Origin of the sequence: Streptomyces sp. NPDC088733 (genome assembly GCF_044751185.1) — a bacterium.
GTDB lineage: Bacteria > Actinomycetota > Actinomycetes > Streptomycetales > Streptomycetaceae > Actinacidiphila.
On the sequence record NZ_JBIVLH010000036.1, the window covers coordinates 1 to 53,948 of the forward strand.

The 53,948-nt window shown below is 71.8% G+C and carries 59 protein-coding genes and 1 pseudogene (1 of these 60 running past the window's edge); 22 read left to right on the forward strand and 38 right to left on the reverse strand.

Annotation, left to right across the window (positions count from 1 at the left end; translation table 11 throughout):
• Nucleotides 1-107 precede the first annotated feature (107 nt).
• Nucleotides 108-477: pseudogene (locus ACIP64_RS38015) on the forward strand (tyrosine-type recombinase/integrase); the annotation flags it as partial.
• A 129-nt stretch (nucleotides 478-606) separates the two neighbouring features.
• On the opposite strand, the gene ACIP64_RS38020 reads toward ACIP64_RS38015, so the two are convergent.
• Both ACIP64_RS38020 and ACIP64_RS38025 read right to left on the reverse strand, forming a co-directional pair.
• Complete coding sequence (locus tag ACIP64_RS38020) at nucleotides 607-1,110, reverse strand: hypothetical protein (RefSeq protein ID WP_401596474.1); 504 nt, start codon at nucleotides 1,108-1,110, stop codon at nucleotides 607-609.
• A 166-nt stretch (nucleotides 1,111-1,276) separates the two neighbouring features.
• Nucleotides 1,277-2,038: a phosphoglyceromutase gene (locus tag ACIP64_RS38025; RefSeq protein WP_401596477.1), complete on the reverse strand. Its 762-nt coding sequence runs from the start codon at nucleotides 2,036-2,038 to the stop codon at nucleotides 1,277-1,279.
• A gap of 105 nt (nucleotides 2,039-2,143) precedes the next feature.
• Here ACIP64_RS38025 and ACIP64_RS38030 point away from each other — a divergent pair, with 105 nt between their 5' ends.
• Complete coding sequence (locus tag ACIP64_RS38030; RefSeq protein ID WP_401596479.1) at nucleotides 2,144-3,418, forward strand: MDR family MFS transporter; 1,275 nt, start codon at nucleotides 2,144-2,146, stop codon at nucleotides 3,416-3,418.
• Nucleotides 3,419-3,465: 47 nt separating this feature from the next.
• On the opposite strand, the gene ACIP64_RS38035 is transcribed toward ACIP64_RS38030, so the two are convergent.
• Together ACIP64_RS38035 and mshA are read right to left on the reverse strand one after the other, a co-directional pair.
• On the reverse strand, nucleotides 3,466-3,972 hold the full coding sequence (locus ACIP64_RS38035; RefSeq protein WP_401596482.1) for a YbjN domain-containing protein: 507 nt from the start codon (nucleotides 3,970-3,972) through the stop codon (nucleotides 3,466-3,468).
• Complete coding sequence (mshA, locus tag ACIP64_RS38040) at nucleotides 3,965-5,326, reverse strand: D-inositol-3-phosphate glycosyltransferase (protein WP_401596484.1); 1,362 nt, start codon at nucleotides 5,324-5,326, stop codon at nucleotides 3,965-3,967. Before mshA ends, ACIP64_RS38035 begins: the two co-directional genes overlap by 8 nt.
• A 247-nt stretch (nucleotides 5,327-5,573) precedes the next feature.
• On the opposite strand from mshA, the gene ACIP64_RS38045 reads away from it, so the two are divergent.
• Both ACIP64_RS38045 and ACIP64_RS38050 read left to right on the forward strand, forming a co-directional pair.
• Nucleotides 5,574-6,374, forward strand: coding sequence for a class I SAM-dependent methyltransferase (locus ACIP64_RS38045; RefSeq protein WP_401596486.1), 801 nt, complete (start codon nucleotides 5,574-5,576; stop codon nucleotides 6,372-6,374).
• A gap of 298 nt (nucleotides 6,375-6,672) precedes the next feature.
• The gene (locus ACIP64_RS38050; RefSeq protein WP_401596488.1) at nucleotides 6,673-7,923 is read left to right on the forward strand and encodes a PP2C family protein-serine/threonine phosphatase; all 1,251 of its coding nucleotides are present in this window, start codon (nucleotides 6,673-6,675) and stop codon (nucleotides 7,921-7,923) included.
• Between the two features lie 39 nt (nucleotides 7,924-7,962).
• Here ACIP64_RS38050 and ACIP64_RS38055 read toward each other — a convergent pair whose 3' ends face one another.
• From ACIP64_RS38055 to ACIP64_RS38065, 3 genes are all read right to left on the reverse strand, one after another.
• Nucleotides 7,963-8,301 (reverse strand): DUF2516 family protein, encoded by a 339-nt coding sequence (locus ACIP64_RS38055; RefSeq protein WP_401596491.1) that lies wholly within the window; start codon nucleotides 8,299-8,301, stop codon nucleotides 7,963-7,965.
• A 153-nt stretch (nucleotides 8,302-8,454) separates the two neighbouring features.
• Nucleotides 8,455-9,096 (reverse strand): hypothetical protein, encoded by a 642-nt coding sequence (locus ACIP64_RS38060; RefSeq protein ID WP_401596493.1) that lies wholly within the window; start codon nucleotides 9,094-9,096, stop codon nucleotides 8,455-8,457.
• 51 nt (nucleotides 9,097-9,147) lie between these two features.
• A complete protein-coding gene (locus ACIP64_RS38065; RefSeq protein ID WP_401596496.1) occupies nucleotides 9,148-9,645 on the reverse strand; it encodes a helix-turn-helix domain-containing protein in 498 nt (165 codons plus the stop codon).
• A gap of 190 nt (nucleotides 9,646-9,835) precedes the next feature.
• Here ACIP64_RS38065 and ACIP64_RS38070 point away from each other — a divergent pair, with 190 nt between their 5' ends.
• From ACIP64_RS38070 to ACIP64_RS38080, 3 genes are all read left to right on the forward strand, one after another.
• The gene (locus ACIP64_RS38070) at nucleotides 9,836-10,285 is read left to right on the forward strand and encodes a nuclear transport factor 2 family protein (protein WP_401596498.1); all 450 of its coding nucleotides are present in this window, start codon (nucleotides 9,836-9,838) and stop codon (nucleotides 10,283-10,285) included.
• Nucleotides 10,282-11,055, forward strand: coding sequence for a 2-phosphosulfolactate phosphatase (locus ACIP64_RS38075; RefSeq protein WP_401596501.1), 774 nt, complete (start codon nucleotides 10,282-10,284; stop codon nucleotides 11,053-11,055). The genes ACIP64_RS38070 and ACIP64_RS38075 overlap by 4 nt, the downstream gene beginning before the upstream one ends.
• Before the next feature lie 73 nt (nucleotides 11,056-11,128).
• Nucleotides 11,129-11,677: a DinB family protein gene (locus ACIP64_RS38080; protein ID WP_401596503.1), complete on the forward strand. Its 549-nt coding sequence runs from the start codon at nucleotides 11,129-11,131 to the stop codon at nucleotides 11,675-11,677.
• Between the two features lie 12 nt (nucleotides 11,678-11,689).
• Here the strand turns inward: ACIP64_RS38080 and ACIP64_RS38085 are convergent, their stop codons facing one another.
• From ACIP64_RS38085 to ACIP64_RS38125, 9 genes are all read right to left on the reverse strand, one after another.
• Nucleotides 11,690-12,517, reverse strand: a complete 828-nt coding sequence (locus ACIP64_RS38085; protein ID WP_401596505.1) for a MerR family transcriptional regulator — start codon at nucleotides 12,515-12,517, stop codon at nucleotides 11,690-11,692.
• Nucleotides 12,518-12,629: 112 nt separating this feature from the next.
• Nucleotides 12,630-13,658 (reverse strand): aspartate-semialdehyde dehydrogenase, encoded by a 1,029-nt coding sequence (locus tag ACIP64_RS38090; RefSeq protein ID WP_401596508.1) that lies wholly within the window; start codon nucleotides 13,656-13,658, stop codon nucleotides 12,630-12,632.
• Complete coding sequence (locus ACIP64_RS38095; RefSeq protein WP_401596511.1) at nucleotides 13,655-14,527, reverse strand: dihydrodipicolinate synthase family protein; 873 nt, start codon at nucleotides 14,525-14,527, stop codon at nucleotides 13,655-13,657. The genes ACIP64_RS38090 and ACIP64_RS38095 overlap by 4 nt, the downstream gene beginning before the upstream one ends.
• A gap of 99 nt (nucleotides 14,528-14,626) precedes the next feature.
• Nucleotides 14,627-15,565 (reverse strand): phosphotransferase, encoded by a 939-nt coding sequence (locus tag ACIP64_RS38100; protein WP_401596514.1) that lies wholly within the window; start codon nucleotides 15,563-15,565, stop codon nucleotides 14,627-14,629.
• Between the two features lie 595 nt (nucleotides 15,566-16,160).
• Nucleotides 16,161-17,021: a winged helix-turn-helix domain-containing protein gene (locus ACIP64_RS38105; protein ID WP_401596517.1), complete on the reverse strand. Its 861-nt coding sequence runs from the start codon at nucleotides 17,019-17,021 to the stop codon at nucleotides 16,161-16,163.
• 44 nt (nucleotides 17,022-17,065) lie between these two features.
• Nucleotides 17,066-18,592, reverse strand: coding sequence for a phosphotransferase (locus ACIP64_RS38110; RefSeq protein WP_401596520.1), 1,527 nt, complete (start codon nucleotides 18,590-18,592; stop codon nucleotides 17,066-17,068).
• Nucleotides 18,593-18,708: 116 nt separating this feature from the next.
• A complete protein-coding gene (locus ACIP64_RS38115; protein ID WP_401596523.1) occupies nucleotides 18,709-19,377 on the reverse strand; it encodes an HAD family hydrolase in 669 nt (222 codons plus the stop codon).
• 135 nt (nucleotides 19,378-19,512) lie between these two features.
• Nucleotides 19,513-20,178 (reverse strand): HAD family hydrolase, encoded by a 666-nt coding sequence (locus ACIP64_RS38120; protein ID WP_401596526.1) that lies wholly within the window; start codon nucleotides 20,176-20,178, stop codon nucleotides 19,513-19,515.
• A complete protein-coding gene (locus ACIP64_RS38125) occupies nucleotides 20,178-20,993 on the reverse strand; it encodes a GntR family transcriptional regulator (RefSeq protein WP_401596530.1) in 816 nt (271 codons plus the stop codon). Before ACIP64_RS38125 ends, ACIP64_RS38120 begins: the two co-directional genes overlap by 1 nt.
• 386 nt (nucleotides 20,994-21,379) lie before the next feature.
• On the opposite strand from ACIP64_RS38125, the gene ACIP64_RS38130 reads away from it, so the two are divergent.
• Nucleotides 21,380-21,547: a hypothetical protein gene (locus ACIP64_RS38130; protein ID WP_401596533.1), complete on the forward strand. Its 168-nt coding sequence runs from the start codon at nucleotides 21,380-21,382 to the stop codon at nucleotides 21,545-21,547.
• A gap of 55 nt (nucleotides 21,548-21,602) precedes the next feature.
• The gene (locus ACIP64_RS38135; RefSeq protein WP_401596535.1) at nucleotides 21,603-21,782 is read left to right on the forward strand and encodes a hypothetical protein; all 180 of its coding nucleotides are present in this window, start codon (nucleotides 21,603-21,605) and stop codon (nucleotides 21,780-21,782) included.
• 4 nt (nucleotides 21,783-21,786) lie between these two features.
• Here ACIP64_RS38135 and ACIP64_RS38140 read toward each other — a convergent pair whose 3' ends face one another.
• Both ACIP64_RS38140 and ACIP64_RS38145 read right to left on the reverse strand, forming a co-directional pair.
• The gene (locus ACIP64_RS38140) at nucleotides 21,787-23,031 is read right to left on the reverse strand and encodes a GNAT family N-acetyltransferase (protein ID WP_401596537.1); all 1,245 of its coding nucleotides are present in this window, start codon (nucleotides 23,029-23,031) and stop codon (nucleotides 21,787-21,789) included.
• Nucleotides 23,032-23,138: 107 nt separating this feature from the next.
• Complete coding sequence (locus ACIP64_RS38145; RefSeq protein ID WP_401596539.1) at nucleotides 23,139-23,666, reverse strand: ABC transporter substrate-binding protein; 528 nt, start codon at nucleotides 23,664-23,666, stop codon at nucleotides 23,139-23,141.
• A gap of 223 nt (nucleotides 23,667-23,889) precedes the next feature.
• Between ACIP64_RS38145 and dtd the strand changes: the two genes are divergently transcribed.
• Nucleotides 23,890-24,315, forward strand: a complete 426-nt coding sequence (gene dtd, locus ACIP64_RS38150) for a D-aminoacyl-tRNA deacylase (protein ID WP_401596542.1) — start codon at nucleotides 23,890-23,892, stop codon at nucleotides 24,313-24,315.
• A gap of 11 nt (nucleotides 24,316-24,326) precedes the next feature.
• Here the strand turns inward: dtd and ACIP64_RS38155 are convergent, their stop codons facing one another.
• The 7 genes from ACIP64_RS38155 to ACIP64_RS38185 all read right to left on the reverse strand — a co-directional run bounded on the left by ACIP64_RS38155 (nucleotide 24,327) and on the right by ACIP64_RS38185 (nucleotide 30,137).
• Nucleotides 24,327-25,310: a YgfZ/GcvT domain-containing protein gene (locus ACIP64_RS38155; RefSeq protein WP_401596545.1), complete on the reverse strand. Its 984-nt coding sequence runs from the start codon at nucleotides 25,308-25,310 to the stop codon at nucleotides 24,327-24,329.
• Nucleotides 25,311-25,319: 9 nt separating this feature from the next.
• Nucleotides 25,320-25,772: a Fur family transcriptional regulator gene (locus tag ACIP64_RS38160; RefSeq protein WP_401596547.1), complete on the reverse strand. Its 453-nt coding sequence runs from the start codon at nucleotides 25,770-25,772 to the stop codon at nucleotides 25,320-25,322.
• Nucleotides 25,773-25,858: 86 nt separating this feature from the next.
• Nucleotides 25,859-26,422 carry an FABP family protein gene (locus tag ACIP64_RS38165; RefSeq protein WP_401596549.1) on the reverse strand — a complete coding sequence of 188 codons (564 nt, stop codon included), beginning with the start codon at nucleotides 26,420-26,422 and terminating at the stop codon, nucleotides 25,859-25,861.
• Between the two features lie 242 nt (nucleotides 26,423-26,664).
• Entirely contained in the window at nucleotides 26,665-27,693 is a 1,029-nt protein-coding gene (locus ACIP64_RS38170) for a hypothetical protein (protein ID WP_401596552.1), read from the reverse strand.
• Nucleotides 27,690-28,529 carry a hypothetical protein gene (locus ACIP64_RS38175; protein ID WP_401596554.1) on the reverse strand — a complete coding sequence of 280 codons (840 nt, stop codon included), beginning with the start codon at nucleotides 28,527-28,529 and terminating at the stop codon, nucleotides 27,690-27,692. The genes ACIP64_RS38170 and ACIP64_RS38175 overlap by 4 nt, the downstream gene beginning before the upstream one ends.
• Complete coding sequence (locus ACIP64_RS38180; RefSeq protein WP_401596557.1) at nucleotides 28,526-29,374, reverse strand: hypothetical protein; 849 nt, start codon at nucleotides 29,372-29,374, stop codon at nucleotides 28,526-28,528. Before ACIP64_RS38180 ends, ACIP64_RS38175 begins: the two co-directional genes overlap by 4 nt.
• Nucleotides 29,375-29,402: 28 nt before the next feature.
• Nucleotides 29,403-30,137, reverse strand: coding sequence for a hypothetical protein (locus ACIP64_RS38185; RefSeq protein WP_401596559.1), 735 nt, complete (start codon nucleotides 30,135-30,137; stop codon nucleotides 29,403-29,405).
• A gap of 127 nt (nucleotides 30,138-30,264) precedes the next feature.
• Between ACIP64_RS38185 and ACIP64_RS38190 the strand changes: the two genes are divergently transcribed.
• Nucleotides 30,265-30,627 (forward strand): DsrE family protein, encoded by a 363-nt coding sequence (locus ACIP64_RS38190; protein ID WP_401596562.1) that lies wholly within the window; start codon nucleotides 30,265-30,267, stop codon nucleotides 30,625-30,627.
• Nucleotides 30,628-30,645: 18 nt separating this feature from the next.
• On the opposite strand, the gene ACIP64_RS38195 is transcribed toward ACIP64_RS38190, so the two are convergent.
• The 8 genes from ACIP64_RS38195 to ACIP64_RS38230 all read right to left on the reverse strand — a co-directional run bounded on the left by ACIP64_RS38195 (nucleotide 30,646) and on the right by ACIP64_RS38230 (nucleotide 35,455).
• Nucleotides 30,646-30,879 carry a hypothetical protein gene (locus ACIP64_RS38195; RefSeq protein WP_401596652.1) on the reverse strand — a complete coding sequence of 78 codons (234 nt, stop codon included), beginning with the start codon at nucleotides 30,877-30,879 and terminating at the stop codon, nucleotides 30,646-30,648.
• Between the two features lie 112 nt (nucleotides 30,880-30,991).
• Nucleotides 30,992-31,282: a DUF1416 domain-containing protein gene (locus tag ACIP64_RS38200; protein WP_319663489.1), complete on the reverse strand. Its 291-nt coding sequence runs from the start codon at nucleotides 31,280-31,282 to the stop codon at nucleotides 30,992-30,994.
• A gap of 46 nt (nucleotides 31,283-31,328) precedes the next feature.
• Entirely contained in the window at nucleotides 31,329-32,174 is an 846-nt protein-coding gene (locus ACIP64_RS38205) for a sulfurtransferase (RefSeq protein ID WP_360910041.1), read from the reverse strand.
• A 148-nt stretch (nucleotides 32,175-32,322) separates the two neighbouring features.
• Nucleotides 32,323-32,403 (reverse strand): putative leader peptide, encoded by an 81-nt coding sequence (locus tag ACIP64_RS38210; protein ID WP_360910367.1) that lies wholly within the window; start codon nucleotides 32,401-32,403, stop codon nucleotides 32,323-32,325.
• Nucleotides 32,404-32,564: 161 nt separating this feature from the next.
• On the reverse strand, nucleotides 32,565-33,281 hold the full coding sequence (locus ACIP64_RS38215) for a DUF2993 domain-containing protein (protein WP_401596566.1): 717 nt from the start codon (nucleotides 33,279-33,281) through the stop codon (nucleotides 32,565-32,567).
• 86 nt (nucleotides 33,282-33,367) lie between these two features.
• Nucleotides 33,368-34,276, reverse strand: a complete 909-nt coding sequence (locus tag ACIP64_RS38220) for a hypothetical protein (RefSeq protein WP_401596569.1) — start codon at nucleotides 34,274-34,276, stop codon at nucleotides 33,368-33,370.
• A gap of 4 nt (nucleotides 34,277-34,280) precedes the next feature.
• Entirely contained in the window at nucleotides 34,281-34,544 is a 264-nt protein-coding gene (locus ACIP64_RS38225) for a MoaD/ThiS family protein (protein ID WP_360910035.1), read from the reverse strand.
• Between the two features lie 86 nt (nucleotides 34,545-34,630).
• Complete coding sequence (locus ACIP64_RS38230; protein ID WP_401596571.1) at nucleotides 34,631-35,455, reverse strand: alpha/beta hydrolase; 825 nt, start codon at nucleotides 35,453-35,455, stop codon at nucleotides 34,631-34,633.
• A 181-nt stretch (nucleotides 35,456-35,636) separates the two neighbouring features.
• Between ACIP64_RS38230 and ACIP64_RS38235 the strand changes: the two genes are divergently transcribed.
• The 6 genes from ACIP64_RS38235 to ACIP64_RS38260 all read left to right on the forward strand — a co-directional run bounded on the left by ACIP64_RS38235 (nucleotide 35,637) and on the right by ACIP64_RS38260 (nucleotide 41,177).
• A complete protein-coding gene (locus tag ACIP64_RS38235) occupies nucleotides 35,637-36,395 on the forward strand; it encodes a response regulator transcription factor (protein ID WP_401596574.1) in 759 nt (252 codons plus the stop codon).
• 66 nt (nucleotides 36,396-36,461) lie between these two features.
• Nucleotides 36,462-37,484: a LacI family DNA-binding transcriptional regulator gene (locus ACIP64_RS38240; RefSeq protein WP_360910029.1), complete on the forward strand. Its 1,023-nt coding sequence runs from the start codon at nucleotides 36,462-36,464 to the stop codon at nucleotides 37,482-37,484.
• Nucleotides 37,485-37,650: 166 nt separating this feature from the next.
• The gene (locus ACIP64_RS38245) at nucleotides 37,651-38,703 is read left to right on the forward strand and encodes a S1C family serine protease (protein WP_401596577.1); all 1,053 of its coding nucleotides are present in this window, start codon (nucleotides 37,651-37,653) and stop codon (nucleotides 38,701-38,703) included.
• 28 nt (nucleotides 38,704-38,731) lie between these two features.
• The gene (locus ACIP64_RS38250; protein WP_360910026.1) at nucleotides 38,732-38,917 is read left to right on the forward strand and encodes a hypothetical protein; all 186 of its coding nucleotides are present in this window, start codon (nucleotides 38,732-38,734) and stop codon (nucleotides 38,915-38,917) included.
• Between the two features lie 101 nt (nucleotides 38,918-39,018).
• Nucleotides 39,019-39,759: a response regulator transcription factor gene (locus tag ACIP64_RS38255; protein WP_401596581.1), complete on the forward strand. Its 741-nt coding sequence runs from the start codon at nucleotides 39,019-39,021 to the stop codon at nucleotides 39,757-39,759.
• Nucleotides 39,759-41,177, forward strand: a complete 1,419-nt coding sequence (locus ACIP64_RS38260) for a sensor histidine kinase (protein WP_401596584.1) — start codon at nucleotides 39,759-39,761, stop codon at nucleotides 41,175-41,177. The genes ACIP64_RS38255 and ACIP64_RS38260 overlap by 1 nt, the downstream gene beginning before the upstream one ends.
• 24 nt (nucleotides 41,178-41,201) lie before the next feature.
• Here ACIP64_RS38260 and ACIP64_RS38265 read toward each other — a convergent pair whose 3' ends face one another.
• The 5 genes from ACIP64_RS38265 to ACIP64_RS38285 form a co-directional block, all read right to left on the reverse strand.
• The gene (locus ACIP64_RS38265) at nucleotides 41,202-42,956 is read right to left on the reverse strand and encodes a ricin-type beta-trefoil lectin domain protein (RefSeq protein ID WP_401596587.1); all 1,755 of its coding nucleotides are present in this window, start codon (nucleotides 42,954-42,956) and stop codon (nucleotides 41,202-41,204) included.
• Between the two features lie 146 nt (nucleotides 42,957-43,102).
• On the reverse strand, nucleotides 43,103-44,029 hold the full coding sequence (locus ACIP64_RS38270; protein WP_401596589.1) for a RimK family alpha-L-glutamate ligase: 927 nt from the start codon (nucleotides 44,027-44,029) through the stop codon (nucleotides 43,103-43,105).
• A gap of 16 nt (nucleotides 44,030-44,045) precedes the next feature.
• A complete protein-coding gene (locus ACIP64_RS38275; RefSeq protein ID WP_401596591.1) occupies nucleotides 44,046-45,233 on the reverse strand; it encodes a glutathionylspermidine synthase family protein in 1,188 nt (395 codons plus the stop codon).
• Complete coding sequence (locus ACIP64_RS38280; protein WP_401596594.1) at nucleotides 45,233-45,526, reverse strand: hypothetical protein; 294 nt, start codon at nucleotides 45,524-45,526, stop codon at nucleotides 45,233-45,235. The genes ACIP64_RS38275 and ACIP64_RS38280 overlap by 1 nt, the downstream gene beginning before the upstream one ends.
• Before the next feature lie 183 nt (nucleotides 45,527-45,709).
• Nucleotides 45,710-47,503, reverse strand: coding sequence for a bifunctional metallophosphatase/5'-nucleotidase (locus ACIP64_RS38285; protein ID WP_401596596.1), 1,794 nt, complete (start codon nucleotides 47,501-47,503; stop codon nucleotides 45,710-45,712).
• A 193-nt stretch (nucleotides 47,504-47,696) separates the two neighbouring features.
• Here ACIP64_RS38285 and ACIP64_RS38290 point away from each other — a divergent pair, with 193 nt between their 5' ends.
• The 5 genes from ACIP64_RS38290 to ACIP64_RS38310 form a co-directional block, all read left to right on the forward strand.
• Nucleotides 47,697-48,929, forward strand: a complete 1,233-nt coding sequence (locus ACIP64_RS38290; protein ID WP_401596598.1) for an MFS transporter — start codon at nucleotides 47,697-47,699, stop codon at nucleotides 48,927-48,929.
• A complete protein-coding gene (gene mshD / locus ACIP64_RS38295; protein WP_401596600.1) occupies nucleotides 48,926-49,879 on the forward strand; it encodes a mycothiol synthase in 954 nt (317 codons plus the stop codon). Before ACIP64_RS38290 ends, mshD begins: the two co-directional genes overlap by 4 nt.
• A gap of 350 nt (nucleotides 49,880-50,229) precedes the next feature.
• The gene (locus ACIP64_RS38300; protein ID WP_401596603.1) at nucleotides 50,230-52,530 is read left to right on the forward strand and encodes an RNA degradosome polyphosphate kinase; all 2,301 of its coding nucleotides are present in this window, start codon (nucleotides 50,230-50,232) and stop codon (nucleotides 52,528-52,530) included.
• The gene (locus ACIP64_RS38305; RefSeq protein WP_401596605.1) at nucleotides 52,511-53,782 is read left to right on the forward strand and encodes a CHAD domain-containing protein; all 1,272 of its coding nucleotides are present in this window, start codon (nucleotides 52,511-52,513) and stop codon (nucleotides 53,780-53,782) included. Before ACIP64_RS38300 ends, ACIP64_RS38305 begins: the two co-directional genes overlap by 20 nt.
• Before the next feature lie 47 nt (nucleotides 53,783-53,829).
• Nucleotides 53,830-53,948: the 5' portion of an NUDIX hydrolase gene (locus ACIP64_RS38310; RefSeq protein ID WP_401596608.1), read on the forward strand. 307 nt of this gene lie beyond the right edge of the window; the window shows 119 of its 426 coding nt (coding positions 1-119); its start codon is at nucleotides 53,830-53,832; its stop codon lies off the right edge, out of view.

A 53,948-nucleotide genomic window follows, 5' to 3' on the forward strand; every position in this document is an offset into this window, starting at 1 on the left:
GCACCCCGATCGAGTACGAGCTACTCTCCGCACAAGACACCGTCCCCGCCGCCAGTTAGCCACCGCAGCTGGAACCCAAACTGTGGGGCAGGTCAACCTGTCACCCAACGCTGCACCAGACCCGGGCGAACGGCCAGCCCGCGACAAAGCGTCTGATCTGCACCGGTCCCAACGGTGGCCACGTCTGGCGTACGTCGCTCAATGAGGACCATTGGAAGCCCGCTCTAGCGTCCGTGGGCGTCATCCCGAAGGCGAGGAGCCGGGAGCACACTGCCGCGCGCGAGCACGGCCCTGCGGCACTTCTACGCGTCCGTTCTCCTGGACGCCGGCGAGAGCATCAAAGCCGTGAGCGAGTACCTCGGGCACTCCGACCCGGGACTCACACTGAAGGTGTACGCGCACCTCATGCCAAGCAGCCGGGATCGGGCCCGGAAGGCTCTCGGCATCGCACTCCGGCCGCCGGAGTCCGGGCACTGAAGAAAGGAGCCCCGACCGGCACCAAAGGACGCAGGTCGGGGCTGCATCATGATCTTTGATCTTTGATCTTTCCGGCCTGTGCTGGCCAGCCGACTTAGAGTCTCTCCGCCAACCCACGCCGGTTCGAACTTATTCGAACGCAGTCTCTGCGAAGGAGAGGCCCCCACGCTCACCGAGTGAAAGAACCAGTCGGGGCGAGAGCCGCGGAGCCTGTCGAAGATACTGGCGATACCCAGTGGCTCGAAGCTTAAGGTCGAAGTAGTGACCTTCGATATGCCACTGCGGGTCGTCATACTTGTCTTCCGCGGTGGAGCGTCGAAGATGATCAATGTCGAGACTCATGACCATCCCCTTGAAGTCGAGGTCGCCCTTTACATCCCAAACGTCCTCGAAGACCAGCGTGGACGGCGCGATCCACAAGCTGAAGTGCGTCTCAGGCGGGACCGGATGCACCCAGCGGACGATGTAGTCAATGTCGAGCAGCAGACGCGGCAGTGGTGAGTCATCGGAGGCCCCTGGCTGCACACAGATACCGTGGATGGTGACGTCGTGCCACCCCATCGCGTCGAAGTCGGCGTCGGTCCAGATGCTCTTCGTCAGACCGGATTCCGGGTGAGTGCCTAGCTCATGCATTGCGGCATCCAATCAGAGCCGGCAAGCGCGAACACCAGGCAGATGCCAGCGATAGCACTCTGCCAGCAGCGGACATCCCAGGCGCTGAGGGCCCCAACGGGGCCCAGGCCGTGAAGACGCCCCCGATCCGCGCCATAAGCGCAGGTCGGGGGCGCGGTCTCGATACTTACTTCTTCTTGCCCTGGTTCTTCACGGCCTCGATCGCCGCCGCGGCCGCCTCGGGGTCGAGGTAGCGGCCGCCCGGGGTGACGGGGCGGAAGTCGGCGTCGAGCTCGTAGGCGAGCGGGATGCCGGTGGGGATGTTCAGGCCCGCGATGTCGGCGTCGGAGATGCCGTCGAGGTGCTTGACGAGGGCGCGGAGGCTGTTGCCGTGGGCGGCGACGAGCACGGTGCGGCCGGCGAGGAGGTCCGGGACGATGCCGTCGTACCAGTACGGCAGCATGCGCTCGACGACGTCCTTGAGGCACTCCGTGCGCGGGCGCAGCTCCGGGGGGATGGAGGCGTAGCGCGCGTCGCCGGCCTGCGAGAACTCGCTGTCCTCGGCGATCGGCGGCGGCGGGGTGTCGTAGGAGCGGCGCCAGAGCATGAACTGCTCCTCGCCGAACTCGGCGAGGGTCTGCGCCTTGTCCTTGCCCTGGAGGGCGCCGTAGTGGCGCTCGTTGAGGCGCCAGCTGCGGTGGACGGGGATCCAGTGCCGGTCGGCGGCCTCGAGGGCCAGCTGCGCGGTGCGGATCGCGCGCTTCTGGAGGGAGGTGTGGACGACGTCGGGGAGCAGACCGGCGTCCTGCAGCAGCTCGCCGCCCCGGACCGCCTCCTTCTCGCCCTTCTCGTTGAGGTTGACGTCAACCCATCCGGTGAAGAGGTTCTTCGCGTTCCATTCGCTCTCGCCGTGGCGGAGGAGGATCAGCTTGTACGGAGCATCAGCCATGCCTGGAGTCTAGGAGAAAACCCCTTGGCCCCCCGCGGAGGGCACCGGTAAGCTGCGCAAGCCACCTTGGCCTATTACGCCTACCATCCGCGAGGAGTCGCCGCCGTGCCCGCTGTCGTACGAGCCGTACGGGAGACCGTGTCGGGGCTTCCCCGGACCTTCTGGTGGCTGTGGACCAGCACGCTGATCAACCGGCTCGGCGCCTTCGTGGTGACGTTCCTGGCGCTGTACCTGACCTTGGACCGCGGCTACTCCGCGACCTACGCGGGCCTGGTGGCCTCGCTGTACGGCCTGGGCGGCGCCGTCGGCGCGGTCGTCGGCGGCGTGCTGACCGACCGGGTCGGGCGGCGGTCGACGATGCTGCTGGCGCAGCTCGGCGCCGCGGCCGGCACGGCCGCACTGGCCTACGTCAACGGGCAGGTCGCGATCGCGGCCGTGGCGACCGTGCTCGGCGTGGCGAGCAGCGCCTCGCGGCCCGCGGTGCAGGCGATGATGGCCGACATGGTGCCCGCGAAGGACCGCGTGCGGGCCTTCTCCCTCAACTACTGGGCGATCAACATCGGCTTCGGCGTGTCCTCCGCGGCGGCCGGGCTCATCGCGTCGCAGGGCTACTTCTGGCTGTTCCTCGGCGGCGCCGTGATGACGCTGCTGTGCGCCCTGGTGATCTGGGCGAAGGTCCCGGAGACCATGCCCGCGAGCGGGAACGACACCGCCTCGGCCGCCGCCGGGACGTCACGCGTCGGCCTCGGCATCGTGCTGCGCGACCGGCGCTTCATGGCGTTCGTCGCGCTGACGTTCCTGCTCGGCACGGTCACCCAGCAGGGCTCGACCACGCTGTCCGTCGACATGGGCCGCCAGGGCTTCAGCGCGGGCCAGTACGGCCTGGTCATCGGCCTCAACGGGCTGCTGATCGTGCTGCTGCAGATCCCGCTGACCCGCATGGTCGAGGGCCGCAGCCGGGCGGCGCTGCTCACCGCGGGCACCGTGCTGATGGGCTGGGGCTTCGGGCTCACCGCCTTCGCCGGGTCGGTGGCCTTCTACGCCTTCACCGTGGCGGTGTGGACGATCGGCGAGATCCTGCACGCGCCCGCCTCGATGTCGCTGGTCGCCGACCTCTCCCCGACGCACGCCCGCGGCCGCTACCAGGGCATGTACTCCATCGCCTGGCCGGCCGCGGCCTTCGCCGGACCGCTGCTGGGCGGCGTGGCGCTGGACCGCTGGGGCGGCGGCGTGGCGTGGGGGGCGTGCGCGGTGGTCGGCACCGTGGCGGGCGCCGGGTACTGGCTGCTGCTGCGCGAGCGCACGCAGCAGCACCCCGAGCCCGTCGGCGCGGTGGCGCCGGCCCTGGACCGCGTACCGGGGCCGACGGCCGACCACTAGCCCGGGTCGGCCAGGGGCCTGCGCGGCGCAGAGGGTGTGTCGCACCCTCAGGCGTCCGCCTTGCCGGTGAGGTGGGCGAAGGCCTCCAGGTTGCGCGTCGACTCGCCGCGTGCCGTCCGCCACGCGTGCTCCTTGCGGATCGCCGTCGCGAAGCCCAGCTCCAGAAGGGTGTTGAAGCTGCCGTCCGCGTGCTCCACGACCGCGCCGAGCAGCCGGTCGATCTCCTCGGGGACGACCGCGACGAGCGGCAGCCGGCCCGCGAGATAGACGTCGCCGAGTCCGTCGATGGCGTAACTCACCCCGTACATACGGGTGTTGCGCTCCAGCAGCCAGCGGTAGAACGCTTCGTGGTTCTCGTCGGGGCGGCGCACGACGAAGGCGTTGACGGAGAGGGTGTGCCGGCCGACGGCCAGGGCCACGGTGGTGGACAGCTTGCGCGTGCCGGGCAGCTTGACGACGTACTCACCGGACGCGCCGGTCTCCCAGTCGAGTTCGGCCTCCCTCAGTGCCTGCTCGACCGCCGACCGTGCCGCCGCCTGCTCCCGCTCACCCATGCGGCGATCGTAGGCGACGCCGCCGCTCGGCCATCGCACCCGCGTAGACCTCGGCGGTCCTGCCGGCCGCCGCGCCCCAGCCGAAGCACTCGGCGTGACGGGCCGCGGCCTCGCCCATCGAGTCGACGAGGTGCGGGTGGTCGACGAAGCGGCGCAGCGCGCGGGCGTAGTCGCCCGGTTCGTGGCCGGGCACGAGGAAGCCGGTCTCGCCGTCCTTCACGGCCACCGGCAGGCCGCCGACCCGCGCCGCCACCACCGGTGTGCCACAGGCCTGCGCCTCGATCGCCACCAGTCCGAACGATTCGCTGTACGAGGGCATGACCAGCACCGACGCGGCCCGGTACCAGTCGGCGAGCCGGTCCTGGCCGACCGGCGGCTGGAACCGTACGAGGTCGGAGATGCCGAGCCGGGCCGCCAGCTTGTGCAGCCGCTCCGGCTTCGCCAGGCCGCTGCCGCTCGGGCCGCCGACCACCGGGACGACCAGCCGCTCGCGCAGCGACGGGTCCTCGCCGAGCAGGATCGCCACCGCCCGCAGCAGGACGTCCGGCGCCTTGAGCGGCTGTATCCGACCGGCGAACAGCGGGATCACCGCGTCCTGCGGCAGGCCCAGCCGGGCCCGCGCGGCGGCGCGCCCGCCGGAGCCGCCGAGCGGGTCGGGGCGGAAGCGGTCCAGGTTGACGCCGGGGTGGACGACGGCGACCTTGTGGGGGTCGGCCTCGTAGTGCCGGACGAGTTCGCGGGACTCCTCGGCGGTGTTGGCGATGAGCCGGTCGGCCGCGGTGACGATCTGCGTCTCGCCGATGACCCGGGCCGCGGGTTCGGGCGTGTCGCCCTCGGCCAGGCAGGCGTTCTTGACCTTCGCCATGGTGTGCATCGCGTGCACCAGCGGAACGCCCCAGCGCTCGGAGGCGAGCCAGCCGACGTGCCCGGACAGCCAGTAGTGGGAGTGCACGAGGTCGTAGTGGCCCTGGCGGTGGCTGGCCTCGGCCTGCATCACACCGTGCGTGAAGGCGCACAGCTGGGCCGGCAGGTCCTCCTTGGCCAGGCCCTCGTAGGGGCCCGCGTCCACGTGGCGTACGAGGACGCCCGGGGCGAGCTCCACACAGGGCGGCAGCGCGGCCGTGGTGGCCCGGGTGAAGATCTCCACCTCGATGCCGGAGCCCTCGGCGAGCCGCTTGGCCAGCTCGACGATGTAGACGTTCATCCCGCCCGCGTCGCCGGTGCCCGGCTGGTGGAGCGGGGACGTGTGCACGCTGAGCATCGCCACGCGCCGCGGACGGCGTCCGCCGACGCCGTGCCTGCGCAGCCGGCGGGTCGCACCACCACCCAGGACCCTCGCCACGTACTGGCTCACGTCGCCGTGCCTCCTTGTTGTCCACAGGGCGGGCCGCCGCTCGCGCGCGGTCCGGCCCCGAACCTCTACAACCGGTCAGTAGCCGAGTTCCATTTCCGCTTTGCCAAAGCGTGACACTGGCGGCCGGCCCGGTACGGCGCGAGCGCACCGCACGCCCCGGGAGCCCCTCCAGAGCCGCTGCCCGGCCTGAGGCGTCGCACGCGTCCGCGCCGTCGGGGGCTTTGCGGGGCTCGCATAGGCTCGGCGTATGCGAGCGAGGCGGCCGGTCGGGGAAGTGACGCGGGGGACGACCAATCCGAACCGCCTGCGCCGCATGGACCGGTGGATCGTGGCGGCGCACGGTGCCGCGCTGCGGCGCGCGGAGGATCCGCTCGCCGTGGACCTGGGGTACGGCGCGGCACCGTGGACGGCGCTGGAGCTGATGCGGCGGTTGCGCACGGTCCGCGCGGACGCGGAGGTCGTCGGCATCGAGATCGACCCCGGGCGGGTCGAGGCCGCGGCGCCCTACGCCCGCGAGGGGCTCTCCTTCGCGCACGGCGGTTTCGAGGTGCCGCTGCCCGGCGACCGCAGGCCCGCGCTGATCAGGGCGGCGAACGTGCTGCGGCAGTACGACGAGGCGCGGGTCGCGGAGGTGTGGGACCGGCTGCGGTCCCGGCTCGCCCCGGACGGGCTGCTGGTGGAGGGGACCTGCGACGAGATCGGCCGCCGCCACGTGTGGGTGGCGATCGGCCCGGAGGGCCCGCGCACGGTGACGTTCGCGACCCGGCTGGGTTCCCTGGAACGCCCCTCCGACCTGGCCGAACGCCTCCCGAAGGTGCTGATCCACCGCAATGTTCCGGGCGAGCCGGTGCACGCCTTCCTCACGGACTTCGACCGGGCCTGGGCGGCGGCCGCGCCCTTCGCGTCGCTGGGCGCGCGGCAGCGCTGGATCCGTACGGTCGGGAGCCTGGCCGGCCCCGGCGGCTGGCCGGTGACGGACACCGCGGCGCGCTGGCGGCAGGGCGAGGTGACCGTGCGCTGGGAGGCGCTGGCCCCCGGTTCCGGCTGATCACTGGGGGCGGTGCCGGTGCCCGGCCGCGCGGCGACGGGTGACCTGCGGCGCACGGCCCCGCCGACGTGACGGGGACCACTCGGCGCCTGCCGGGACGTGACGTTGCTCATGTCCGTTTCGCCCCTCGAACGCCGAAATCCCCAGCTCGCAGGCGCATATGACACGGGCGGTTTACCGGCAGGCCCTCCCCCGCGGACATGCGGTACCGCTATGGTCGCCCTTCAGTGAGCCCGGAGCAGGCGGTGGCACCACCGTTCCGGGACGTTGCCCTCGGGGGGAGGGAAGGAATTGCCCGATGTCGGAGATGCCCGCGGCCGAACGGCGGGCCGACCGGTTCGTCACCGTGCCGGGACCGCGCCAGGAAGTACTGCCCGCCGAGGGCCGGACCTCCCCTGCCCTGACGCTGCTCGTCATCGGTGAGGACCCCTCCGGCACCTTCACCGTCCCCGACCTCCTGGACGTCTCGGGAACCCGCGTCCGCATCCGCCGCGCCCGCAACCTGACCGAGGCCGAGCGGCTGCTCCGCGACGACGTCAACTGCATCCTGCTGGACCTCGGCCCGAACACCGCCGCCGGTCTCGACGGGCTGCGGCAGCTGCTGCGGCTGGCCCCGCACACCGCCGTGCTCGTCCTCACCACGGGCACTGACACCGAACGCGCCGCCGAGGCGGTCCGCGTCGGCGCCCAGGACCAGCTCACCCCCGCCGACCTGGAGCCCTCCCACCTGACCCGGGCCATCCGCTACGCGGTGGAACGCAAGCGTGCCGACGTCGCGCAGCGCCAGCTCACCGAGACCCGGCTGCTCGCCCAGGAGAACTCCCGGCTGGAGCGCGGCCTGCTGCCGACCCCGCTGCTGCACGGCGCCGACCTGCGCTTCGCGGCCCACTACCGGCCCGGCCGCAGCCGCGCCCTGCTCGGCGGCGACTTCTACGACACCGTGCGCACCCCCGACGGCACCGTGCACGCCATGATCGGCGACGTCTGCGGCCACGGCCCCGACGAGGCCGCCCTGGGCGTGGAACTGCGCATCGCGTGGCGCGCGCTGACCTTCGCCGGACTCTGCGGCGACGCGCTGCTCCGCACGCTTCAGCAGGTGCTGGAGCACGAGCGGCCCGACGAGGAGATCTTCGCGACCCTCTGCCAGGTCGACATCGCCGCGGACGGCCGCTCCGCCGACCTCTATCTGGCCGGCCACCCCGCCCCGCTGGTGTCGCTGTCCGGGATGGCCCCGCAGCTGCTGCCGTACGAGCACGGCGGCCCGGCGCTCGGCCTGCTGCCCGGCGCGTCGGGCTGGGAGCGCGCGCGGATCGAGCTCGGCGAGGCGTGGAGCCTGATGCTCTACACGGACGGGCTCATCGAGGGCCGCGTCGGCCGGGGCCCGCAGCGGCTCGGCCAGGAGGGCATGGTCGAGCTGATCGGGCGGCAGCTGGCCGCCGGGCTGACCGGCGAGGAACTACTGGACGCCGCGGTCACCGAGGTGCGGGAGCTCAACGGCGAGGAGCTGACGGACGACGTGGCGCTGCTGCTGCTGGAGTCCGGCGCCTGACCGGCACCGGACTCAGCGGATTCAGCCGGCTCAGCGGGTTCAGCGGTTGAAGGGCCCGTACGGCCCGTCACTGCTGCTGCCGCCGCGGCGCCGGGGGCCGCCCTTGCCCGCGACTTCGCGGAGCTTCGGCCGCACGTCCACCATGTAGACGATCACCGCGATCAGACCGAAGACCGGCAGGAACGACAGGATCGAGAAGATCTTCATCACCACCGCGGCGAGCGCGAGGACGATCAGCCAGAACGCCTTGGTCTTCTTGTCGGCGGCGCGGTAGGCGTCCTGGCGATGAATCGCGGCGTCGACCAGCGCGAAGAGCGCGAGCAGGAAGAGCGCCCAGGACAGTAGTCCCAGTACGCCCAGGAAACCTGTGACCAGCATTGCGGTCCACCTCCGTCGTCGGCTCCCACCGTACCCGGCCGGGCACGGCGGGGGCGCCCCCCTGTGCGAAGCGCCATGGGGTCATGGGGAGGGCCGGGCACGCGATGCGTGCCCGGCCCTCCGGATGCGCGGGTGTGCGCGGGTGCGCGGGCCTCAGGAGGCCGGCTTGCCCGGGGCGCTCTTGCGGGCGGCCGGGGCCGGCTTCTTGGCCGCCGGGGCCTTCTTCGCGGCGGCGGAACGGTCGTCGGCCGGGGCCGGCGCCGGGGCGGGCACGGAGTTGTTCTGCACGGGGGCCGGCGCCGGGGCGGGCTGCGCGGCAGCCGGACGCGGCTGCGGCTGCGGCTCGCCCTCGATCGCGACCGCGATGTCCTCGACCTGGTCGGCGGCCTCGCCGCGCCAGGTCGCGACCGCGCCCTTGCCGCGCTCGGCCAGGCCGTCGTAGGTCTCCTTGGCGCGGACCGCGTACTCGGCGGCGCGGCCCACCTGCTGGAGCGCGAAGTCCTGGGCGGAGTCACGCAGCTTGCGCAGGTCGGTGTCAATGCTGCCGAAGAGCTCGTTGACCTTGGCCTGCGCCCGGTTCTGCGCGCCCTTGGCCTGCGCCGTCACCTTCTCCTGCACGGCCTTGGCGTCGGTGCCGCGGATCTTCTCGATCCGGTCGGGGGCCTCGCTGCGGATCTTCTCGATCAGCGGCTGGACCTCCTTCAGCTTCTCGGCCGCGAGATCGGCGGTGCCGGCCAGCGCGTAGAGCGGGGTCGGGTCCTTGAGGGTCTTGACGAGGTCGTCGGTGATCGCCATGAGGGTTCTCCCGTATGAGGTGGTGGCGTGTACGTCTGTTGAGTCCGCCGGTCACTCGGCGGCCGCGGCGTCGCCGCCGCCCCCGTCGTCCGGTCCGGCGGTCGCCTTCGGCTTCAGCACGGCGGCAGCCTGGTGCGCCGCCGCCTCCTTCGCCGCGCGCTCGTGCGGCGCGGCGGACTGCTCGTCCTGAGCTTCCTCCACCACGGCGCTCTCCCTGCGGAACGACTCGTAGATCTGCAGCAGGACCTGCTTCTGCTTCTCGTTGATCGCCGTGTCGGCCAGGATGGCGGTACGGACCTCCCGGCCGTCGCCCTGGTCCCGCTCGTCGAGGATCCCCGCCTGCACATACAGGGTCTCGGCGGAGATGCGCAGCGCCTTCGCCAGTTGCTGCAGGATGTCGGCACTGGGCTTGCGCAGCCCGCGCTCGATCTGGCTGAGGTACGGGTTGGACACCCCCGCGGCGTCGGCGAGCTGGCGCAGCGAGAGCTTCGCGTTGCGGCGCTGCTCCCGCAGATACTCACCGAGGTTGCCGACGTTCAGTGAAGCCATGTCTTCGAGCATGCCCCGCGGTGCTAACTTTTGCAAGCAGAGTGCTTGCAAAAGTCTCGTTAAGGGGATGTGACGGCCGTCGCAGGCCGGGCCTTCCGGGATCTGTCCGGCGGCGCCGCGAGCGTGATAGTCATGGAATTGACTGATCAATCTCATGAATGGGGCCCGGGCCCCGGAAGGCGGCAGGCCCATGACGACCACCACCACGGACCGCTTCCGCACCGCCGTGGAGACCGGTGACCTCGCCGTCCTCGACGACCTCTTCACCGACGACATCCGGTTCTACAGCCCGGTGACCTTCACCCCCTTCGAGGGCAAGCAGATGGTGCTCGGCCTCTTCGGCGTCCTGCTGCGCACGTTCGAGGGCTTCCATTACATCGGCCGCTTCGACGGCACCTCGGCCACCAGCGGCGACGGGGACGAGGCGCCCTCGGAGATCCTGCTCTTCCGCGCCACTGTGGACGGCAAGGACATCCACGGCATCGACCTCCTCCACTTCGACGACGCCGGCCGCATCAAGGAGTTCACCGTCATGGTCCGCCCTCAGTCCGCCGTGCAGACCCTCGGCAAGGCCGTCTTCGCCGGCCTCGTCGCCGCCGGCCTCGCCCCCGCCCCGGCGGACCGCCCGACCGCGCCGTGACCGCCGCTTCCTGGCGGCTCCAGTCCGGGCACGGGGTCCGGCTGGAGTGGGGGCCCGAGGGCGCGCGGCGGCTGGGACCCGAGGTCGCGGGCCTGGTCGTGGTGGACGTGCTGTCGTTCACCACCGCGGTGTCGGTGGCCGTGGAGGGCGGGACCCGGGTGCATCCGTACGCCTGGCGGGACGCGTCGGCGCGGGAGTACGCGGACCGCGTGGGCGCCCCGCTGGCGGTGGGGCGGCGGGAGGTGACCGCGGAACAGCCGTGGTCGCTCTCCCCGGCCGCGCTGCGGAGGGCGCCGCACACGGGACGGCTGGTACTGCCGTCGCCGAACGGTTCGGCCATCGCCGCGGCGGCCGGTGAGGGCTCGACGGTGATCGCGGGCTGCCTGCGCAACGCCGCGGCGGTCGGCACCTGGCTCGCCCGGCAGGGATACGGGACCCCCGAACGGCCGGTCGCCGTGGTCCCCGCCGGGGAGCGGTGGCCGGACGGAAGCCTGCGCCCGGCGCTGGAGGACCTGCTCGGGGCCGGGGCGGTCGCTGCCGCGCTGTGCGCCCGGGCACCGTGGGCCGCACCGTCCCCGGAAGCGGGCGCGGCCGCGGTGCTGTGGACCGCCACCCCCGACCCGGCCGCGGCGGTCGCCGCGTGCGCCTCGGGCCGGGAACTGGCCGAGGGCGGCTTCCCCGAGGACGTCGCCGTCGCCACCGAGATCGACGCCTCCGCCGCCGTTCCCCTGCTGTCCGACGGCGCCTTCGGCATTGCGGACCGGAACTGACCGCAATGCTCCGTACCGTCGAAGACGCAAGCGAAGCCGGGAACACCGGCGAACGACGGACAAGGGGTGCACGATGCCGACGGTGGTTCGCAACGAGACGGACGAGCGGGACGCGCTGCTGGCCTACCTGGAGTCGCAGCGCGCCGGTGTGCGCCGGGCGGTGCTGGGGCTGGACGACGAGCAGGCCGCGTCGCGGCCGAGCGCGAGCGAGCTGAACCTCGCCGGGCTGGTCAAGCACGTCGCCCGCACCGAGGAGACCTGGGTGCAGGGCCTGCTGCTCGGCCGCGCGGAGAAGGCGGGCACCCGCGAGGACTACGTCAACGGCTTCCGCCTGCTGGAGGGCGAGACCCTCGCCGGCTGGCTGGACGCCTGGTCGGCGATCGCCCGCGAGACCGAGGCGGCCGTCCTGGCCCTCCCCGACCTGGAGGGAACGGTCGCCCTGCCGGACGCGCCGTGGAACCCGCCGGGCATGAAGGTCAGCGCCCGCTGGATCCTGCTCCACCTCATCGAGGAGACCGCCCGGCACGCCGGGCACGCGGACATCGTCCGCGAGTCCCTGGACGGCCGGACGGCCTTCGAACTGGTCGACCTCGCGGCCCGCGAGGGCCGGCCGATGGGCTGACCGGCCGGCGGATCAGTCCCCGGGGGCCAGCGGCTGCTGCAGTTCCGTCACCCAGGTGTCGGGGTGGCCGCCGGCCTCCAGGTACAGCTCGCGCGGGTAGCCGGTGGAGCGGTGGCCGTGGGCGTCGATCCAGCGGGCGAGCGTCTGCTCGGTGCGCAGGACGTCGTCCATGGACCCGCGGTGCACGATCGTCGCGGCGCTCCCGATCGCCGGCAGGTCCACGACCGCGAAGTCGTACCCGGCGTCCGGCTCCACGTCCACCTGGAGCCCCGCGTGCACCACGACCGCGCCCTCGCCGCCGGGCGCCTCCTCGTAATGGGCGACACTCGGTCCCACCGGCCGCACCCCCGCCGCTTCCAGCCGGCGGCACAGCTCGCCGTACAGCGGCTGGATCACCGGGCCGATCTGCGCCGGCTCGAACCCGGCCGCCGTGGCGGTGAGTTCGGCCAGCCGCACGGCGGGCACCCGCTTGACGACCACGTCGTCGGAATCCATTCGTCCCTCGCTCTCGATGATCCGCAGCCTCGCCTCGACCCCGGCCAGCCGTGCCGCGTCCGCGGCCATGGCCGCCGCGAGCTCGGCGCGGCGCAACCGCAGCATGCCGCGCAGCTCGTCGGCGCCGACCTCCTCGTCGAGGATCGACCGCACCTGTTCGAGGGTGAAGCCGAGGTCCTTGAGCGCGATGATCCGGTTGAGCCGGGCGAGCTGCCCCGCGGCGTACGAGCGGTAGCCGCTGGCGGGGTCGACACGGTCCGGGCGCAGCAGTCCGACCGCGTCGTAATGACGCAGCATGCGAACCGACACGCGGCCGTGCCTGGCGAAGTCTCCGATGCCGAACATGACGCCTCCCAGTGCAGGGCCTCACACGGTGTGAGGGTCAAGAGCGGCCCGGACGAACGCCGATGCCCCGGCCGCGCGGCCGGGGCATCGGGCGACGAGTGGAGCGGGTGCGTCAGCCCCGCAGCTCCGCCGCGACCAGCTCGGCGAGCTGCACGGCGTTGAGCGCCGCGCCCTTGCGGAGGTTGTCGTTGGACAGGAAGAGGGCGAGGCCGTGCTCGACGGTCTCGTCGGCACGGATCCGGCCCACGTAGGAGGGGTCGCTGCCGGCGGCCTGCTGCGGGGTGGGGATCTCCGACAGCTCCACGCCGGGCGCCGCGGCCAGCAGCTCGTAGGCGCGCTCGACGCTGATCGGGCGCGCGAAGCGGGCGTTGACCTGGATCGAGTGCCCGGAGAAGACCGGCACGCGCACACAGGTGCCGGACACCTTCAGCTCCGGGATCTCCAGGATCTTGCGGGACTCGTTGCGGAGCTTCTGCTCCTCGTCGGTCTCGAAGCGGCCGTCGTCGACGATCTTCCCGGCCAGCGGGACGACGTTGAAGGCGATGGGCCGCCGGTAGACCGCGGGCTCGGGGAACTCCACGGCCGCGCCGTCGAAGGTCAGCCCGGTCGCCTGGTCGGCAACCTTGCGGATCTGCCCGTCGAGCTCCGCCACACCGGCCAGGCCCGAGCCGGAGACCGCCTGATAGGTGGTGGCGACCAGCGCGGTCAGCCCCGCCTCCTCGTGCAGCGGCCGCAGCACCGGCATCGCGGCCATCGTGGTGCAGTTCGGGTTGGCGATGATGCCCTTGGGGCGGTCGGCGATCGCGTGCGGATTGACCTCGGACACCACGAGCGGGACCTCGGGGTCCATGCGCCAGGCGGAGGAGTTGTCGATCACGACCGCGCCCGCGGCGGCGACCTTGGGGGCGAGCGCCTTGGAGGTGGCGCCGCCCGCGGAGAACAGGACGATGTCGAGACCCGCGTAGTCGGCGGTCGCCGCGTCCTCGATGGTGATCTCGCCGTCCTTCCACGGCAGCGTCCGCCCCGCGGAACGGGCCGACGCGAACAGCCGCAGCCGCTCCACCGGGAAGTCACGCTCGGCCAGCACCTTGAGCATGACGCCGCCGACCTGGCCGGTGGCTCCGACGATTCCGATCCTCATCCGGTCTCTCCGATCAGTGCGTACGTACGGTCCCGAGTATCCCCCGCCGCGGCGAGTGCCCGAAGGGCCGTCTCGACTGCCGGCCGCCCGGCGGGCAGCAGGGGCAGCCGGACCGCGGGGGTGGGAATGCGGCCCTGGGCGTGGAGTACCGCCTTGGTCACCGTGGGGTTCGGCTCGGCGAAGCAGGCGGCGGCGAGCCGCGCGAGCGCATGCCCGCGCTCGGCGTCGTGGGAACGGGCCAGCTCCACCCACTGCGCGGTCGCCAGGTGCGCGGACGCCAGGACGGCACCGGCCGCGCCCAGGGCCAGCAGGGCGGGGGCGAAGACGTCGTCCCCCGCGTAGAGCGGCACCTCCCGCACCAGGAGGACGGTGTCCTGATCGATGCCGCCGACGGCGTGCTTGAAGCCCTGGACCCCGTCGATGGCGGCGATACGGCGCACGGTGTCGGCGCTCAGGGTGCGTCCGGTGCGGTACGGGATGTTGTAGACGAGCAGCGGCACGGCGGAGGCCTGCGCCAGCGCCTCGAAATGCGCGACCACGCCGTCCTCGGAGGGCCGCACGAACGCCGGCACGGTCACGAGGGCGGCATCCGCCTCCAGCCCGCGCAGTTCCTCTGCCGCCCGCCGCGTGTCGGACCCCCCGGCCCCGACCGTGAACCGCGCCCCCCGCCCACGGCACACCCGCCCGACGACCTCGCGGACGAGTGCCTTCTCCCCCTCGTCGAGCGCGGCCGGCTCCCCGGTCGTCCCGAGCGCCACCAGCCCTTCGGCCCCACCGTCCAGCACGTCGTGCGCCAGCCGCTCCAGGGCACCGGCGTCCACGCCGCCGTCGGCGGCGAAGGGTGTGATCAGCGGTACGTGAATCCCCATGGAACGAGCGTGGACCGCCGGACCGTCAAGGTCCAGTTAAATGTCCTTCAGTCCATGGGTAAGCAGCGCTGCACGATCGGCTCCGACGTCGGAGCTGCCTCACAGACGCGTACGGAACCATCTCCGGCGGCGCCCCGGATAACGCAGCGCGTGCCAGCCGATCAGCGCGGCTCCCACCGCGGCCTCGTCGGGCACGGCGTCCAGCCCCATCGGCCCCTGGGCCCGCTCCAGCGCCCGGCGGACCATGCCGACGGACTGCCCGAGACGGGCGTTGCCCGGCTCTGTGCCGAGGCGGACCGCCGCCCTGACCACATCGGCGAACACCGACTGCACGTGCTCGAAGTCCACGTAGGTCTGCAAGTCGGTGTCCATCCCCGCGGTCATCGCCGAACAACCGCGCCGGACAAGCGTTTCCTCCCACATCTCCTTCATGAGTTCGCGCTCGTCGCGGGTGTACTGCATCCGCTCGAGGTGTGTGGCGAGGTCGTGGAGAGGGTCGCCGTACGTGGCGAGTTCCCAGTCGAGGACGAAGAGGCCGCCGTCCTCCAGCAGCACGATGTTGTCCCGGTGGAGATCGGTGTGCAGCAAGGCATACGGCCTGCGCTGCAACTCCTTGGTGCGGAAGGCGCCCCCCGCACGGAATCGGGCCAACGCGTCAGCCGGCACATCGAGCGCATCGAAGAGAGCCCCGAACTCCCCCCGGTGCGGCTGGTACACCTCCCGGTCGGCATGGGCCACAAGACGGTCGAGGAAACCGTCGCTGTCCTTGTGGTCCCTCGGCCACTCCGGCGGCAGTGGCGGCAGTTGGTCCGAGCCGACGGCCGCTGTGCGGGCGAAAACCTCAGCAAGCCTGCGGAGCATGCCCTCCCCGAGCGGCCCACCCGGCTCCGAGACCTGCGACAGTGCCGTTCCCGGCTCGTACCTGTGCAGCGACGCCCGCCCGAAAGAGGCCATGCACCGAGGGGTGACGAAAGCAGGCTCCGTCGCCAGCTGCGCGAGTGCGCCGAGCACCGATGGCTCGTCCTGCCACGTGCGCATCACCACCATGGGCGTCTCAAGGGGGGTTCTCAGCTTGATGTGCGCTGAAGGATCGGGCCGCACGGATATGAGCCATGCCAGCCGCCGATCCAACGGCAGCACGTGATTGGCATTGTGATGCCCCGCCAAGTGGAGTGAGTCCGGGTGACGCCTCTTCCGTGCGTAATGCCATGTGACGAAGGACCCCCGCACTCGCGTGATCACGGCGATACGTACATCCGGCTGCTTACGCGGCATCATCACAGGCCATCCATAGCCACAGACGTTTCAGATAACGTGCACCAAACGCTTGATCGCGCACCAATAGGGCATCACCCCGCGAGACGGACGAATCGGAGCCTAGCAGTTCACCTCAAGACACTCTTTAAGTTCCCTGTCACCCACCGACTCACCCCTCACTCAATGCGGGTGCATGGCATGGGGAGCCCGAAGGTCGCCGATCGCATCATCTATTTCCGAGCGAAGATCAGGAGCAGATCCCGCCGCAGCTCCTTGATCACCACCAGTTGCCGGGCGCGGCATAACTCGCGCTCCAACTCGACGAGCAGTGTGCGAGCGGACTGTCAAAGCCGAACTGGACGAACCTCAGTGAGGGTCACACCGATCGGGCGATCTTCGTCCAGAGGGACTCGAACCACTCTCGGCACTCGTCACGTTGCTCGTCCCCCTGGCGGTACAGCTTCGCACCGAGGCCGAATACATCCCAGATCTTTACGATGTCACCATCTGCGAGGCGAACTTCATTGTCCTTGATGGCGTAGTACCCGATCAGGCCTTGAGTCTCGTTGATCAAGTACACCTTGAACACGGGGGTGATCGCGACCCGCCTGACTTCGAAGACCACCTCTGCCACCAGATCGCGCGCCGCCAGATCGGCCAGAAGGTTGCCGAGCGACCGGGTGTGCAGATCAATCAGGTCGGCCAGGCGCTCCAGTGGCCGCAGGTCTTCCAAATCGTCCACATTGCGAGGAATGGCCAAGGTGGCATCCACGCTCGGTTGCAGCAGACGCAAACGGATGGACGAGGGCGTGAGCTCTCCTCGGTGGATACGCCTGACCTGAGGAACGATGGCCGCATTCAGAGTCTCGGCGGTAAGACAGTACGCATCGATCGTGATGTGCTCCGCCTCGAAGGCTTCAGTGATCGCATCATCCAACTCGACACCAGCCGAATCCACCCCTTGCACCGCGCCGTTGGCACGTGCCGGCATCGGGTTCCGCAGGTTTCGAGCGAAGACTCCTTTGCCCTGGATTGACTCCACGTAGCCCTCGTCCTGAAGCTCCTTGAGCGCCCTGAGGACCGTGGCACGGGCGACATCGAACTGTTCTACGAGCTCCGCCTGCGTGGGGAGTTGGGCACCGACTGCGATCTCGCCGGCCTCAATCTGGTGACGCAGCGAATCTGCCACGCGCTCCCACTCGCGCCTGGCCCCGCCGGTTCCTCGCTCGCCGTTCACACACCAAAGGTACGGGGACCACACCGGGCAGGAAGGGGATTCGCCTACCCCAGCAACAGCGGCGCCGGAGCAGCGTCACCCTCTACGGCGACCGGTTCGCTGCCGCCGCGCAGCGCGGCGTCCCGCCGCTTCTCCCACCTGCTCTCGATCCACGTGCCCAACCGGCCCCACGCGTGACGGAATGCCCCGTGCCCGTGATCCGCATGGGGCCGGCCCACCCCTTTGCGCACCATGGCCTGGTGCTGAGCGGCAGCGGTGCGACCGAAGTCCTGGCGCCACGACATGAGCACAGCCTCGACCTCGCCCACCGACGGCGTCGCACGTCCCGTTCCGGGGCCGATGCCCTCAACGGCTTTCAAAGCGCCGGCAACCACGTTCGCGGCGTCCGACGCGGTGCGGCCGGCCTCTGGGCAGTCGTCGTGCAGCAGGGCGAGTTGGAGGCCCGCCCGCATGACATCGGTGTGAACCGACTGCACGCGTTTGAACGCCATGTAGTGGGCAAGATCGTCCTCCGCTCCACGGGTCGCGTCCTTCCGCACAGCCTCAACAGCGTTCCTCCAGCGCGCGACTACCTCCGCTTCCTGCTCTTCCGGGTAGCCCATCAAATGCAGGTGCGTGGCCAGCTCGTAAAGGGGATCGCCGATGCGGGCGAGTTCCCAGTCGATGGTCCAGAGGTTTTTGGCGTCGTCGACAATGAAGTTCTCACGGTGCAGATCGCCATGAACCAACGTGAAGGGCCGGTCCGTGAGCATGGAGGCTCGTTTTTTAAGACCACCGAGCAACTTCCTCGACACACCGAGGCGATCGAACAGCACGCGGAGGGACGCGATCTCGCTCTTGTAGGCCGAGGTGTCCGCGAACCGCAAAAGTCCGCGATAAAACGATGCGGAATCATCCCATCGACTTCGCCGATGCGACCCGCCGCAGGCTCGTGCAATGGAAATCTCACGGGCGTCGATGCGGATCAGTGCGCCGAAGGTCTCCACGATCTGGTCGACATAGAGCACATCGACCGGCCCACTGTCGCCGGCGACCGCCCCCAGGGTGCGACCCTCGATGAAGCTGTGAACAGGGACAGCCGGATCAGGGTCAATCACGCGGGGAATGCGGGAAACGCGACCGGACAGAAAAGTCAGCAGTTCTTCTTCGGAAAGAAAGCAACGCTGGTCGTACCGCAGGACCCCGAGGTGCGGCGAGCGCAGCTTGACCCAGGAGCCCCCGGTCCCGGATCCGGAATCGCGCGACGTGCGCACGGCATATGACTCGTGATGATGACCCCCAAGGGGCCCCACGATGCTTTCCCCCCACTGCGCGGCTTTGTGATGGACAGTCGTAGACACCGGTTTCCTCAACCTAGGGGCGAATGGACCGATGCTAGTACCGCACAGCACACCGCGAAGCCCTTTGGCAAGATCGCACGCCGCCAACCGGCGGACAAAACGACTCGCCCCGGGGTTCCATCGGCAGCTTGCCGATCCCATATTTATACATTCCGCACGTGAAGACCTACGGAGTACTGCATACTTATGCCGACACCCGGTCCGGCAAAGAATTGACCCGGTTTGACCCATGAGGGCGAATCAGTCGCATCCGTCCGAGGTCACACCGCCGGAAGCACTGCTCCAGCCCTCCCCACCCACCTCAGGGCCCCGGCCGAACCGGAAGCGGAACATTCGCCCCAGACCCGTCACGCCAGCCCACGGGTGAGATCACCGAGGCGGCGAATCGGGCGCAAGTTCGGGTAGGCGTCCTGGAGCCCCGTGTTGCCGTCGGGATTCTGGAAGCCGAGGAACCTGATACCTGCGCTCTCCGCGGCCGCCACATCATCCGGCGAATCACCAATCATCAGAATATTTCTACGATCCACTTGCCCGATTCCCACGAGCGCGCGCTCGATGCAGTCCGGATCGGGTTTCACCCTGAGTGGGAACCCTGGGCGCACGCTCTGCCGACCGTGGATTCGCCCCTGAAATGCATCCACCATCCCGCAGTTTTCGAGGTGCCGCTCGACTGCCGACTCCGAGTTGTTCGTCGTGATCGCCATCGGTATTCGCTCGCGCCAGAGCGCCCGCACCAACTTCTCCGCGCCGTCGGTCTCCCTTGCTCCCTCCACGGCCTGCAGCTCCAACCGAGCGAGTTCTCCCTCCAGCGACCCGACAGCCTTGAGATCCGTCCAGTCGGCCGCGGCGCCCTTGAGAACATCCAACGGGCTGTCGTGCTTCTCGGGCGGCACAGAATCCACGGGCGGGAGCCCGCTTTCCTCAATGAAGTTCCACAGCTCCCCAGCCACAAACCGTGCAGTCGTCGTCGCAAAGAGATGGCAGAGCGGGCCGTCAAAGTCGAAGAGAACACCCACGACCCCTGTCAGAGCATCGTGACGAGCCTGAGTGCTGCTGCTACCCATCAACGGCTCGCCATCAGAAGTCACTCAGCGAGTGTGATTCCGCCCCTCGCTCCGCGCCAGAGTGCGGCCGCACATGAAGCGAGACTCTCACCACACCAGGCTTTCCATGTCGGCCATGTGAGAGATCAGTGTGGCCGCGCCGGCGGAAGCGAGCTCGTCACTCTTTCTCCGGTCGCGTGCGTAGCCGACGAACGGGATCTCGGCACTGCGGGCCGCGTGAACGTCCCGCCATGAGTCCCCGACGAAGAGGCACCGCTCCGAAGAGGTCCCCAGTTCGTCCAGCGCGGACCGCAGCATGTACCCATGGGGCTTCATCAGGAGGGCGTCCCTGGGACGGCCGATGATGGGTCCGTCGAACGCATCCAGCAGCCCGGCGCCCAGGAGGAAGAGCCGCGCGGACTCCTCGGAGTTGTTGGTCACGACGCCAAGTCGGGTTCCCCGCTCGTGCAGGGACTTGACGAGCGTGTCCACACCCGGCGTGATCACGGCCGACCCCGCGGCGACGACCTCCTCCTTGGCCAGAGTGGCGTCCAGCTCGTCACTCAGGCCCGCCGCGTATTCGGTGGGCTTGCCGGCCACCATCACCAGCAGCGCATGCGGATCGTCACACGACTCCACTACGGCCGTCAGGGGGCCGTACTGACGCATCCGCTCCTTCAGGACATCGGCGACCTTGTATGCGGGGTGGCCGGCGAAGAGCCGGCAGAGGGGGCCGTCGAAGTCGAAGAGGACGGAGTCGACGGCAGCCGCCATCACGCGGTCTTCGCGAGCAGTGTCCACAGTGAGTCGAACCACGCCTGACATTCGTCGAATTCTGCCGATCCTTGTCGGTACAGGCTCGCTCCCACACCGAACACATCGAAGATCTCGACCACCGATCTGTCCGGCGGTACCTCCACAGCCTGTTGATGGACCGCGTAGTAGCCGGTCAGGCCCACTTCGCCGTTCAGGAGGTAGAACTTGTTCACGGGCGTGATCGCGACCGTCTTGGTCGTGATCTTCACGGAATCGACCAGTCCGCGTGTTTGCAAGTCCCCGAGCAAATTGTGGAGTTGTCGCGACTGGAGATCTATCAAGTCGGCCAGCCGCTGTCGCGGACGGGGATCCTCCGGGTCGGCCACGTTGCTGGGAACGGCCAGCAGGGCATTGGGGCTGGGCAGCAGCAGCCGGACCCTGATCGAGGTGGGGTGCAGCTCACCACGCAGGACTCGGCCGACCGAGCGGCTGAGAGCCGCGTTCAACGACTCGCTCGTCAGGCAGTAGGCGTCGATCGTGATGTCATCGGCCTCGAATGCCTCCGCGACGGCATCCTCCAGCTCGACACTGGCCGAATCCGGACGATGCGCCGCGCCGTTGGCATGTGCCGGTGTCGGGTTGCGCCAGTTTCGGGCGAAGACTCCCTTGCCCTGCGTTGACTCTACGTAGCCCTCATCCTGGAGCTGCTTCAGAGCCTTCTGGACGGTGGCACGGGAGACATCGAAGCGATCCACCAGCTCAGCCTGGGTGGGGAGTTGCTTCTCGGCCGGGATCTCACCGGCCTCGATCTGGTGACGCAGCGAATCGGCCACGCGCTCCCACTGGCGCCTGGCTCCACCGGTCCTTCGGTCACCGCTCACGCAAGAAGACTACAGCTTCCGGTCAGCCAGGTGGAGTTGAGTGCGTTGAGTTTATTGACCTGTAGCCAACGGGAACAACCAAGACATGAGTGCAGTCAACTGCTCCGACTGCCGGACAAGTTGGGGCAGTTGACACCACGGGGACTACTGCGGCGTCCCGGCCCAATGACGCGCTCGGGGCAGCCGCGGGTGACAGTGCAGCGCCATGTCGCATCGCACGCACACATCAGCACCAGGCTTCCGCTCTCGCCACTTGTCGACCTTCGGGTCAACTCTTCCTCTGCCGTGCTCTACGCGCGGAGAGATCGGTCCCACGCGCCTCGAAGGAGTGAAACCCCATGCCCGCACTCGCTCTGTGCGCCTTCGCGTTCGAGCAGCTCGTCCAGTGGCGGTACGGCGCGGCAGGCGCCTTCGCCGTCGGAATGTTCACGGTGGGCCACAAGGCCCGGAACACGACGTTCACCTGTGTCGGACTCGTGGTGATCGCGCTGCTGCTGACCCGCTAGGGCAGCGGCAGCGGGGCCCGCGCCGTTCGGCGGCCGCCCGGGAAAGGGGTGGGTCATGCTGTGGAGTCACGTGATGGCGGCGATCGCCGAGGAGTACCTCGGCCGGCGGTTCGGCCCGTTGATGGGGCTGGGCGTCGTCCTGGTCGTGGTCGGTTCCAAGGCACGGTCGAGCTACGCGATGTGCGTGGGCGGGGTGCTGGTACTGCTGGTCCTCGTCTCGTACGGCGGCCGCTGACGCGTCAGAAGCCGTCGATCGCCCACGGCTTGCGCGACGTACGGAACAGCGCGTCCACCTGGGCCGCCGCGCCCGGGCGGGATTCGGTGACCTGGCCGACGGTGGCGAGGCGGACCGCGGACTCGTCGCCGAGGTACAGGGCGGCGAGGTCGGCGGCGGTGAGGGTCAGGTCCGGGGCGGCGGAGGGAGCCGCCTCGGCGGTGGCGGTGCCGTCCGGGGAGACGTCGAGGCGGAAGCGGCCGGCGGCGTAGCCGTACGGGTCGAGGACGTCGAGGACGACGGTGCCCGGGGCGGCGTACGTACGGGCGGCCAGCGAGCGGGGCACGTCGACGAAGCGCAGCCACAGGAAGTCGGAGCTGTTGTCGACCCTGGCGGCGCGCCGGTCCGCGAGGAGCAGCGGCATGACGTCGTCGTGGGCGCGGAAGCCCGTGCGCACGGTGGTGACCCAGTCGATGGAGAGCAGGTAGCGCCACAGGGCCCGTTCGGCGGCCGGGGTGGCGGCGATCAAGTTCTTGATCTCCAGGGGGGCTTGCGGGTACATGCCGTGCCATTCGTCGGCGACGGTGTACGCGGCCAGGCCGTCGACACGGCCGGAGGAGTCCCGGTAGAAGGCGAAGATCGGTTCCTTCCAGGGCTCGTCGGCCGACATCCGGACCTTGCCGGTGAACTGCTCCCACCAGCGGTCGTTGCGGTTGATCGAGCCGGGGACCTGCACCCGTACCCGCTCGTGGAGTTCCGGGCCGGACTTGAGGACGTCGGCGGGGTCGACGAGTTCGACGCGGCCGTCCTCGTCGTCGCCGGGCGGGCGCAGGCCGGCGCGGGCGGTGTCGACGTGCCACTCGGTGACGCCGGCCGCGGGGCCGAAGCCGAAGCGGCCGTAGATCGGGTACTCGGCGGCGATGAGGATCGCGAGCGGTTCTCCGCGTTCGGCGGTGGCGGCCAGTTCGTTGGCCATCATGCGCGAGGCGACGCCGCGGCGGCGGTGCGTGGCGGAGACGGTGACGTGGGTGATCGCGCTGGAGGGCAGTACGGCGCCGCCGGGCACGGTGAGGTCGCGCGGCATGCTGCGGAAGGTGGCCACGCACCGGCCGTCGTCGAACGCGCCCTGCGTGCGGGCGAGATCCGTGTACGGCCGCCGGAGCTCGATCTCCTCGTCGCTGACGGTCGCGGGACGGTGGAAACCGAGTCGGGTGGCGCGCAGCCAGCCGGCGAAGTCGGATGCTTCGAGCGTGCGGACCTCAAGGCTCATGTCCCGCACGGTAAGCGCCGGTCAGGCCTGCGCGCATCCCCTTTTCGCGCAGTTTCCCGCAGCCTGGCCCGCGGGCTTTCCCGCGGGCCCACCCCCCGCGCGGGCCGTCACTCCCCCGACAGCAGGTCCTCGACCCGTGCCTCGCCAGCGCGGTAGCGCCGGGCGATCTCGGTGCTGCACCCGTCGACGGTGCGCTGCAGGGACTGCCGGCAGCGCGACACCTGCTGCTCGTGGCGGACCAGCCGCCCCATCGCGTCGTGCAGTTCCTGGTCGGTGCGGGCCTCCAGGTCGGAGAGCTCGACCTCGGCGAGCATCTCCTCGGCGAGCTGCCGGTACCGCTCGCTGCGCGGGGTGCGCAGGGTGACGTGCCGGGCGGAGGTGCGGTGCCGGGACGGGGTGTCGGTGAGGATCTCCGAGAGCCGGTCCAGCACGGGCGCGTCGGGAGCGGTGCGGCAGGCCAGTTCGGCGCGCAGGATGTCGATGCGGCCCTGCAGCAGCCGGCGGAGGTAGGACAGGTCGGCCTCCTCCAGTTGTGCTTCGCGGCGGGCGGTGCGCAGGCCGGCGAGGGTGAGCCCCGCGAAGTCGGGCTGCGGCGCGTCGGAGAACGGGGAGCGCGGGCCCGGTGCCTTGAGCATGCGTTCGCCTTCCGCCGTCCCGGTGGTACGTGTCGTACCGGTGTGCTTCATGTCTGTCCGTCCCCTCGTCCCCCGCGTCGGGCAGATCTCGATCGTGCCACCGAGTACCTGCGTCCCGCAGGCACCTGCACCCGAACGGCCGCGCCGGACAGTTGTACGTGAGCCCAAGCGGGCGTACGGCCCCCGTGCCGCGCGCCCCCTCGCGCCCGGGAGAATGGGGGGCATGCGAGCGGTGGCCCAGCGGGTGAGCGAAGCGAAGGTCGTGGTGGACGGCGAGACGGTCGGCGAGATCGCCGGTCCGGGGCTGTGCGTGCTGGTGGGGGTCACGCACGACGACACCGAGGAGAAGGCGGCACAGCTCGCCCGCAAGCTGTGGAGTCTGCGGATCCTGCCGGAGGAGAAGTCCTGCTCCGACATCGGCGGGCCGCTGCTGGTGATCTCGCAGTTCACTCTCTACGGTGACGCCCGCAAGGGGCGCCGGCCGACGTGGAACGCCGCGGCGCCGGGTCCGGTCGCCGAACCGCTCGTGGACGAGGTCGTCGCGCAGCTGCGCGCACTGGGTGCGGACGTGGCGACGGGCCGCTTCGGAGCGGACATGAAGGTCTCGCTCACGAACGACGGCCCGTTCACGGTCGTGCTCGATCTCTAGGACGGCGGCCCTCAGGGCTCGACGACGGTCTCCTGGTTCGCGGCCGTCCCGTCCGCCAGCAGCGGCACGTCCACGGGGGTGTTGCGCTTGATCACCGCGAGGGCGATCGGGCCCAGCTCCCAGTGCCGGGCCGACGAGGTGACGGTGCCGATCTGGCGGCCGTCCGGTCCGTCGGCGGCGAGGCGCACGGGCGTGCCGTGGCCGGGCAGCTTGACCTCGCTGCCGTCGAGGTGCAGGAAGACCAGCCGGCGCGGCGGCCGGCCCAGGTTGTGCACCCGGGCGACGGTCTCCTGGCCGCGGTAGCAGCCCTTGTCCAGGTGGACGGCGGTGCCGAGCCAGCCCAGCTCGTGCGGGATGGTGCGGTGGTCGGTCTCCAGGCCGAGCCGCGGGCGGTGGGCCTCGATGCGCAGCGCCTCCAGGGCCAGCACGCCGACCGGGGTGCCCGCGGCTTCCCGGGCGAAGGCCTCCAGCTCGGCGCGCGGCACGAGGACGTCGCGGCCGTACGGGACCTCGCGCACCGGCCACCCCTCCGGAACGGCGGCGATGCTGCCCGCGGGAAGGTGCACGACGGCGTGCTCGCCGGTCACGTCGACGACCTCGACCTGGTAGAAGAACTTCATGCTCTCCAGGTAGGCGACGAGGTCGCCCTGCGTACCGGGCTCGACGTGCATCCAGGTGGTGCTGCCGTCGTCGACGAGGTACAGCGCGTGCTCGATGTGGCCGTGCGCGGAGAGGATCAGCGCCTCGGTGGCCTGCCCGGGCGGCAGGTCGCTGACGTGCTGGGTGAGCAGGAGGTGGAGCCAGGCGAGCCGGTCCTGGCCGGTGACGGCGACGACACCGCGGTGGGACAGGTCGACGAAGCCCTTGCCGTCCGCGAGGGCCCGTTGCTCGCGGAAGAGGTCCCCGTAGTGCGCGGCGACTCCCTCGTCAGGGCCTTCTGCGGGGACGGCGCCGGGGAGCGACAGCAGGGGGCTGGTCAGTGTTTGTCGCTGCATGGAACCAGCCTACGTCGCGGTAGTTGAACCCTCAGTCGTTCGGGCCTTCCGTGCGCAGTCCGCGCACCGGCCGAAGATCGCGAAATGCTTCATGTCCGTCTCGAAGCCGTAGGTCGCGCGCAGCCGGTCGGTGAGCGGCGCGGCCTCGGAGATGTCGGCCTCGGTGACCGACTCGCAGTCGCGGCACACCAGGTGCATGTGGTGGTGCCGGTCGGCGAGGTGGTACGTGGGGGCGCCGTGGCCGAGGTGGGCGTGGCTGACCAGGCCCAGCTCCTCCAGCAGCTCCAGCGTGCGGTAGACGGTGGAGATGTTCACCCCGGAGGCGGTCTTGCGCACCTCGGTGAGGATCTCGTCCGGAGTCGCGTGCTCCAGGACGTCGACCGCCTCCAGGACAAGCTGTCGCTGCGGCGTCAGCCGGTAGCCGCGCTGCCTCAGATCGCTCTTCCAGTCCGTGGTCACCACAGGGACAGTCTAGGCGGAAGGGCGCCACCGGCGGCCCGGCGCGGCATGGCGGGGCCGCCCGGGCGGGCTCAGCGGAAGAAACGGGCTCAGCGGAAGAAGGCGATGCCGTCGTCGGGCAGGTCCTTGAGGTCCTTGGCCCACTCGCTCGGGTTGACGACCTTCTTCAGGTGCGCCGACATGTACGGGCGCAGCGCCACCTCCGGGGTGGCCTTCTCGCCCACCCACATCAGGTCGCTCTTGACGTAGCCGTACAGGCGCTTGCCGCCGCTGTAGGCCGGCGCGTCGGCCAGCCGGGCCACGGCGTCCGTGACCAGGTCGATCTGCGGCTTGCCCTCGGCGAGCTCGCCGTACCAGATCTCGATGACGCCGTTGTCGCGGGTCATCGTGATCTCGACCTTGCGGTCCTTGTCGATCCGCCAGAAACCGGACTCGCTCTCCAGCGGCTTCTCCGGCTTGCCCTCGGCGTCCAGCACCCAGGTCTTGGACGTGTACTCCAGGAACGGGCGGCCGTCGTGGGTGAAGACCACTTCCTGGCCGAAGTTGCACTTCTCGTCGCCCGGGAAGTCGAAGACGCCCGCGCCCTCCCAGGTGCCCAGGAGGAAGGCGAGCGGTACGAGCTCCGGGTGGAGGTCTGAGGGGATTTCGATCATGTTCAGCGCTGTCCCTGGTAGAGCTTCTTCACCGCCAGAACGGAGAACGCGAGGACGCCAAGGCAGACCAGGACAAGCATGACGTCGAAGAAGATCTCAATGGCGCTCACGAGCGTGCTCCTCGGGCAGGCGCGGACGGTCGGCGGCCCGGTGGGGCCGTTTGCCGAGTCTAGTCGGCCGGTACGGGCGCGATGCGCTGAGGGCGGCCCCCGCGCATCGCGCCCGCGCCGGGCGCAACCCGGTCAGCCGAGCAGCTGCGCCTGGAGCTTCACGGTCTGGTGGAACGGGACGGCCGGCTGTGTCCCGGCCTTGGACAGCAGGATCACGGCCACGGTGTCGCCGGCCTGGACGTAGGCGACGCGGACGTGCTGCGGCCCCCGCGGCTCGCTCTCGTCGAAGACGTCGGCGCTCTGGCCCGCGAGCACGTCGCTGAAGCCCCAGTCCTCGTCGTGGGCCGTGGAGGCGGCCTGCGCGGGGGTGCCGGACATCGCCAGGCCCGCGTTCGTCTCGCGCGCGTACGCCTGGGTGGCGAACTGCAGCAGGTAGACCTCCGTGCGGGTGCCGTCCTGCGCGGTCCAGGCGCGCGCCGCGATGTGCCGGAGGGTGTCCTGGGCGAGCGTCCGGGTGAGCTCCGCGCGGTAGGACGTCTGGAAGACCTTCACGAAGTCGGCGGTGGGCAGCCAGCCCGTGCGGTCCGGGAAGGTCCTGTCGACCTTGGCGCCCGCGGGGGCGGGCAGCAGGAGCGTGCGCGGGTCCGCGTAGTGCCGGCCTGCCGCGTTGTGCTGCGCGTCCATCGGGCGGGGCGCGCCCTCGGGGAGCTTGGGCAGCTTCAGCGCGGGGTACGTCCAGCGGCCGTCGTCCGGGGTGCGCAGCCCGGGGATCTCGGTCCGCTCGGGCTGGGTCACCCCGTACGCCGCGGCGCCGCCCAGTACGCCGAAGACCAGCAGCGCGGCCGTCCACCGCGCGGCCGCGCGCAGTCCGCGCCGGTCCCGCAACCGCCGCCGCGGGGGAGACGCGGGAACGGGCAGCGGTGCGACGCCGTCCGCGGGGGCGGGCTCCGCGGACGTGCCCTCCACGGCCGCGGGCTCCGCGACCTGGGGCTCCTCATGCGTGGGCTCCACAGCCGCGGGCTCCGCAACCTGGGGCTCCACAGCCGCGGGCTCCGCAACCTGGGGCTCCTCAGGCGTGGGCTCCGCAGCCGTGGGCTCCGCCCGCTCCGGGGCGGCCTGGGACGGGATCGTCACCTCGTCGGTCCTGGTCTGCTCGGTCATGCCGCCTCCCCCGGGTCCTGCACACGGTCGAGCTGCTTCTTGAACAGGTCCGCGGCGTCGTCCTTCTTCAGCGGGGCGAGACCGGTCACCGTCATGCTGACCATCAGGTCGCCCTCCGTCGCCTGGCAGGTCATGGCGTCGAGATCGGCCCCGGGCTTCTTGGGCGGCAGGACGCAACGGGCCTTGTCGTGGCCCGCGATCCTCGGCCCGTTCCGGAACACGCCGAGGGCCTTGGTGAAGGCGCTGAAGTAGTCGGTGCCGGCGCGGGCGAAGTTCTTGTTCTTCATCTGGACGATTTGCATGTCCACGGCAATCACCCCCGACATGTCGCTGTACGTGCGCATGCCGACGCCCTGGATGCGCATCGCGTCGATGGTCTTGCGCAGCTGGGCCCGCTCCTTCTTGGGCAGATCGGCGATGTCGCCCTGGAACACCGCCACCGCGTCCTTGCCGGTGAACTCCGCGTCATTGCCGTACTCGGCCAGGTCCGGGCCCGAGGTGTAGCCGAGCGGCACGGGCAGCAGCAGCTTGCCGAGGGCGCCGTAGTGGCTGCCGCCGGACCGGGCGCCGTACTCTGCGGTCTTGCTGGGTTCCGGGGCCTTCCAGGGCCGCGCGGTCGCCTGCTTGCCGTCGTCCTTCTGCTGGAGCACGGCGAAGCCGATGCCCCCGCCCGCGGCGACGGCGACCAGCGCGCCGGCGACGCCGATGGCGAGGCCGCGGCGGCTCCTGCGGGGCTCGGCCGCGGTCTCCCCGGCCACCGGCGCGGCATCGGACGGGCCCGCGCCCTCGGGTACGGAGTCCGGCACGCCGGGCAGGGTGGTGTTCTCGTCGCTCACAGCCGCTCCCACTGCCGCTCGGCCAGGGACATGATCGTGGACTTCTTGATCGGCCTGGCCGAGGTCACCCAGATGTCGAGCATGATGGTGCCCTTCCGGGCCAGGGCGCGTGCCTTGTAGACCGGCAGGTACCCGGCCTTGGTCTCGGGCTTGGAGTAGACCCAGACCCTGCCGTCGAACGCGCCGGGTATGGCGCTGCCCTTGTTGCCCGCGTACCTCTCCTCGGACGCGTAGCCCTGCTGTGCCTCGAAGTGTTCCTCGGTGTACACGGTCGACTCGTCGCGGAACTGGACCAGCCGGATCTCGGTGCTGGACGAGGTGTCGTACGTGCCGGTGCGCCATGCGGCGACGGCGACGCGCCGGAAGCCGTATCTGTTGAACTCGGCGAAGGCGGACTTCGGTTCCTCGAAGGTCTCGGCGTAGTCGTACAGCGAGAGCCACTGGTCGTGACCGGGGTCACCGCCCACCCAGTCCTTGGCGCCCTTGGGCCGCTTCAGCAGCAGCTTGCGCAGGTCGCCGTCGTACTTCACCAGCGTGTCCTCGGCCGCGGTGAGCGGCTTCGTCTCCGGTGCGGCGCCCTTGGGCTGCACGAGGGCCGGCTGGGCGAGCGGGGGGAGCGGGGTCTCGGGGCGGTCGTACTGGATCTTGTAGCCGGTGCCGGCGCCCGCGGCGACGCCGAGCACGGCCGCCGCGAGGATCAGCAGGGTGGTGCGGCCGCGGCGACGGGGTGGGCCGGCCGCGGGGAGCGGCTCCGCGGCGGCCTCGGGGGGTGTCTCCGCGGCGGCCTCGGGGGGTGTCTCCGGAGCAGGGGGTGCCTGCTCCGGGACAGGGGTGTCCTGGGACAAGGGGTTCTCCACAAAGGGCGTCGAGGGCTCAGCGGCCGGTCGCGAGGCGCTGGTACTGCTCGTCGAGCAGCCGCTTGAGCAGGTCGCGGCCGGGCAGCTTCTCCCCGGTCACGGTGATGCTGATGTGCACGTCGCCCTGGTGGGACAGCGCGGCCACGGCGTCGGTGCTCTCGGCGGAGCCGGAGGACAGCCGGTAGGCCTTGACGGGGTGGGTGCTGTCGATCGCCAGGGCCGGCGAGTCCAGATAGAAGTCGTCGTAGTAGCCGGAGGCGCCGGCCGCCGAGCCGAAGCGCAGCAGTTCGACGGAGATCTCGTAGGCGCCGTCGGCGGTCAGGTAGGTGCGCTGGGCGCCCTTCTTGAAGCCGTAGCGGCTCAGGCCCCGCTTGATGTCGGCGCTGACGCCGACCTCGTCGCGGGTGACGGCGGTGCCCGTCTCGTCGCCGTAGATCTCGGCGTCCTTGGGCGGGGTGAGCAGGAAGAAGCGCAGGTCCCCGCTGTGTGCGCCGTCGTGGACGGTACCGGTGACGGTGCTGGACGGGGAGGCGCTCTGCCCGGCGGTCCGGGTGGGGTCCGGCGACGGGGAGGACGGCGGGGCCGTTGCCGGTGCCGTTGACGGCGATGCCGACGGCGCGGCCGTCACCGCGGAGTCCGAGGACGAGGACCCTATGGCGACCACGGCACCCGCCGTGAGCGTCGCCAGGACGACGAGTCCGATGACCACGGCGATCGTCGCACCGGTTCGTGCGTTCGTACGCGCTTCCACAAGCCCCCCCGGGCAGACACACAGCGCTCGCGCGATGTGCGCAGCGAGGCGCGTCACATTATGTCGATCTTCGGAAAGCGCTTCACACTTTTTTCGCTGTGAGACCGACCACCTTAGGGTGTGGGCCATGGCGAAGAAGCTGGTGATCAAGGTGACGGCGGGCGCCGACGCGCCCGAACGGTGCTCGCAGGCGTTCACGGTGGCGGCGGTGGCCGTGGCCAGCGGCGTGGAGGTCTCGCTGTGGCTTACCGGTGAGTCCGCGTGGTTCGCGCTGCCGGGGAAGGCCGCGGAGTTCGAGCTGCCGCACGCCGCGCCGCTGCCCGAGCTGATCGAGGGGATCATGGCCGGCGGCCGGATCACCCTGTGCACGCAGTGCGCGGCGCGACGGGACATCGGCGAGAAGGACGTGCTGGAGGGGGTGCGGATCGCCGGCTCGCAGGTCTTCGTCCAGGAGGTGATGACCGACGGCGTGCAGGCGCTCGTCTACTGATCCGGCGCCGTCAGCGCCTCAGCGCTGGTCGCGGTGGTCGTCGCGGCGGTCGAGCTCGCGCCACCACTCGTCGGACTTGGGGTCGCCGGTCTCGTCCCACCAGTGCTCGTCCGGGCCCCTGCGGTTGGCCACGATGGCCGCGACCGGCGGGATCAGCATCGCGACGACGCACATGCCGACGGCGACCGGCACCGACCACAGGCGCACCACGCTCCACGCCAGGACGAAAAGCAGGACGCACCCGCTCATCATGGCGAAGTACCAGCGGCGCCGACGCCTTGTGGACACCCTTCCAAAGTACGTCGCGAAGGGCCGCACCCCCACTCGGGTGGCGGTGCGGCCCTTCATCGGTTCGTGGCGCCGGTCAGACGGCGATGGCCACCTCGGTGAGGTTGCCCTGCTGCGCGACGACGGAGCGGTCCACGGTCGCGCCCGGCACGAGGGCGCGCAGCGTCCACGAGCCGGGGGCCGCGAAGAAGCGGAACTGCCCGGTCGCGGAGGTGGGGACCTCCGCGGTGAACTCGCCGCCGCCGTCCAGCAGCCGCACGTAGCCGGCGACGGGCTCGCCGTCGCGGGTCACGGAACCCTGGATGATCGTTTCCTTCGCCACGTCGACGCCGGCCAGATCGGGGCCGCCGGCCTTCGCTCCGCACATGGTGTCTTCCTTCGGGTCGGGGGTCGGGCGGGTCGTGGGTCGGGGGTTACTTGGCCGGGCCGAGCTCGATCGGCACGCCGACGAGCGAGCCGTACTCGGTCCAGGAGCCGTCGTAGTTCTTGACGTTCGGCTGGTCGAGCAGCTCGTGCAGGACGAACCAGGTGAGCGAGGAGCGCTCACCGATGCGGCAGAGCGCGATGGTGTCCTTGGCGAGGTCGACGCCCTCGTCCTCGTAGAGGGCCGTGAGCTCCTCGTCGGACTTGAAGGTGCCGTCGTCGTTGGCGTTCTTCGACCACGGGATGTTGCGGGAGGTCGGGATGTGGCCCGGCTTCTGCGACTGCTCCTGCGGGAGGTGGGCCGGGGCGAGCAGCTTGCCGGAGAACTCGTCGGGCGAGCGGACGTCGACCAGGTTGAGGTTGCCGATCGCGGCGACGACCTCGTCGCGGAAGGCGCGGATCGAGCTGTCCTGGGCCTTGGCCCGGTACTCGGTGGCCGGGCGGGCCGGGACCTCGGAGCCGTCGACCAGGTCGCGGGAGTCCAGTTCCCACTTCTTGCGGCCGCCGTCGAGCAGCTTGACGCCCTCGTGGCCGTAGAGCTTGAAGTACCAGTAGGCGTACGCCGCGAACCAGTTGTTGTTGCCGCCGTAGAGGACGACGGTGTCGTCGTTGGCGATGCCCTTGGCCGACAGCAGCTCCTCGAAGCCGGCCTGGTCGACGAAGTCGCGGCGCACCGGGTCCTGGAGGTCCTTCTTCCAGTCGATGCGGACGGCGTTCTTGATGTGGTTCTTGTCGTAGGCCGACGTGTCCTCGTCGACCTCGACGATGACCACCTTCGGGTCGTCGATGTGGGCCTGGACCCAGTCGGCGTCCACCAGGACGTCACTGCGGCTCATTGCTGATCTCCTCCGGGGCAGTAGCGGATGTCTCGGCACACGGACGGGTGCGCAGGGGGCGGGCAGCGCCGGACGGGGCGCGTCGCGGCAATGCGCGGGGCGGGGAGGGTGGGGCGGCGGACGGCGCCGGACGACGGCGCGGAAGCCCCTACGGGATGCGACAGAGCATGGCGGCGACACGGCACAGGTCGACTGCCCGCCGCTTCGTGAGATCCGCCTGTCGCTTCATGTGCTCGATCGTAGGGAAGGGATCGGGCGGATGTCACCGCCGGTCCGCATCACGAGATGAGATTGTCCACATGCCGATACGGCAACGGGGTGCCCGGTCCCCCCGGGCGGAGCCGGGGCCGGGCACCCCGCGCGACGGACTGCGGAGCGGACGCCGTCGTCTCAGTTGGCGAGAACGACCTTGGTGCCGGTCGCCTCGACGGTGATGCCCTCGGGCGTCGCGGTGACCGACTTCAGCTCGATGCCCTCCGGCAGCCCGCCCAGCGCGCGCGTGAAGTCGATCCGGTGCCGGATCAGGTCCCCCACCTCCGAGGGCAGGGAGTCCAGGCCGGGGATCTGGCCGGCGGTCAGCTTGATGCTGTTCTTTCCGTTGACGACGCCGATCTCGCTCACCACGCTGCGCTGCACGTTGCCGATCGGCGTGGAGATGTCGACGCTGACCTTCACCCGGCCCTTGCCGTCGGAGGAGGTGCCGCCGTAGCTGACCTCGACCCCGCTCGGCGCGCCCTTGCTCAGGTTCTCGTAGCTGACGGTGGCGGAGCCGGTCGCGGTGTCGGCCACGGCGCTGGAGAAGCCGTTCGACATGCGCACGCCGTGCAGATCGGCCTGGAAGCGGTCGACCCGCAGCGTCTCGCCGCCGGTGCCGGCCGCCTCGATGCCGGTCGCCGTCACCACGACCTCGTCGAGCTTCTTGCCGAGCACCTGGGTCAGGAACGGGAAGCCCTTGATGTCGACGTCGGGCGTCGAGGTCAGGCCCTGGGTCTGCTGGGCGCGGTCGGCCGCCTCGGACTCCGCGAAATGCACCGCGATGCGGTCGGCCGCGGCAAAGAGGGCGCCGAGTATCACGACGACGACGAGCAGAATCCGCAGTGCACGCATGAGGGGTCCCCCGCAGTGATGTGTACGTGTCCGTCAGTCCGGTCCGGCACCGGAAGGCGCCGGTGCCGCCGCACGACCCTAACGGGTCAGCCCAGCAGTGCCCTGGCCAGCACGTAGACAGCGGGGGCGGCCGCGGTGAGCGGCAGCGCGACACCCGCCGTGAAGTGCACGAACCGGGACGGGAAGTCGTAGCTGGCCACCCGCAGGCCGATCAGCGCGCACACCCCGGCGGCCAGCGCGATCAGCGCGCCGTCCGGCGTCTCCAGGCGGGCCAGGGCGATCCCGCTGCCCGTGGCGGCGGCGAGGGCGACCAGCACCGACACCGCACCCGGCAGCGGCAGGGCACGCGCCAGGGTCGCCACGCCCACCGCGACGACAGCGGTCACGACCGCGTCCTCGCCCGACGGGACGGCCGTGGCCGCCAGGAAGCCGGTGGCCAGCACGGTGATCAGCGTCGAGGCGGCGGTGGCGGTGAGCGAGGACAGCCGCTCCTCGGGCGTCCCGTGGTGGCGCAGGTGCATGACGAGCACGAACAGCAGCCACACGCCGAGCGTGCCGATGATCACGGCCGGCGCGTTGTCGGCGCCGTCCAGCAGCACCGCGACCTCGGCCGTGACGCCCGCCAGGAACGCCAGCGCGATGCCCTGCCGGGCGGGCCACATGCCGTTCAGGCGGAACCAGCCGGCCGCGGTCACCGCCTGGAGCAGCACGGCCGCGGCGGCCAGCGCGGGGCGGCCGAGCAGGGCGCCGCCCGCCAGCAGCAGCGCGAAGGCCGCCGTCAGGGCGGCGGGCTGCATGCCGGGCGCGATGATCGGGGACCCGGTGCGGTCCACGGGCGTACGGCCGGCCTGACGGCGCCGGGCGGCCCGGCCGCCGGGGGCGGGGGCCGCGGTGCCCTCGTCGCCGACGGGCGGGAGGACGGCCGTGCTGTCGTGGGCGGTGTGCGCCGGCATGGGGCCTGGGCCCGGGGCGTACCAGTCGTGGTTGTCGGTCACGCGCTCATCCTCCCGCGAACGGCGGGAGCACCTCGACCGTGCCGCCGTCGGCCAGCTCGATACCGGAATGATCCCGGGTGCCGACGGGGTTCCCGTCGACGAGGAACGAACAGTTGGACAACACCCGGGCGAACTCCGGGCGCGCCGCGTGGCGCTCGCGCGCGGCGGTCAGCGCCTCGGCGAGCGTGCCCTCGGCGTACGGCTCCTCGGCGGCGCCGGCGGCGGCCTTGGCCGCGGCCCAGTACCGGATCGTGCCGTGTGCCGCCATGGCGGCTCCTTCCCCTTGCCCTCGCGGGTCCTGCCGCCGTCCATGATGACGCAGCGCCGCGCGGCGCCGGCGCCGCGGGTCGCCCGCTACCGCACGCGGGCCGCCGCCCAGGCCGCGATGCGGCGCAGGAGTTCCTCCGAGGCGGCGTTCTCGGCGTGGCCGAAGCCGGGTTCGATCCACAGTTCGGCCGCGTCGCCGGCCGCCTCCGCGAGGGAGAGGGGGTGGTCGAGCGGGAAGTAGCCGTCGCGGTCGCCGTGGACGAGCAGCAGCGGGGTGGGCCGGATGAAGGGGACGGCCTCGACCGGGGGGACGGGGACGGGGTTCCAGTCCCGGTCGTGGATGCGTGTGCCGAGCAGACCGCGGGAGAGCAGGCGCCCGGCGGGCCGGGTGATGGCCCAGTGCACCCGTCGCATGGGCGCCGTGCCGCGGTAGTACCAGCGCGCGGGCGAGCTCACGGAGACAACGGCGTCAACGTGCGCCCCTTCGTGCGCCGTTGTGCGCCCTGCGTGCCGCAGCACCACGGAACCACCCATGGAGAAGCCGACGGACACCACGCGCCGGTGCCCCGCGCGCCGCGCCCAGCGGACCGCCGCGTCGAGGTCGAGCACCTCGCGGTCGCCCACCGTCGAGCGCCCGCCGGAGCGCCCGTGGCCGCGGAAGGAGAAGGTGACGACCCCGCCGACGCCGTCCACCTGCCCGAAGATCTGCGCCGCGCGCCGCACCGCGGGCCGTTCCAGGGCGCCGGTGAAGCCGTGCGCGACGACGACCGCGAGGCCGTCCCCGGTCCCTCCGGGCGCGTACGCGGCGTCGATACGGACCCCGTCCTCGGTCAACAGCACCGCTCGCCGACCACCGCGAGCGAACGGCGGGACACACGAACGCTCAGCACGGGACTCACTCACCGACTCCATGTGGGCTATTCTCTTAGGTCAAGAGGATCCGGGCAGCGTCGCCCCCGGGTCCTTTCGTGCTTTCCGGGCCGTCCCGGAGGGCGCACGTCGGTGCACGCAGACGTCCTCGCCGGGACCGAGGAGGGTTCGCAATGGGGAAGCGGAACACGCATGACCGGACGATGAACGACGGGAGCGGCCGGTGAGCTCACTTCTTCTGCTGACCAACGCACTCCAGCCGAGCACCGAGGTGCTCCCTGCGCTCGGGCTGCTGCTGCACAGCGTCCGGGTCGCCCCCGCCGAGGGGCCGGCGCTGGTGGACACGCCCGGCGCCGACGTGATCCTGATCGACGGCCGGCGCGACCTGCCGCAGGTCCGCTCGCTGTGCCAGCTGCTGCGCTCCACCGGGCCGGGCTGCCCGCTGGTCCTGGTGGTCACCGAGGGCGGACTGGCCGCCGTCACCGCCGACTGGGGCATCGACGACGTGCTGCTGGACACCGCGGGCCCCGCCGAGGTCGAGGCCCGGCTGCGGCTGGCGATGGGCCGGCAGCAGATCACCGTCGACGACGGCCCGGCGGAGATCCGCAACGGCGACCTGTCGGTGGACGAGGCGACGTACAGCGCCAAGCTCAAGGGCAGGGTCCTCGACCTCACCTTCAAGGAGTTCGAGCTGCTGAAGTACCTGGCCCAGCACCCCGGCCGGGTCTTCACCCGGGCCCAGCTGCTGCAGGAGGTCTGGGGCTACGACTACTTCGGCGGCACACGCACGGTCGACGTCCACGTCCGGCGGCTGCGGGCCAAGCTCGGCCCCGAGCACGACTCGCTGATCGGCACGGTCCGCAACGTCGGCTACCGCTTCGTCACGCCCGAGAAGGGCGACCGGTCGCAGGACGGGGAGCCCGCGCAGGGGCAGGAACAGGCGTCCGCCGAGGCCGCCTCCCTGTCCGCCGGCAACCTCTGATCACACCCGGGTCACGGCTGTGAGCAGACAGTGGGAGGCGCGGGTGGACCCGCGTAGAGTTGCCCCGTGGCAAAGGTGACGCGGGACGATGTGGCCAGGCTTGCGGGGACGTCGACCGCGGTCGTCAGCTACGTCATCAACAACGGACCACGGCCGGTGGCACCGGCGACGCGGGAACGCGTGCAGGCGGCCATCAAGCAGCTCGGTTACCGCCCGGACCGGGTGGCCCAGGCGATGGCCAGCCGCCGGACCGACCTGATAGGGCTCATCGTGCCGGACGCGCGGCAGCCCTTCTTCGCGGAGATGGCGCACGCCGTGGAACGCGCGGCGGCCGAGCGCGGCAAGATGGTGCTGGTCGGCAACTCCGACTACCTCGACGAGCGCGAGGTCCACTACCTGCGGGCCTTCCTCGGCATGCGGGTGTCCGGGCTGATCCTCATCTCGCAGGGTCCGAGCGAGCACGCCGCCATCGAGATAGACGCCTGGGACGCGAAGGTCGTGCTGCTCCACCGCCGGCCGGAGGCGATCGACGACGTCGCGGTCGTCACGGACGACGTCGGCGGCGCGCAGCTGGCGACCCGGCACCTGCTGGAGCACGGGCACGAGTACGTCGCCTGCCTCGGCGGCACCGAGATCACCCCGAAGTCCGGCGACCCCGTCACCGACCACGTCGAGGGCTGGCGGCGCGCGATGCAGGAGGCCGGGCGGAGCGTCGAGGGCCGACTGTTCTCCGCCCCGTACAACCGCTACGACGCCTACAAGGTCGGCCTGGAGCTGCTGGCCCGGCCCGGCCGCCCGACGGCCATCATCTGCGCGACGGACGACCAGGCCATCGGGCTGCTGCGGGCCGCGCGCGAGCTGCGGATCGACGTGCCCGGAGAGCTGGCCGTGGCCGGGTTCGACGACGTCAAGGAGGCGGGTCTGACCGATCCGCCGCTGACCACGGTCGCCTCGGACCGCGAGGCGATGGCGCGCGCGGCGGTGGACCTGGTGCTGGACGACGGGCTGCGGGTCGCCGGTTCGCGGCGCGAGCGGCTGCGGCAGTTCCCGTCCCGACTGGTGGTGCGGCGCAGCTGCGGCTGCCACTAGGACGCGTTCACCGCGTTCCCGCAGGTCCGCGGGGGCGCGGCCCGGCCCGTCCGGGCGCACCGCGCTGACCTGCGCGTTCCTTTCTTATATCGGGCATACGGAACTCTGCCCCGGTTCTCAGGGCACGCTCAGGGAGCTCTCATCTTCAGGGCGCACAGTCGTTGTCATGAACGAGAACTCCTCGCCCGACAGTGGCGCAGACGAGCACCGGAACGGTCCCGCGGCCTTCCCCCCGCCCCCGCCCTACGAGCCGCAGGTGTCCGCGTTCGGGACGCACCCCTACGGTGCTCCCGCCCCGGCCGGGCCCGCGGCCCGGCGGCCCCGGCGGACGGTACCGCTGGTCGCCACCGTGGCGCTGGTCTCGGCGCTGGTCGGCGGCGGCACCGCGGCCCTGATCGGGAACGCGACCGCCTCGCAGACCGCGACCACCTCGACCCGTGTGATCGGCACGAGCGCGACGGGCACCAGCAGCGTCGCCTCCGTCGCCGCGGCCGTGAGCCCCAGCATCGTGGAGGTCAGCGCCACCTCGGGCTCCGGTGAGTCGACCGGCTCGGGTGTGATCGTCACCAGCGGCGGCGAGATCGTCACCAACAACCACGTCATCTCGGGCGCGGACGCCGTCAAGGTCACCTTCAGTTCCGGGAAGTCCGCCACCGCGAAGGTGGTCGGCACCGACAGCTCCAAGGACCTGGCCCTGCTCGAGGCCGAGGACGTCAGCGGTCTGACCCCGGCGACGCTGGGCGACTCCCGCCAGGTCGCGGTGGGCGACGAGGTCGTGGCCATCGGTTCCCCCGAGGGCCTGACCGGCACGGTCACCAGCGGCATCGTCTCCGCGCTGGACCGCGATGTCACGGTCGCCGCCGACGAGGGCCAGGGGCAGAGCCAGCGGCAGGGCCGCGGTTTCGGCAGCGGCAACGACGACGGCGACAGCCGGTGGCCGTTCGAGTTCGGCGGCGGCCGGTACAACGGCGACGTCGGCTCGTCCACCACCACGTACAAGGCGATCCAGACCGACGCCTCGCTGAACCCCGGCAACTCCGGTGGCGCCCTGATCAACATGAACGGCGAGATCATCGGCATCAACTCGGCGATGTACTCGTCCAGTTCGTCCTCCGCCGGCGACAGCACGGCCGGCAGCATCGGCCTCGGGTTCGCGATCCCCGTCAACACCGTCAAGGCCGACCTCGACACCCTGCGCAACGGCGGCAGCGACAGCTGACCGCTCCCTCCCGAAGGGACGGACCGTCATGAACGTCATCCTCAGCACCGCCCTGCACCCCGCCGGCATCCCCGCCGGTCCCGCGGACCTCGCGCTGATCCACTTCCCGGCCCCGGCGCCGCGGGAGCCCGAGATCGCCGCCAACCGCCGGTACGCCCGCCGGTACGCACGCCGCTCGCGTGCCGCGCACCGTCTGGCCCTCGTGCAAGGCTAGGAAAGGCACAAGAAGGCGGCAGCACCGCACGAGCACCCGCACCACAGGCACCGCACCCCGGACCCCGGTCCGGACCACTCCCTGCACGAGGTGGAAGACGCATGAGCCCCGGCGAGAACGGCGAGGCCCCGGCCCGCATCCTGATCGTGGACGACGAACCCGCGGTCCGTGAGGCGCTGAAGCGGAGCCTCGCCTTCGAGGGCTACGAGACCGCACTCGCCGAGGACGGCCTGGCGGCACTCGACCAGGTGGACCTCTGCCGGCCGGACGCCATCGTCCTGGACGTGCTGATGCCGCGGATGGACGGCCTCACCACCGCACGCCGCCTGCGGTCCACCGGCACCACCACCCCGATCCTCATGCTCACCGCCCGCGACACGGTCGGCGACCGCGTCACCGGCCTCGACGCCGGGGCCGACGACTACCTCGTCAAGCCCTTCGAGCTCGACGAACTCCTCGCCCGCCTGCGGGCGCTGCTGCGGCGGAGCTCGTACGCCTCCGGCCCGGCCGGCGGCAGCGGCGCCGAGGAGAGCGGGCTGACCTTCGGGGACCTGCGCATGGACACCGCCACCCGCGAGGTCACCCGGGCCGGGCAGCCGGTGGAGCTGACCCGCACCGAGTACACGCTGCTGGAGATGTTCCTCGCGCACCCGCGCCAGGTGCTCACCCGGGAGCAGATCCTCAAGGCCGTGTGGGGCTTCGACTTCGAGCCGAGCTCCAACTCCCTGGACGTGTACGTCATGTACCTGCGCCGCAAGACCGAGGCCGGCGGCCTCCCCCGGCTCGTCCACACCGTCCGGGGCGTGGGCTACGTACTGCGCAACGCGGAGGGCAAGGGCTGATGCGCCACGTGGTGCGCTTCCGCTCCCTGCCGCTGCGGTCGCGGCTGGCGATCCTGACGGCGGTGGCGGTCGCGGCGGCGGTCACCGCCAGCGCGCTGCTGTGCTGGTTCTTCGTCCGCGGGACCCTCATGAACTCGCTGGACAACTCGCTGCGCGACAACCGGATGCCCCCGCAGCGCGTCGTCGACCAGCTGCGCGCGGGACGGTGCACGACCGAGCCGCCCGCCTCCGCCGACCAGGCGCCCAACCCGTTCAACTCCACCGTCCAGGTCGTCTCGCGGACCGGCGCCAGCTGCGTGATCCAGGGCTCCCAGTCGCTGCACGTCACCGGCGCGGACACCGATGTGGCCAAGGGGACGCTGCGGGAGGCCCTGCACACGGTGACCGGCTCCGACGGCAACCAGTACCGCGCCGTGACGCTGCCACTGCTCAACACCGACGGGGCGTACACGGTGGCCCGGCCGCTGAGCGAGGTGAACGAGTCGCTCAACACCCTGGGTCTGGTGCTGCTGGCCGTCGGCGGCCTGGGGGTGATCGGCGCCAGTGTCGCCGGCCTCGCGGTCGCCCGTGCGGGACTGAAGCCGGTGGACCGGCTCACCCGCACCGTCGAGCACATCGCGCGCACCGAGGACCTGAGCGTCCGCATCCCCGTGCACGGCGACGACGAGATCGCGCGCCTGTCGGCCTCCTTCAACGCGATGACCGCGGCACTGTCCTCCTCCCAGGAGCTGCAGCAGCAGCTGATCGCCGACGCCGGCCACGAGCTGCGCACCCCGCTGACCTCGCTGCGCACCAACATCGAGCTGCTGGAACGCAGCGAGATGACCGGCAGGGCGCTGCCGCCGCAGGACCGGCGGGAGCTGCTGAGCTCGGTGAAGGCCCAGATGGGCGAGCTGGCGGCGCTCATCGGGGACCTCCAGGAGCTGTCCCGCCCGCAGGCCGTGCAGGGCGGCGGGCCGCTGCAGACGGTGGCGTTCCACGAGGAGGTGGAGGCCGCCTTGGAGCGGGCCCGGCTGCGCACCGGCCCGGACCTGAAGATCACGGCGGAACTGGCGCCGTGGTACGTACGGGCGGAGCCCGGCGCCCTGGAGCGGGCCGTGATCAACCTGCTCGACAACGCGGTGAAGTTCAGCCCGCCGGCCGGGACGGTCGAAGTGGCCCTGCACGGCGGTGAGCTGACCGTCCGCGACCACGGCCCCGGCGTGCCGCCCGAGGACCTGCCGCACGTCTTCGAGCGCTTCTGGCGCTCCACGTCCGCGCGCAGCCTCCCGGGCTCGGGACTCGGCCTGTCCATCGTGGCCCGCACCGTGGAGCAGTCGGACGGCACCGTTCGCCTCCGGTCCGCGAGCGGCGGCGGCACCACGGCGGTGGTCTACCTCCCGGGCGGGCCGATCCCTCCGGCGGACGACGGGACCTGACCGGTCCTCACCGGCACGTCCCGGCTAACCGGCCTGCCAGCGCTGGTCGGTGGCGGCGCTCACCGGTGTGAACGAGAGCGTGGCGCCCGGCGTGCCCCCGTCGGGGGCCGCGGCGACCCCGAGGTCGATCTGCGGGCGGATGCGGCCGAGGCTGTCGACGAGGAAGAACAGGTTCTCGGCGTGCCGGCCGTCGGCGGACGAGCAGCGCCAGACGCCGAGACCGCGGTCGGTGTCGCCGCGGGAGTCGAGGCAGTAGTCGCCGTCGCCGGCGTTGCGCAGCATGCCCTGGGACTCCACGCGCCACCGCTGGGTGGCGGAATCGGGGTCGCAGCCGGCGAGGATGACGTCCGAGCCGTTGGAGAAGTCCTCGTCGCGCACGTCCAGGCACAGGCCGGAGTCGGCGTTCACCACCTGGGCGAAGGTGCTGCCGGGCGGTTTCGGCGGGGGCGCCGAGGTGTGCGCCGCCGGGATGCGGTGGGTCGCGGCGCCGCTCGGTGTCCCCGGCGCCGAGGGCGCGGTGGCGGGCGGGCCGGTGACCGTTGCGGTGGTGGTCGCCGTGGCCGTGGCCGTCGCGGTCTGCGTCACGGTGACCGAGGCCGACGGGAACGCCGACGGCGGCACAAGGGCCCGGCCGCCCGCCTGGGTGTCGTCGCCCGCGGCGTACACCAGGCCGGTGACGGCCGCGACGGCGGCGCCGGCCAGCAGGAGCGTGATGAGCGCCGCCGGGTAGTGGGCGCGGAGCAGTTCGAGCCGGGCGGGCCGCGGCGACCGGGCGAAGCGCGTCAGCCGGGTCAGCGGGCCCGGCCGCGGCTTGCGGCGGGAGGCCCGTCCCGGCCGCACGAGGCGGACCAGCACGGTGAGGGGGCCCGGGCGCGGCTTGCGGCGGGAGAGCGGCGCGGGCGCGGCCGGCGGGGCGGAGGGCGGCGCGGGCGCGGCGAGCGCAGCGAGGTAGGCGGGTCCCGCCCAGGCGACCAGGGCCGTGCCGAGCAGCGGCCGCGGTTCGCGCTCCAGCACGATGAGGAACTCCAGGGCCTTGGCGCAGTCGGCGCACCCGGCGAGGTGCCGCTCCAGGTCCTCGTTCTGCCGCGCGTCGTCGCGGCGGGCGGCGGCGTCCAGGATGCGGCCGTAGCCGCGGCACGCGGGGTCCTCGGCGCGCTCCAGGTAGGTGCGCAGGTAGGACTCGCGGTAGGCGTCCAGCGCCCGGACCCCGAGGTCGGCCAGTTCGGAGCGGCGCTCCCCGGTCCACAGCGCCGCGTCGGCCTCCGGCGTCCGCTCGACGACGGTGTGCCAGAGGATGCCCTGCGTGCTCTGCCGCAGCGCGGCGAAGGCGCCGAACAGCGCGGAGCCCTCGGCCAGCCGGTGCCGCGGGTGGACGGGGACGCCGGGCAGGCCGGGCGGGGCGGCCGTCTTGCTGTCGCGGGTGCGGATCACGTCGATGAAGGCCGCGTAGTCCCGGTCCAGCCGGACCCGCCGGCTGCCCGCGGCCCAGACCGCGCCCGCCTGGTGGACGAGCATGAGCAGCCGGTGCCGCCACGCGCCGCGCGGGTCGACCCCGCGGTGCACCTCCTGCCAGGCCGACGCGAAGGCCTGGGCCGCCAGTTGGCCGGCCGACTCCTCGTCGCGTGCGCACAGCCTGGCGTAGTGCAGGACGGCGGGGAGGTGGCGGCGGCGCAGTTCCTCGGTCGCCGGGTAGGCGGTCGGCGCGCCGGCCCGCACGCGCTCGGTGAGCGCGGCGTCGGACAACTCGTCGTAGACGGGCGCCTTGTGCGGTTGGGACACGGATGACCACCCGGACGCATTGATGGGCCTGGAGTGACGGGGGTGCCCATGGTGCGCCACAAGTTACTGCCGAGGAAAGTGTTTCCGGTGGTAACCACCCGCCGCGGGAGGGGTGGACAGAAAATCCCGTACCCACCGCCGGGGCGTCACCCTGTGCTCGGCGTCCCGTGCGCCAGCCGCGCGGCGCAGGCGGCGGTGACGGCCGGCGCCACCTCCGCCATCGCCTCCGTCCAGCCCACGTTGGCGTTCACCTCGCACAGCACGAAGTCCCCGTCCGGCAGGAAGAGCAGGTCGACCCCGGCGACGGCGAGCCCGAGCACCTCGGCGGCGCGCACGGCCAGCGCCTCGGCCCGGGGATGGCGGCCGAGGACTTGCGTCGCGGTGCCGCCCCGGGCGAGGTTGGACGTGAGACCGGTGCCGTCGCCGGTACGGGTCTGGGCGGCCACGGCCCGCCCGTCGACGACCACCACGCGCAGGTCGCGGCCGTGCGAGTGGGCGACGTACTCCTGGAAGAGGTACGGCGTCTCGTGGCGCAGGCTGCCCTGGACGTCCCGCAGCATCGCGGTGTCCGGGGCAAGGAAGACCCGCCGTCCGCGGTGCCCGCGCACCGCCTTGACCACGCACGGTTCCGGCACCATGCCCGGGGCGTCGAGCACCGCGTCCAGCGGGGCGTCGGCGTAGCTGAGCGTGTCCGGCACCGGCAGCCCGGCGAGGGCGAGTTGCTGGAGCTGCCAGACCTTGTTGACGCAGGCCATGACGGCATCGATGGGGTTGACCAGGACCGCGCCCAGGGCCTCCAGGTGGCGCAGCAGCGTGATCTCGCGGTCGGCGCCCAGGCCCGGGGACATCATGCGGGCCAGGACGACCCGGGGGGCCGCGACGGGCGTGCCGTCGAGGGCGTGCAGCGTCAGCCGGCCGGTACGGACGCCGAGCAGCAGGTCGGCGGTGCGGACGACGGCGCAGCGCGGGCCGAACTCCTCGGCGAGGGCGGCCCGCAGCCGCGCGGCCACCGGGCTCTCCTCGACGCCGTGCCCGAGCAGCAGCCACACGTCGGCGCGGGGTGCTCCGCCCACCGTCACAGCGTCCCCGTCAGTTGATGACATGCGGCACGAAGCGGGCGTACTCGTCCGTGACCGGGCCCGCCGACTCGCGGATGCCGAGCCCGGCGGGCTCGCCGTCCACGACCCAGGCGCCCAGCACGACATGGTTGCCGTCGAAGACGGGCAGCGGGGCCAGTTCCTGGTAGCAGCAGGGCTCGTCGTCCCGTACGGCCGCGGGCTCCCCGGCGCCGTGCACGGTGACGCCGGCGCCCTCGCGGCCCAGCAGCGGCTTGGCGACCCAGCCGGTCGTGGCGGCCATGTCGCGCGGGCCGTCGAGGTGCGCGGCGAGCAGGTTGGGGTGGCCGGGGTAGAGCTCCCACAACACGGCCAGCAGCGCCTTGTTGGACAGCAGCATCTTCCAGGCGGGCTCGATCCAGCAGGTGCTGCCGGTGCCGCCGCCGTTGTCGAGGGTGTCCAGGACATGGCCGCCGAACGGGTCGTCGGCCAGCCACTCCCAGGGGTAGAGCTTGAAGCAGCTGCGGATGAACGCGAGCCGGTCGTCGACGAAGCGCCGCGACAGCCCGTCCCAGCCGATCGCCTCCACCGACAGGGCGCGGGTCTCCAGCCCCGCCTGCTCGGCGGTCTCGCGCAGGTAGGCCACCGTCATCAGGTCCTCGCCCAGCTCGTCGCCCTCGGAGTGCGCGAAGTGCACGGGCCCGGGCGGCAGCAGCGGGGCCTGCCGCTTCCACGCGGCGACCAGCCGTTCGTGCAGGGAGTTCCACTGGTCGGCGCCGGGGAACAGGTCCTCCATCCAGAACCACTGCGCGCTGGCCGCCTCCACCAGCGAGGTGGGGGTGTCGGCGTTGTACTCCAGCAGCTTGGCCGGGCCTCCGGCGCCGTCGTGGCGCAGGTCGAAGCGCCCGTAGAGGCTGGGCAGTTCGCTCCTGCGGTGCCAGGACTCGGCGATCCGGGCGGCCAGCCGGGGGTCGTGGATGCCGAGGTCGGCGAAGCGGTCCCGCTCGACGATGTGCGCGGCGGCGGCCAGGCACATGGCGTGCAGTTCCGCGACGGCCGCCTCCAGTTCCTCGACCTCGGGCAGCGAGAACTCGTAGTAGGCGCTCTCGTCCCAGTAGGGCCGGAGCGTCCCGTCCGGGTGCCGGGTCAGCGGGTAGACGACGCCCTGGTCCTCCACGATCCGCTGCCAGCCGGGCCGGGGTTCGGCGGTGCGGCGGCGCATCAGCCGCCGCCGGAGCCGTGGCCGGAGCCGTGGCCGCCGAAGCCGCCGGTCTTCACGGACGACTCGTCGAAGCTGCCGCCCCGCGCCTTGCCGCCGCGGACGCTGCCGCCGTAGTAGTAGTGCCCGCTGCCGCCCTCCTGGCACTGCGACGCCGGCAGGGTCTTGTACGTGTTCGGGTCCACGCAGCGCTTGTCGGGCTCCGAGCCGCAGGCGGCCAGTGCCGCGGCGAGCACGCCCATGCCGCCGAGGATCACCGTCCCCGACCTGAACCGCCGTCGCTCCGTCGTCGTCATGCGCACAGGTTATGGAGATGTGCCGGTCCCCGGGCCACCGGGGTCGGCGTCGCGCGACGCGCCAGGGCCGGGATGCCGGTCCTCCGGCGCGGTCCGGGCCCGGCCCGGTGTCACCCGCAAGAAGGGGCGGCCGTCCGGTGGACGGCCGCCCCTTCGCGGGAACCGGCTGCGGTGCGGTGCCGGTTACTGGACGATCGTGATCCGGTTCGCCGCCGGGGCCGCCAGCGGCGCGGAGGCCGTGGAGTTGGCGGTCAGGTAGGCGTTCAGGGCCGCCAGGTCGTCGCCGCCGACGACCTGGTTCGTGCCGTTCGCCAGCTCGCCGAAGCCGTCACCGCCGCCCGCGAGGAAGTTGTTCATCGCGACGCGGTAGGTGGCCGCCGGGTCGATCGGGACGCCGCCCAGCTTGACCGAGCCGGCCACGACGCGGTCGGCGCCGGTCTTGGTGAGGTCCAGCGTGTAGGTGAGGCCGGCGGAGATCTGCAGGATCTTCGGCGCGGCGGCGTTGGTGCCGCTCACCTGCTGCTGCAGCACGGTGATCAGCTGGGCGCCGGTGAGGTCCTTCAGGTTGACCGTGTTGCTGAACGGCTGGACGGCGAAGCCCTCGGCGTAGGTGACCACGCCGTCGCCCTCGGAGCCGGAGGCCTTGTGGACCAGGTCGGTGCGGATGCCGCCGGGGTTCATCAGGGCCAGGTCGGTGCCGGGGTCCAGGGTCCTGCCGTAGGCCAGCTGCGCGTCGGCGATGAGGTCGCCGAGCGGCGACTCGCTGCCGTTGCGGGTGATGTCCTGGGAGATCCAGCCGACGGTCCGGTTGGCGACCGGGGCGGCCAGCGTCTGCCAGTGGCTGACGAGCTGGGTCAGGTCCGCGGCCTTGTTCTGGGTGCGGTTCACGACGTGGTTGGAACCGACGACGGAGGCGCGGACGATGTCGTCCGTGCGCTTGTCGAACTTCATGTTCAGCTCGGTGTAGAGCCGGCCGAAGGAGGCGGCGCTGGTGACCAGGCGGTCGTTGCCCTTGGGGTCGGGGATGGTGCACACGTACGCGTTGTGGGTGTGCCCCGTGATCAGCGCGTCGACGTCGGCCGAGGTGTTCCTGGCGATGTCGACGATCGGCCCGGACAGGCCCTTGCCGTCACCGCCCGCGTCGCAGTCGTAGTTGTAGGAGCCGGAGGACGGGAAGCCGCCCTCGTGCACCAGGGCGACGATCGCGTTGACGCCCTTGGACTTGAGCTCCTTGGAGTACTTGTTGATCGTCTCGACCTCGTCGAGGAACTTCAGGCCCTTGACGCCCTCGGCGGTGACGATGTCCGGCGTGCTCTCCAGGGTGACGCCGATGAAGCCGACCTTGATGCCCTTGATGTGCTCGATGGTGTACGGCGCGAGCAGCGGCTTGCCGGTCTTCTCGTTGACGACGTTCGCCGACAGGATCGGGTAGTCGGCGCCCTTGAACTTGCGGCCCTTCTCGTAGCAGCCGTCCTTCGGGTGGCAGCCGCCCTTCTGCAGGCGGAGCAGCTCGTCCTTGCCCTCGTCGAACTCGTGGTTGCCCACGCCCGTGACGTCCAGGCCCAGCTTGTTCATGGCCTCGACGGTCGGCTCGTCGTGGAACAGGCCCGACAGCAGCGGGCTGGCGCCGACGATGTCACCGGCCGCGACGGTCACGGTGCGCTTGTGGCCCACTCGGGCGCTGCGCAGGCTGGAGGCCAGGTACTCCACGCCTCCGGCGTCGATGGTCTTGGTGGTGCCGTCCGCCTGGAGTTCGGTGACCCGGCCGGAGGAGCCGGCCGGGGGCTCCAGGTTGCCGTGGAAGTCGTTGATGGCCAGCATCTGGAGGTCCACGGTGCGGTCGCGCTCCGCACTGTGCCGGGATTCGTGGGCCTGGGCCGACGGCATCGCGATGGCGAGCGCGCCGATCGCCGCCAGGCCCGTGGCCGCGGCTGCTGCCTTGCGGGCGGCGAAGCGCCGGGGATGGTTCGCAGACATGGGTGAGTCCCCTTAGACGTAAGCGAAAGGTAAAGAGAGGGGGGAACCTGCCGCAGCCTAGGGTCAACGCGCGTAGTTGTCAGTGGCTTTGCGGTTACGAGGAGATTGCCACTGTCCGGGACATGCCGCGCGGCAGGCAACGTCGTCTCACATGTCGAAAGCATCTGTCTCACCATTCAGTCGAAGAGCATAGTTGCGCGCACCACCGACCGAGGAGGTGCACGCCATGCGCCGCCGCTGGCTGATGCTGGCCCTGGGCACCGCGGCACAGACCGCCGCCTGCGCTTTCGTCTACGGAATCCCCTATCTGGCCGCCGCGCTGCGCGACTCCGGGCATCTGTCGCTGCCCCGCGTCGGCCTGCTCATCGCCTGTCCCACCGTAGGCCTGGTGGCCGCCCTCGTCGCCTGGGGAGCGCTCGCCGACCGCCACGGCGAGCGGGTCGTCATCGCCACCGGACTGGGCGGTGCCGGCGTGCTGCTGGCAGTCACCTGCGCCGTGACGGCCGCCGGCGGGGGCACCGTCGCGCTCGGGGCGCTGCTCGTCCTCGCCGGAGCGGCGGCCGCCTCGGTGTACTCCGCGAGCGGGCGCCTGGTCATGGGCTGGTTCACCGCCGGGGAACGCGGCCTGGCCATGGGCATCCGGCAGACCTCCACCCCGCTCGGCATGGGCGTGGCCGCGCTGACCATGCCGCCCCTCGCCGCCGCGCACGGCATCGGCGGCGCCTTCGGCTTCCTGGCCGCGGTGTGCGCGCTCATCGCCGCGGCCGTCGCCGTCCTGGCCGCCGACCCGGCGCGCCCCGAGGGGACCGGCACGGCGGCGGAACCCGCCGCCAACCCCTACCGCGGCTCATCAGTGCTGTGGCGGATCCACGGCGCCGGCGCCCTGCTGGTCGTACCGCAGTTCACGGCGGGCGCGTTCGCGCTCGTCCTGCTCGTCGACACCCGCGGCTGGTCCGCGGTGGACGCGGGCCGGCTGATAGCCGCGGCGCAGGTGCTGGGCGCGGCCACCCGCATCGCCGCGGGCCGCTGGTCGGACCGGGCCGGCAGCCGGCTGCGCCCGATGCGGCAACTGGCCGTGGTCACCGCGGCCGTGGTCGCCGCCGCCGCGTTCACCGCGGCCTTCCCCTCGCCCCTGACCGCCGTCGCGCTGGTGCTGGCGGTCGGCATCACGGCCAGCACCAACGGCCTGTCCTTCACCGCCACCGCGGAACGCGCCGGACCGGCCTGGTCGGGCCGCGCCCTCGGCGTCCACAACACCGGCCAGAACCTCACCGCCGCCGTCGTCCCGCCGCTCAGCGCGGCCGTGATCTCCGCCACCGGCTACTGGCCCGCCCTGGCCGCCGCCGCGGCCGTGGCGTGCGGCGCGGCGATGGTCGTCCCGGTGGAGTCCCCGCGGCGGCGAGCGGTCGTAAGCTCAGTTCCATGACCGACGCAGCAGCGCAGCAGACCGCGGTGGGCCCCCGCCGGATCGACACGGTGACCGAGTTGACACCGCAGACGGCCGACGCGGTACTGGCGCTGATCGAGGACGCGACGGAGTCCGACGGCCAGGCCGCGGTCTCCGAGCAGGGCCGCATCCATCTGCGCGGCGGTGCCCGCGAGGGCGTCCGCCACCTGCTGGTCGAGGCCGACGGCACCCTGGTCGGCTACGCGCAGTTGGAGGACACCGACCCCGTCGAGGCCCCCGCCGCCGAGATGGTCATCCACCCCGACCACCGGCTCCGCGGCCACGGCCGCGCCCTCGGGCACGCGCTGCTCGCCGCCTCCGGCAAGCGGCTGCGGGTGTGGGCGCACGGCGGCCACCCCGCCGCGCGGCACCTGGCCGGGCTGCTCGGCCTCTCCCTCTTCCGCGAGCTGCGCCAGATGCGCCGCCCGCTGGACGGCGCCGCGGAGGGCGCGGACGGCCCGCCGCTGGCCGAGCCGGTGCTGCCGGAGGGCGTCACGGTGCGCCCCTTCGTCCCCGGCCAGGACGACGCCGCGTGGCTCGCGGTCAACGCCGCGGCCTTCGCCCACCACCCCGAACAGGGCAGCCTGACCCAGCGCGACCTCGACGACCGCAAGGCCGAGCCCTGGTTCGACCCCGCCGGTTTCTTCCTGGCCTTCCGCGGCGACCGGCTCGCCGGCTTCCACTGGACCAAGGTCCACGCCCAGCAGGGCCTGGGCGAGGTCTACGTCCTCGGCATCCACCCCGACGAGCAGGGCGGGGGCCTCGGCCGCGCCCTCACCCTGATCGGGCTCCGCCACCTCGCGCGGGACCGCGCGCTGCCCACCGCGATGCTCTACGTGGACGCCGACAACGCGCCCGCCGTCGCCGTCTACGAGCGCCTCGGCTTCACCACCCACGAGGTCGACCTGATGTACCGCACGGAGAGCTGAACGGGCGGAGGACAAAGCGGGGCGAAGGGGCGGGCCTCCGCCCCGTGCCGGCGGGACGGGAGGGGCGGCGGTCCGGCTCCCCGCCGGGCCCCCGGGCACCCCTCGGGAACGATGACCCGGTCACGGCCGGTACGGACGGCGCTTCCCTTACCGCCACCTGACCGTTACCGGTGATTCAGACTCGCTTGCAAGCATCACTGAATGCAGCCGCCCGCCGCACGCTCCCGTACCCTCCCCGACCTGCCGGTATGCGCCAGGTCCGGGGACAATGGGGGCATGGCCGGCGGTCGGGTTCCGTGCGCCGCCGTCCACGTGAACGACGTGCCGGAACCGGAGGAGGGCTCGCATCCATGGCCTCGATGAAACACCCCACCAACGCGGGGACCGACCGGTCCGGTTCCGAGAGCGCCGCTCACGCGTCCTCCGAGTCCGACGCCTCTCCCGCGTACGGCCGGCCGCACGTGGTGCCGCCGCTGCACCCCGAGATCACCCGCATGGACGCCCGGCAGCGGACGTCCGACGAGGGCGGCAGGGCCGCCGGGGTGGGGACCGTCCTGGAGAAGGCCGCGCCGGAGCACCCCGAGCTTCCCGCGGACCGCTTCCTGGACCGCGAGCAGAGCTGGCTGGCCTTCAACGAGCGCGTGCTGGAGCTCGCCGAGGACCCCGCGACGCCGCTGCTGGAGCGCGCCAACTTCCTCGCGATCTTCGCGAGCAACCTGGACGAGTTCTTCATGGTCCGGGTCGCCGGCCTGAAGCGCCGCATCACCACCGGAGTGGCCCAGCGCTCGTCCTCCGGCCTGTCGCCCAGCCGGGTGCTGGACAACATCCTGACCCGCTCCCGTGAGCTCATGGCCCGGCACGCCGCCTGCTTCCAGAACGAGGTGGCCCCGCAACTGGCCGCGGAGGACATCCACATCATCCGGTGGAGCGACCTCACCGAGCAGGAGCAGGCGCGGCTGTTCACGCTCTTCCGCAACAAGATCTTCCCGGTGCTGACCCCGCTGGCCGTCGACCCGGCGCACCCGTTCCCGTACATCTCCGGCCTGTCCCTGAACCTGGCCGTCACCGTGCGGAACCCGGTGTCCGGCCACGACCACTTCGCCCGTGTCAAGGTCCCGCCGATCCTGTCCCGCTTCCTGGAGGCCGGCCCGCAGCGCTTCGTCCCGCTCGAGGACGTCATCGCCGCGCATCTGGAAGAGCTGTTCCCGGGCATGGAGGTGCTCGACCACCACATGTTCCGGGTGACCCGGAACGAGGACCTGGAGGTGGAGGAGGACGACACCGAGAACCTCCTCCAGGCCCTGGAGAAGGAACTGCTGCGCCGCCGCTTCGGCCCGCCGGTCCGCCTGGAGGTCGAGGAGTCGATCTCCACCAAGGCGCTGGACACCCTGGTCCAGGAGCTGAACATCGCGGATGCGGAGGTCTACCCGCTGCCCGGCCCGCTCGACCTGACCGGGCTGTTCGCCGTCGCGGGCCAGGACCGGCCGGAGCTGAAGTACCCGAAGTTCGTCGGCGGCACCCACCCGGACCTGGCGGAGGTCGAGTCCGCGCACGCCACCGACGTCTTCGCGGCACTGCGCGAGCGCGACGTGCTGCTCCACCACCCGTACAACTCCTTCTCCACCTCCGTGCAGCGCTTCCTGGAGCAGGCCGCCCAGGACCCCGACGTACTGGCGATCAAGCAGACGCTCTACCGCACCTCCGGCGACTCGCCGATCGTGGACGCCCTGATCGACGCCGCCGAGGCCGGCAAGCAGGTGCTGGTGCTCGTCGAGATCAAGGCGCGCTTCGACGAGCAGGCCAACATCAAGTGGGCCCGCAAGCTGGAAGAGGCCGGGTGCCATGTCGTCTACGGCCTGGTCGGACTGAAGACGCACTGCAAGCTGTCGCTGGTGGTCCGCCAGGAGGGCGAGAACCTGCGGCGCTACAGCCACGTCGGCACGGGCAACTACCACCCCAAGACGGCGCGGCTCTACGAGGACCTGGGCCTGCTCACCGCGGACCCGCAGGTCGGCGCGGACCTCTCCCACCTGTTCAACCGGCTGTCCGGCTACTCGCGCCGCGAGTCCTACAACCGGCTGCTGGTGGCGCCGCGCAGCCTGCGCGACGGGTTGATAGAGCGCATCCTCGGCGAGATCGCCAAGCACCGCGAGGGCCGCCCGGCCTACATCCGCATCAAGGTCAACTCGATCGTCGACGAGGCGGTCATCGACGCCCTCTACCAGGCCTCCATGGCGGGCGTGCCCGTCGACATCTGGGTGCGCGGCATCTGTGCGGTGCGCCCCGGCGTCCCGGGCCTGTCGGAGAACATCCGCGTGCGCAGCGTGCTCGGCCGCTTCCTCGAACACTCCCGGGTCTTCATCTTCGCCAACGGCGGCGACCCGCAGGTGTGGCTCGGCAGCGCCGACATGATGCACCGCAACCTCGACCGCCGGATCGAGGCGCTGGTCCGGGTCTCCGACGCCGCGCACTGCGCCTCCCTGAACCGCTTGCTGGAGACCGGCACATCGGACGAGACCTCGTCCTGGTGGCTCGGCCCCGACGGGGAGTGGACCCGGCACAGCACCGACGCCGAAGGGCGTCCGCTGCCCCATATCCAGGAGATGCTCATCGACGCGCGGAGGCGCCGGCGTGGCCCAGCGACACCCTGACACGGCGGCAGAGACGCCCGTCGGCCTCACCGCCGACGGGCTCCCCGGCCGTGACGCCGGCACCGTGCTCGAACAGTACTTGCGCGACCAGGCCACCGGCTTCCTGCGCGCCCTGACCGCACGCGAGGGCGAGCCCGGCCGCCCTCAGGACGACAGCGCCGAGGCGGGCCGGCTCATGCGCCGCTCCGCGCGCCGCATCGCCGGTGCGCTGCACACGTACGGGTCGCTGACCGACCCGGCCTGGGCGGAGCCGCTGCGGGCCGAACTCGGCTGGCTGTCGGGCACCCTGGGCCGCGAGCACCAGTACGCGGCGCGCCTGACCCGGCTGATCACCGCGCTGCAGCGACTCGCCTCCGCGGAGGACGCCGCCGGAGCGGGCGCGGCCGGGCAGGCCGACGACGATCTGGGGCTGTGGCTCCCGGCGCCGGGCGAGGGCCCCGCCGCGAACCGCCCCGGGACCGCGGCCGAGCTGGCCCCCGCCGACCGCAGGAACGGCGCCGGCACCGCGGAAGCCCTCCGCGAGACCCCGGCACGCGCCGTCGAGGGCACCGAGGCCCTGGCCGGTGCGGCCCGCGCCGCGACCGGGCGGCGCACCCCCGCGCCCTCCCCCGCCGCCGCCGAACGCGGGACCGGCACGGGCCCGCTGGCCGTGGGCGCCGCCCGCGCCGGCGCCCTGCTGGAGCGGCAGCTCACCCTGGCCCGGACCCGCGCGCACTCCGCGGCCCTCCAGGCGGTGGGTTCCTCCCGCTTCCACGCCGTGGTCGACGCGGTGGCGCTGCTCGCCTCCGAGGTGCCGCTGACCTCCGCGGCGCACGAACCCGCCGAGGCCGTACTGCCGTTGCTGGCCGAGCAGGCGCACACCCGGCTGAACGAGGCCGCCGCGGATCTCGCGCTGGCCCGCGCCCGGCACCCGTACAACGCCGACGCGCTCTACGGCGCCCTGGCCACCGAGCAGGTGTCCGAGCGTCAGGACGCGCCGTGGAACCGGGTCCGTGTGCTGCTGCGGCTGCGCCGCTACGCGCAGGAGGTCCTGCCGTACGACGACACGGACCCCACCGCCCGGTTCGCCGCGGCGGCCCGGGTGCTGGAGCAGCACCGCGAGGCCGCGGACGCGGCGGCGGCCGTCACGGCCGCGGCACGCACCCCGCGGATCGCCCCGGCGACGGCCTACGCGCTGGGTGTCCTCCACGCCGACCAGCGCCTGGAGGTCGAGGCCGCCCGCTACGCCTTCGCCCACCTGTGGAGCCGTTAGCCACGATCCGCGTCCGCGCCGCGTCGCGACACGAAGGGAGCGCCGCCATGACCGCCACCGCCGACACGCCGATCCTGGCCGCGGGGGCTGTCCTGTGGCGCCGCTCCCCGGTGGACGGCGGCCTGGAGATCGCGCTCGTCCACCGGCCCAAGTACGACGACTGGTC

Bases quoted from the DNA above. Each gene is read 5' to 3' on its own strand.
- ACIP64_RS38020 (WP_401596474.1), bottom strand. From the start codon at position 1,110: ATGCATGAGCTAGGCACTCACCCGGAATCCGGTCTGACGAAGAGCATC.
- ACIP64_RS38025 (WP_401596477.1), bottom strand. From the start codon at position 2,038: ATGGCTGATGCTCCGTACAAGCTGATCCTCCTCCGCCACGGCGAGAGC.
- ACIP64_RS38035 (WP_401596482.1), bottom strand. From the start codon at position 3,972: ATGGGTGAGCGGGAGCAGGCGGCGGCACGGTCGGCGGTCGAGCAGGCA.
- ACIP64_RS38045 (WP_401596486.1), top strand. From the start codon at position 5,574: ATGCGAGCGAGGCGGCCGGTCGGGGAAGTGACGCGGGGGACGACCAAT.
- ACIP64_RS38050 (WP_401596488.1), top strand. From the start codon at position 6,673: ATGTCGGAGATGCCCGCGGCCGAACGGCGGGCCGACCGGTTCGTCACC.
- ACIP64_RS38055 (WP_401596491.1), bottom strand. From the start codon at position 8,301: ATGCTGGTCACAGGTTTCCTGGGCGTACTGGGACTACTGTCCTGGGCG.
- ACIP64_RS38060 (WP_401596493.1), bottom strand. From the start codon at position 9,096: ATGGCGATCACCGACGACCTCGTCAAGACCCTCAAGGACCCGACCCCG.
- ACIP64_RS38065 (WP_401596496.1), bottom strand. From the start codon at position 9,645: ATGGCTTCACTGAACGTCGGCAACCTCGGTGAGTATCTGCGGGAGCAG.
- ACIP64_RS38070 (WP_401596498.1), top strand. From the start codon at position 9,836: ATGACGACCACCACCACGGACCGCTTCCGCACCGCCGTGGAGACCGGT.
- ACIP64_RS38080 (WP_401596503.1), top strand. From the start codon at position 11,129: ATGCCGACGGTGGTTCGCAACGAGACGGACGAGCGGGACGCGCTGCTG.
- ACIP64_RS38085 (WP_401596505.1), bottom strand. From the start codon at position 12,517: ATGTTCGGCATCGGAGACTTCGCCAGGCACGGCCGCGTGTCGGTTCGC.
- ACIP64_RS38090 (WP_401596508.1), bottom strand. From the start codon at position 13,658: ATGAGGATCGGAATCGTCGGAGCCACCGGCCAGGTCGGCGGCGTCATG.
- ACIP64_RS38095 (WP_401596511.1), bottom strand. From the start codon at position 14,527: ATGGGGATTCACGTACCGCTGATCACACCCTTCGCCGCCGACGGCGGC.
- ACIP64_RS38100 (WP_401596514.1), bottom strand. From the start codon at position 15,565: ATGCGCACGTGGCAGGACGAGCCATCGGTGCTCGGCGCACTCGCGCAG.
- ACIP64_RS38110 (WP_401596520.1), bottom strand. From the start codon at position 18,592: ATGGGTCAAACCGGGTCAATTCTTTGCCGGACCGGGTGTCGGCATAAG.
- ACIP64_RS38120 (WP_401596526.1), bottom strand. From the start codon at position 20,178: ATGGCGGCTGCCGTCGACTCCGTCCTCTTCGACTTCGACGGCCCCCTC.
- ACIP64_RS38130 (WP_401596533.1), top strand. From the start codon at position 21,380: ATGCCCGCACTCGCTCTGTGCGCCTTCGCGTTCGAGCAGCTCGTCCAG.
- ACIP64_RS38135 (WP_401596535.1), top strand. From the start codon at position 21,603: ATGCTGTGGAGTCACGTGATGGCGGCGATCGCCGAGGAGTACCTCGGC.
- ACIP64_RS38140 (WP_401596537.1), bottom strand. From the start codon at position 23,031: ATGAGCCTTGAGGTCCGCACGCTCGAAGCATCCGACTTCGCCGGCTGG.
- ACIP64_RS38145 (WP_401596539.1), bottom strand. From the start codon at position 23,666: ATGCTCAAGGCACCGGGCCCGCGCTCCCCGTTCTCCGACGCGCCGCAG.
- dtd (WP_401596542.1), top strand. From the start codon at position 23,890: ATGCGAGCGGTGGCCCAGCGGGTGAGCGAAGCGAAGGTCGTGGTGGAC.
- ACIP64_RS38155 (WP_401596545.1), bottom strand. From the start codon at position 25,310: ATGCAGCGACAAACACTGACCAGCCCCCTGCTGTCGCTCCCCGGCGCC.
- ACIP64_RS38165 (WP_401596549.1), bottom strand. From the start codon at position 26,422: ATGATCGAAATCCCCTCAGACCTCCACCCGGAGCTCGTACCGCTCGCC.
- ACIP64_RS38170 (WP_401596552.1), bottom strand. From the start codon at position 27,693: ATGACCGAGCAGACCAGGACCGACGAGGTGACGATCCCGTCCCAGGCC.
- ACIP64_RS38190 (WP_401596562.1), top strand. From the start codon at position 30,265: ATGGCGAAGAAGCTGGTGATCAAGGTGACGGCGGGCGCCGACGCGCCC.
- ACIP64_RS38195 (WP_401596652.1), bottom strand. From the start codon at position 30,879: ATGATGAGCGGGTGCGTCCTGCTTTTCGTCCTGGCGTGGAGCGTGGTG.
- ACIP64_RS38200 (WP_319663489.1), bottom strand. From the start codon at position 31,282: ATGTGCGGAGCGAAGGCCGGCGGCCCCGATCTGGCCGGCGTCGACGTG.
- ACIP64_RS38205 (WP_360910041.1), bottom strand. From the start codon at position 32,174: ATGAGCCGCAGTGACGTCCTGGTGGACGCCGACTGGGTCCAGGCCCAC.
- ACIP64_RS38210 (WP_360910367.1), bottom strand. From the start codon at position 32,403: ATGAAGCGACAGGCGGATCTCACGAAGCGGCGGGCAGTCGACCTGTGC.
- ACIP64_RS38215 (WP_401596566.1), bottom strand. From the start codon at position 33,281: ATGCGTGCACTGCGGATTCTGCTCGTCGTCGTCGTGATACTCGGCGCC.
- ACIP64_RS38225 (WP_360910035.1), bottom strand. From the start codon at position 34,544: ATGGCGGCACACGGCACGATCCGGTACTGGGCCGCGGCCAAGGCCGCC.
- ACIP64_RS38230 (WP_401596571.1), bottom strand. From the start codon at position 35,455: ATGGAGTCGGTGAGTGAGTCCCGTGCTGAGCGTTCGTGTGTCCCGCCG.
- ACIP64_RS38245 (WP_401596577.1), top strand. From the start codon at position 37,651: ATGAACGAGAACTCCTCGCCCGACAGTGGCGCAGACGAGCACCGGAAC.
- ACIP64_RS38250 (WP_360910026.1), top strand. From the start codon at position 38,732: ATGAACGTCATCCTCAGCACCGCCCTGCACCCCGCCGGCATCCCCGCC.
- ACIP64_RS38255 (WP_401596581.1), top strand. From the start codon at position 39,019: ATGAGCCCCGGCGAGAACGGCGAGGCCCCGGCCCGCATCCTGATCGTG.
- ACIP64_RS38260 (WP_401596584.1), top strand. From the start codon at position 39,759: ATGCGCCACGTGGTGCGCTTCCGCTCCCTGCCGCTGCGGTCGCGGCTG.
- ACIP64_RS38275 (WP_401596591.1), bottom strand. From the start codon at position 45,233: ATGCGCCGCCGCACCGCCGAACCCCGGCCCGGCTGGCAGCGGATCGTG.
- ACIP64_RS38280 (WP_401596594.1), bottom strand. From the start codon at position 45,526: ATGACGACGACGGAGCGACGGCGGTTCAGGTCGGGGACGGTGATCCTC.
- ACIP64_RS38285 (WP_401596596.1), bottom strand. From the start codon at position 47,503: ATGTCTGCGAACCATCCCCGGCGCTTCGCCGCCCGCAAGGCAGCAGCC.
- mshD (WP_401596600.1), top strand. From the start codon at position 48,926: ATGACCGACGCAGCAGCGCAGCAGACCGCGGTGGGCCCCCGCCGGATC.
- ACIP64_RS38300 (WP_401596603.1), top strand. From the start codon at position 50,230: ATGGCCTCGATGAAACACCCCACCAACGCGGGGACCGACCGGTCCGGT.